Source organism: Albidovulum inexpectatum (assembly GCF_002927635.1).
Lineage (GTDB): Bacteria > Pseudomonadota > Alphaproteobacteria > Rhodobacterales > Rhodobacteraceae > Albidovulum > Albidovulum inexpectatum.
In genome coordinates, this window is the sequence record NZ_PRDS01000007.1 from 1 (window position 1) to 56,720 (window position 56,720).

Below are 56,720 nucleotides of genomic sequence, written 5' to 3' on the forward strand. Positions count from 1 at the left end.
CAAGCCCAGAAGCTCCTTGCGGCCCCATTCATCCGCGCCGATCAGCACCAGAACGCATTGCTTTTCCTCATCCATCCGCGGCTGGAAATAGACGCCATCGGCCCAGACATAGACGAAGCGGCGGGCCGAAAGATCGCGCCGTTGCCAGCGTTCGCAATCCTCCCACCATTCGGCCTTCAGCCGCGCGATCGTGCTTGCCGAAAGGCCCGCAGCGTTCGGCCCCAAGAGCGCGGCAAGCGCCTCTTGAAAGTCGCCGGTCGAAATGCCCTTGAGGTAAAGCCAGGGCAGCAGCTCCTCGACCGACTTCGCTTTGCGCATGTAAGGCGGCAGGATCGACGAGGTGAAACGGATCTTCTCGCCGTGCGTCCCCCGGTCGCGCAGCCGCGGCACCTTCACCGCCACCGGGCCGATCCCGGTCATGACCGCGCGCTCGGGCAGATGGCCGTGCCGCACCAGACGCGCCTGGCCCTCGTCGGTCCGCTCTGTGGCATGGGCGGCGAGCAGCGCGGCCAATTCCGCCTCAACCGCCTGCTCGATCAGCCGGCGCGCCCCGGCGCGCAGCACGTCGGTCAGTGGATCGGCGGAAAATCCCGATGGCAAGCGCAACTCGGCGATGGTAGTCTCACTCATGTGGCATATCCCTTTCTCTTCGGAGAATTGACGGCGTTTCGACACCGCCATGATATGCCGCCCCTCAGGGGCCATCACCAACTTTCAGCTATATCTCGGCTAAGCACCGTTGCACCCCGTTGCAATTCTCACGGTGCACCCGGGTGCAACGCGGCCCGTTGCAACTTGTTGCAACTTGGGCGCCGACTCGCTTGAACCGGTCGGGCGATTGCGCGACAAGACAACAAAACAAGACATTTTGAGGGGGGCACGGATGCCGACACTCGACTGGATCGGCAAGCAGGCGGTTGTCAATCATCACCGGGAAGTTCCCTATCGGCTGATCCACTGCGACAAGGAACTGTCGGCGGGTGATGCTGAGGCCGGCAACCTTCTGGTGCAGGGCGACAACCTGCAGGCGCTGCGGGCGCTGCTGCCCTACTATGCCGGGAAGGTGAAGTGCATCTACATCGACCCGCCCTACAACACCGGCAACGAGGGCTGGGTCTACAACGACAACGTCAACAGCCCCGAGATTCGCAAGTGGCTGGGCGAGGTCGTGGGGAAGGAGGCCGAGGACCTGTCGCGCCACGACAAGTGGCTGTGCATGATGTATCCGCGCCTGCGGCTGTTGAGGGAGTTCCTGCGGGAAGATGGAGTGATTTTCGTCAGTATTGACGATGACGAAAACCATCGCCTGAGAATGATCCTGGACGAGATATTTGGCGTCAGAAATTTTGTGGCGACCTTCGCTTGGCAAAAGAAACAGTCTCCGCAAAACGATGCGATTAGCGTGTCGGACATGCACGACTACGTTGTCTGTTACGCCAAAAAGGCTGCACTCTCACGAGAGGACACCTCTGGCTTTAGAGCCAATCGACTACAGCGCACGGATGTGCAGGACGGCAGGTTTAAGAACCCAGATGATGATCCGCGCGGCCCGTGGTTCTCGGCGGACTATACATGCGCAAAGTCGGCTGACGAACGGCCGAACCTTTACTACTCCATCATTAACCCGAACACGGGAGAGGAGATTTGGCCAAGTAGGACGCGTGTGTGGGGATACTCTAAGGATGAGCACGAAAGGCATTGTCGCGAGAACCTGATCTATTGGGGAGCTGACGGAAAGGGCAGGCCACGATTGAAGAAATTCCTCAAGAACGGGATGAACGGTGTGGTTCCCTCGACTTGGCTTACAAGAGAAGAGTGCGGCGACAATCAAGAGGCACGTCGGGAAATTCGAGCCATTCTTTCAGGAACGGGCACGGACTTTGAAACCCCAAAGCCTACACGTCTTATTCTGCGCATCTTGGAAATTGCCACAGGACCCAACGACCTCATCCTCGACTCCTTCGCCGGTTCCGGCACTACCGGCCATGCGGTGCTCGACCTGAACAAGCAGGACGGCGGCCACCGCCGCTTCATCCTGGTCGAGATGGAGGGAAACGTCGCGAAGGACGTGACTGCCGAACGCCTGCGCCGGGTCATCGAGGGCTACAACAAGGGCGGCGATCCGGAAAAGCCGGTCGAGGGGCTGGGCGGCGGCTTTCGCTTCTGCCGCCTCGGCACGCCGCTCTTCGACGAATTCGGCGACATCGCCGGTGAAGTCACCTTCCCCGACCTGGCCGCGCATATCTTCTTTTCCGAAACCGGCGTCCCGATCCCCGAGCGGGCCACGGGGCCGCTTCTGGGCACGCATCAGGGCAAGGCCGTCTACCTTCTGTTCGACCCGGCCAGCGCCCAGGCCCCGCGCGCAGCGGCCGGCAATGTGCTGACCCCCGACAAGCTGGCCGAGCTGCCCGATCCGCCCGAGGGCTTCGAGGGCGTGCGGGTGGTCTATGCCGAGGGCTGCACCGTCTCGCCCGAGCGGTTGAAGGCGGCTGGTGTCGTCTTTCGTCAGATCCCCTATCAGGTCGAAGGGGCCGCGTGACATGGCCGGAACCACCTTCGAGCTTCGCCACTACCAGAAAGAGGCGCTGAGGGCGCTTCGCAGCTATCTGGGCAAGGTGCCCCTCATGGGTGCCAAGACGGCCTTCTACGACGTCACCAGCGCCCCCTATCGCCCCGCGCCCTTCGTGAATGAGGAGACGCCTTACGTCTGCCTGCGCATCCCCACGGGCGGGGGCAAGACGGTGGTGGCCGCCCATGCGGTGGGCATCACCGCGCGGGAATATCTGCAGGTCGACAACCCGATGGTACTGTGGCTGGTGCCCTCGACCGCCATTCTCGACCAGACGCTGGCCGCGCTCAGGAACGAGGATCACCCCTATCGCGCGGCGCTGGCGGCGGATTTCGGGCGCAACGTCTCGGTCCTGTCGCTGGCCGAGGCGCTGTCGCTCTCGCGCCCTGATGCCGAGGGCGGCGCCTGCATCATCGTGGCGACCTTGCAGGCGTTCCGGGTGGACAACACCGATGGGCGCAAGGTCTATCAGGATGCCGGCGCGCTGATGGACCATTTCAGCGGGTTGAAGCCCGAGCAGCTTGCCCGACTGGAGAAGGTGGAGGGCAGCGAACGGCCCGTGGCCTCGCTGTGCAACGTGCTGCGGCTACACCGGCCGATGGTCATCGTGGACGAGGCGCATAACGCCCGCACGCCGCTGTCTTTCGAGACACTGCGGCGCTTCGACCCCTCGATGATCCTGGAGCTGACGGCCACGCCGGCGCTGGAGGCCAATGGCGAGCAGCATCCCTCGAACGTGCTGTTCCACGTCTCGGCGGCCGAGCTGAAGGCCGAGGAGATGATCAAGCTGCCGATCCGGCTTCAGACCGACCGCGATTGGCGCATCACCATCGGTCAGGCGCTGGATTGCCAGGTGAAGCTGGAAGAGGCCGCGCAGGCCGAACAGGCGGAGACCGGCGAATACATCCGGCCCATCGTGCTGTTTCAGGCGCAGTCGAAGTCGAAGACCGACCCAGACAGGCTGACACCCGACAAGGTGGTGCAGTTCCTGACCGACGACAAGCGGATCGACCGCTCCCAGATTGCCATCCACGGGGCCGGAAAGGCGGAGCTCGACGACATCGAGGACATCTCCGCGCCCGACTGCCCGATCCGCTATGTCGTGACCGTTCAGAAGCTGCGTGAGGGCTGGGACTGCCCGTTTGCCTATATCCTGTGCTCCGTGGCCGAGTTGAGCTCTCCCACGGCCGTAGAACAGCTCCTGGGCCGCGTTCTGCGGATGCCCAGGGCACGGCGCAAGACCCGCGACGTTCTGAACCGGGCCTATGCCTTTGTGGCGTCGTCAGACTTCCAAGCCGTGGCCGAGCGGCTGAAGGATGGATTGGTTGAAGGCGCCGGCTTCGACCGTCTGGAAGCGGCCGAGCTAGTGAAGTCAAACACCGGGTTCGAGTTCGACGACGAGCGCGCCGACTACGTTCATCGGGCCGACCCGCTGCCGGATTCTCCGCAAGCCAAGGTCGAAGACGTGAAGGCGGCCATCGAGAAGCTACCTGCCAGCCTGCGCACCCGCGTAACTTTTGATCCGGCAACCCGCGAGCTGGCGGTGACGCGGCCCTTGTCGCGGGATGACCGCAATCTGATGCAATTGGCCTTTGCCCCGGTGGCTGGTGCGGCCACGGTCATCGACCGGTTGTTCATCAAGTCGAACCGCATTCAGGCCAGCGAACTGCCGCCCGGTGAGAAGCCGCCCTTCCTCGTGCCGCGTCTCGGTGTGCGCCGGCAGGGTGAGTTGGAGCTGTTCACCTCTGACCATTTCCTGGACACGCCTTGGAATCTTGCCGAGTGCGACCCGGTGCATTTCGCCGAAACTTTTGTCATTCGCGAGGACAGCAAGGCCGGCGAAATCGACGTCAGCGACCGGGGCCGGATGAAGATCAAGTTCGTCGGCCAGATACACGACCAACTAGCCCTGGCGATCCACGAGCCTGCCTGGACACTTCCACGCCTGGTGAACTGGATCGACCGGGGCATCCCGCACCTCGACGTGACCAAGCCCGCAGCGCGCCTTTTCATCCAGAAGGCGCTTGAGGCGCTCATGGCCAAGCGCGGCTACACGCTCGACCAGCTTGCCCGCTACAAGTACGAGCTGCGCCGCGCGTTGGCGGAGGAAATCTCGCGGCTGCGGGGCGAGCGGGAGAAAAGCCAGTATGCGGCCCTGTTTGCCTCGGATGCCTCGGCATTCGAGACAAGCGCCGAACTCGCCTTGTTGTTTGACGAACAGACCTATGCTTACAACCAGCCGTATCGTGGCGCGCGAAAGTTCAACAAGCACTACTTCCCGATCATCGGAGACCTGAAGCCAGACGGCGAAGAGTTCCACTGTGCGGTCTATCTCGATGAGCATCCGAACGTGCGGTATTGGGTGCGCAACGTCGACCGCAAGCCCAACGCATTCTGGCTGCAACTGCCAAGCGGCCGCTTCTATCCGGACTTCGTGGCGATGCTGGATGACGGGCGTATTCTTGTCGTCGAATACAAGGGCGGGCATCTGGCTGCTGACGCTGAGGAGAAGCGCAAGATTGGTGAGCTGTGGGCAGAAGCGAGCGGCGGCGAGTGCCTGTTCGTGATGCCGGTGGATGGGGATTTTTCGTCCATTGACCGGACCATCAGTTCTACGAATCCTTGATGCCCACAGGATGATTTCGATGGAAAACTTAACCTAGGCGATGAGAGTACCTTCTACCCAGCCCAGACCATAGTGCACGGAAGATCGAACGTGATTATCAGCCGAGTTGTTGAACTGAAACGAGCCGGGGTGTGGAAAGACTTTTCTTCCTCCGCCGACCTTCTGCTAGCGCCGCGTACATTAATTTACGGCTTCAATGGATCGGGTAAAACCACCCTGTCTCGGGTGTTTTCTTCGATTGAGCGAGAAAGCTTGGAAGAGCGACTGCCAAGCGAAACGACCTTCAAAATTGAGTTATCAGACGGATCGACAATCACGCACGACCCTATCTCCAACCCATTTGGGCGTAACCTGCTGGTGTTCAATACCGACTTTGTGTCCCGAAACTTCAAGTGGGATGCCGGCAGCACAAAAGCAATTGCGTATCTGAGCGAAAAGAAGATCGATGCCCGAAGGGAGTTCGATGAGGTTGCCGAGAAGCTTGAACATGCAAAACAAAAAGCCAAGACCAAAAAGGACGAGAAGGAAAAAGCCGATAAGGCCTTGAAGGACTTCAAGACACGAGTGGCTCGCAATATCCGAGAAGTTGCTTCATCGAGCACCTACACGCAGTCCTATGACGCCCGGAAAATCGAAGGTCACTACTCGAAAGCATCCTTCGGCAAGGAGAATATCCTGTCCGAAGAAGACCTCAAGAAATACCAAGTAGTGCTTGCTCAGCGGGAACCCCTTCCAACGCTTTCATTTTCCCCAAGCCTTCCTACCGGTCTGATTGACTGGTTCAAGGATGGTCTAGCCCTGCTAACGCAGAGCGTTTCTGGCATCGCTTTGAAAGAGTTCGAAGCCCACACGGATGCTCTTCGCTGGGTCGAGGAAGGGCTCCACTTTCACGACGAACACAGTGTGTCGGACTGCTTGCTTTGTGGAAACCCGTTTTCTGAAGAACGTCGAGCACAGCTTCGAGACTTGTTCGACAAGTCGTGGACCGAGGCGCTTCGCGCCTTGGAAGACGCGGTGAAGCATGGACAGGAACACCAACAAGCTCTCAGGGAACTCTACCGAACTATCCCCAAAGAAGCCGAGGTCACCGCCGATGAGCGGAAGGCTTTCAGCCAGAACCGAGCGCTCTTCGAAACCGCTATCAAGCAGCTCGGTGTGTGTGTCGGGGAGCTTCTCAAAGGCCTCGAGGTGCGAGCAGCAAACCCTATCAAAGAAATCGTGGTTACCGGAGAATTGGCCGATTTCGACCTTGAAGAGTGGCTCGCAGAATATGGGACCATAGAGGCCGCCCTCAATGCCACCGTGAAGAAACACAACGATGCCTCCACGAATTTTGCCGCGATGCAGAAGGAAGCCTTCGAGAAAATAGAAGCGCACGTTTTGGCAACCAACCAGAGTGATTGGAACCATCTTCAGAAGGATGTGCAAGAAGCTGAAGCGGCGCTCGAAGTTGCGCGAGATGACGAGAAAAACCTTTCCGACCGTCAGCTTCAGCTCCGCAACGAGTTACAAGACCACGGTGTCGGCGCGGACAAAATGAACGAGCTCATTTGGGCCTACCTGGGGCACAAAGAACTCCGCCTTGTTGCCAATGACGCCGGAGGCTACAGAATCCTTCGCCCGAGCGGGAAACCTGCAACGGAACTTAGTGAGGGAGAGCGGACTGCGGTCTCCTTCTGCTATTTCTTGACGCAACTGGAAGCCGAGGGTCGCAAGCTTAATGACCTTGTATTGGTCATCGATGATCCGATTTCGAGCCTCGATACTGCCGCTCGAACCCATGCATATAGCCTGATGACCCGCATGACCAAGAAGTGCGCGCAGGTGATCGTTCTGACGCACAACACGAGCTTCATGAACATGGTGAAGCGCGAGTTTCAAAACCTTCAGAAGCGGAATCCCGAGAACAAGGTGACCGCGCTCTTGTCGCTCGATTGTCGGAACTCTGGAAATGGGGAGGAGCGAGTGACCTCGTTGATTCCCATGCACAAGCTCCTGGAGAAATATGATAGCGAGTATCATTACCTTTTCAGTTTGGTTATGGATGCTGCCGAAAAACAGTCGACGGACTATCTGTTCTTGCTTCCGAATGCGACCCGAAAGCTCCTAGAGAGGCTCTGTCAGAGGAACGGGGCTTGCCGCGGAGGCGGGCGCCGCGTAGCGTCCGGCGATGGCCAAGCGATCCCCGTTCAAGTACTTCAAGACCAGCCCCGAGATCATCCGCTTGGCGGTGATGCTGTACGTTCGCTTCCCGCTTTCGCTGCGCAACGTCGAGGACCTGCTTCATGAGCGGGGCGTCGATGTCAGCCATGAGACGATCCGGTTCTGGTGGCACAGGTTCGGGCCACTGTTCGCGGCAGAGATCCGCAAGCGCCGGATCGAGGGAATGCGATCAAGCCGCTGGCGCTGGCACCTCGACGAGATGTTCGTGAGGATCAATGGTGAACGCCATTACCTTTGGCGCGCGATCGATCACGAGGGCGAGGTGCTGGAAAGCTTCGTCACGAAGACCCGCGACCGGAAGGCCGCGTTGAAACTTCTCAAGAAAGCAATGCGCAGGCATGGCCGCCCGGAAGTGATCGTGACCGACAGATTGCGGTCCTACGGAGCGGCCCTGAAGGAAATCGGCGCTAGCCAGCGCCAGGAAACCGGTCGGTGGCTCAACAACCGCGCCGAGAATTCGCATTTACCGTTCCGACGACGAGAGCGGGCGATGTCGCGCTTCCGGCGGATGCGAAGTCTTCAGAAATTCGCCGCTGTCCACGCCTCCGTCTCAAACCACTTCAACCACGATCGCAGCCTTTCCAGCAGACCTCACTTCAAGGCCAACCGAGCCGCCGCTCTCGCAGAGTGGCGCGGTCTTTGTGCTGAATGAGGGGGCAGCCCGCCTGGCCTCGGAGAGACTGGTTCGAATTCGTCTGACACCTCCGTCGGACGCGGTACGGTCTGAATGGGCCGCAGGCCAGCGACGCGATTGGATGGCCCCAGTAAGGGTATGATCAGCAATCGCGTGAGCCGGCGCTGGCGTCCGTCCTGCCTGCGGCAGCAAGGGTATCGGCCCGCCGGTTGTCCGCTGCCGGCAGGGCTCAGCCGCGCGCCCGGGTCTCGTCCATGTCTGGGGCAAGCCCCATCGCGTCCCTGCTCCAACACAGCAAGGCGTCCAGCTTCGGCTCCAGCTCTAGTGCCATGCCATCGACGAATTCGTGAAACGCCTCGGCATTCAGCCGGTTCAGCCCGACAAGGACGGGAATTTCCCGTGCCAGGGCTTCCGCGATCAGGGGACGGAATCCGCGCCCTTCGGCTTCGTGCCGTCCGAACTTGTTGACGATCAGCAGATCGGCGCCGGCTTCCATCTGCGCGGCAACATGACCCACGGCCTCTTCAAGAGCCTCGGGATTCAGACGGCAGCCGCGCGCGCCGGCGCCAAGCGACTGCGAGATACGGATGACCGGCCCATCCGGAAGAACCCGGACATCCATGTCGCAAAGGCCCTGGTTTGCGCATTCGGTGTTGGTCTGGACCACGCCCGCAAGACGCGCGCCGCGGCCGATCAGGGTCCTGGCCAGGCGTTCCAGCAACAGATCGGTGTCGCCACGGCCTGGCGCCATCGTGAAGGCGATGCGCATCATGTTCTTCTCCGCATTCCGGATCGCTTCGGGGCGCTGGCGTCGTGCCCCCGGCTGCCCTCAAGGCGATCATGTCAAACCCGGCGCCGTCCGGCAAGCCGCGGGCGGTGGCAATCCGATCGACACGGCCCGGGCCCGGGACGCCACGAAGGGACTATACCGGTGCCTCGGCCAGGAAATGGCCCGGACCGATCGAGCAATCGAGATTGCGCAGACGCCCGTCCCTCAGGCCATAGATCAGCCCATGGACGCGGACATCCACGCCGCGGCCCCAGGCGCGCTGCATGATTGGCGTTTCGGCGACACGCCGCACGCCTTCGATCACGTTCAGCTCGGCAAGTCGATCGCGGCGAGCCTCGATGTCCTGACACTGGGCCAGGTCCACGGCATAGGCGCGCGCCAGCCGACGGATCGGTTCCAGCCAGTGATCGGCCAAACCGTGGGGCATGTCCTCGGTCGCGGCCCGAACCCCGCCGCAGCCATAATGACCGCAGACGATGATTTCGCGCACCCCAAGCGTTTCGACGGCGAATTCCAGCGCCGAGAGCATGTTCATGTCGGCCGAGTGGATCACATTGGCCACGTTGCGGTGGACAAAGACCTCGCCCGGTTCCAGGCCCGCGACGACATTGGCGGGCACGCGGCTGTCCGAGCACCCGATCCAGAAGAATTCCGGCGCCTGAAGGGCCGCAAGGCGGGGGAAATAGGCCGGATCCTCGGCGCTGCGTCGCTCGGCCCAGTGGCGGTTGCGGTCAAGCAGGGTTTTCAGCATCGGTCAGCTCCGTGGCGATGTCCGCCCCCCGGATGTCTGCCTGGACGACAAGCCTGCCGATGAACTGACGCGCGGCCCGTGTCCATGCGGCCTTTTCCATGGCGTCGCGAATACGGGGACGGACGGCCTGAAACGGCAGGACGGCGCCTTCGGCGATCGCATCCATCCGGACGACATGCCAGCCATGACGGGTCTGGCGCGGCTCACGGGTGATTTCGCCGGGCCGCAGCGCACGAAGGATGGACTCGAATTCGGGAACCGTGTCTCCGGGCCGTATCTGGCCCAGCGAGCCGCCAGACGACCGGGATGGGCAATCGGAATGTCGTGCCGCGACGCGCGCGAAGGAGCCGGGATCGGCCAGCACGGCCGCGCACAATTCCACGGCGCGTGCATGGGCCGCCTGGCTGGCTTTGGCATCGCGCGGATCGCAGGCGATCAGGATGTGCGAAACCTCCCACAGCGGTGGCGACCGGAAGCGCGAAGGGTCGCGCGCCCATTCGGCACGGACCTCGTCGTCGCTAGGCGGTTGCATCGAAATTTCCTTGTCGAGGAGGCCCCGGATCAGGGCCTCCTCCTCGGTTTCGAAGCGGCCGGGTGCGATCTCGGCCGGGTCCGCGCTCAGGCCCTGCCGGCGGGCTTCCTGCAAAAGCAACGCGCGGATCGCCAGCGCATTTGCCGCCTTGCGCCATGCCATGCCCGGCTTGCCGCGCGGGGCGGGGTGGTTCTGGGCCTCGGCGGCAATCCGGGCATGGGGAATGCGATGGCCGTTGACTATCACATCGGGGAACAGGGCTTTTGTCATGGCTTACTCCGCAGCCTTGGGTGCCGGGGCCGCAACGGGTCCGCGTACCGACCGGCCCGCGACCTTCGGGCGCTCGGGCAGGGGGGTGGTCCTGCGCGAACGGACGATCTGATAGCCCGAGCGCAGGAAGAACCGCACCGGCGCGGCGAGGCCCGACAGGATGTGCACCAGCCGCGTGAAGGGGAAGACCAGGAAGATCGTCAGGCCCAGGAACAGATGCAGCTTGAACACCAGCGCCGCATCCTCGATGTAGCTGGCCGCATTCGGGTCGAAGGTCCAGATGCCCTGCGCCCAGGCCATGAAGCGGACCATTTCCTCGCCGTCCAGATGCTGCAGCGAAATGAAGATCGTCCCGATGCCCAGAACCAGCTGCGCCATCAGCATCCACATGATCGCCATGTCCCAGAAACTGGAGGTCGCGCGGATGCGCGGGTCGATCATGCGCCGGTGCAGAAGGATCGCTCCGCCGACAAGGGCCATGATCCCGGCCACGCCGCCGGCGACGACGGCCAGGATCTGCTTTGCGCCATGGCTGATGCCAAGTGCGTCGAAGACCCAGATCGGGGTCAGCAATCCGACGAGGTGCCCGAAGAAGATGACCAGGACGCCCACGTGGAACAGGATCGATCCGACGATCAGCTGTCGTCGGCGCAACAGCTGGCTGGACGAACTCTTCCAGGTGAAAGGATCGCGGTCATAGCGTGCGATGGATCCCACGATCATCACGGTCAGCGCGATATAGGGATATATGCCAAAGAGAATCTCATGCATTGGTCTGACCTTTCGTCATTCTGCGGCATGCGGCGCGGGTGGGTCCATCCGGGCCAGCAGGTCGCGCGAGATGGGGCAACCGGCGTTGGGATCGGGGCCGAAATGCACTTCGGCCTCTTCCCAGACCGCGTCCAGCGCCTCGAGATCGTCTGGATCGGTTTCAGGCTCTGCCAGAAGCTCGGCGACGGCGCCGGCATCGGGCTTGACGCTGGCGAGCTGGATCAGGGCGACGAAAACCGCGGCATAGGGGCTTTCGCGCCGCTCGAGCCGTTCGGCCAGCGCCTGCAGGATATGCGCGGCATCCGCCAGGATATCGCGCGCGGTCCGGGGCGGCTGGGTTGCAAGGAATTCCAGCAGCACGGGCAGGTGATCGGGCAATTCGGTCGTGACCGGCTCGAACCCGCCGGCGCGATAGGTTTCCAGCAGGTCCACCATCGCGCCGCCCCGGTCACGGCTTTCGCCGTGGACGTGCTCGAACAGGTCGAGCGACAGCGATCGCGACCTGTCGAACAGGGCCACGTACTGCTCCTGCAGGTCGTAGATGTCGCCCGAGGTCAGCTGTTCGACGAGGGGGCGCAGGGCGCGACGTTGCGCACCCGTCAGCCGCGTCTCGGAGGCCAGAAGCCCGCCGATCTGCGGCATTGCCTGCTGAAGTTCGGTCGTCGGATACCCAAGAAGCAGCGAGATGGCCTTGAGTGTCCGGTCCTGGATGCGCGGTGTCATCGTCCTGCCTCCTGTGGCATTTTCAGCGGTCGTTTCGCGCCGCCGAACAGCGAGGCCTTCGAGATGCCCGTCGAGCAGCCATTGCTGTCGGTGAAGCCGCAGCCGCCCCGCAGGTCATAGGCATCCTCGACCTGTTCGCGGTGCGTCGTCGGGATCACGAAGCGGTCTTCGTAATCGGCCAGCGCCATGATCCTGTACATGTCCTCGATCACGCGCCCCGACAGGCCGACGCGTGCGGCAAGGCCTTCGTCGCGCACCCCATCGATGGTGAGCCCGCGCATGTAGGCGCGCATGGCCAGCATCCGTTCCAGCGCGCTGACGATCGGGGCTTCGTCGCCCGCGGTCAGCATGTTCGCCAGGTACCGCACCGGGATGCGCAGCGAGCGCACGTCCGGCATGGCGCCATCGCTGCCGATCGCGCCGGCCTCGGCGGCATTCTGGATCGGCGACAGGGGCGGGACGTACCAGACCATCGGCAGCGTCCGGTATTCGGGGTGCAGCGGAAAGGCGACCTTCCATTCCATCGCCATCTTCCAGATCGGGCTTTGCTGTGCGGCCTTGATCCAGTCTTCGGGGATGCCGTCGGCGCGCGCAGCTTCGATCACGCCCGGATCGTTCGGGTCCAGGAACACGTCCAGCTGGGCGTCGTACAGCTGCTGCTCGCTTTCGACGCTTGCGGCCTGTTCGATCCGGTCGGCGTCATACAGCATCACGCCCAGATAGCGGATGCGCCCGACGCAGGTTTCCGAACACACGGTGGGATTGCCTGACTCGATGCGCGGATAGCACAGGGTGCATTTCTCGGACTTGCCGGTGGACCAGTTGTAATAGACCTTCTTGTAGGGGCAGCCCGAGACGCACATCCGCCAGCCGCGGCATTTCTCCTGGTCGATCAGGACGATGCCGTCCTCTTCGCGCTTGTAGATCGCGCCCGACGGGCAGGAGGCTGCGCAGACCGGGTTCAGGCAGTGCTCGCACAGCCGCGGCAGATACATCATGAAGGTATTTTCGTATTCGCCGTAGATCTGCTTCTGGATGCCCTCGAAGTTGTAGTCCTGGCTGCGCTTTTCGAATTCGCCACCCAGGATCTCTTCCCAGTTCGGGCCCTTCTCGATCTTTTCCATCCGCTCGCCGGTGATCTTTGACCGTGGGCGCGCGGTGGGGAAGGCCTGCATCTCGGGGGCCGATTTCAGGTGGTCGTAGTCGAAATCGAACGGCTCGTAATAGTCGTCGATCTCGGGCAGATCGGGATTGGCGAAGATGTTCGCCAGGATCCGCCACTTGGCGCCCTGCCGCGGCTGCAGCTTGCCCGATCGGGTCCGAACCCAGCCGCCGTTCCAGCGCTTCTGGTTTTCCCAGTCGGTCGGATAGCCCAGCCCGGGCTTGGTCTCGACATTGTTGAACCACGCGTATTCGACGCCGTCGCGGCTGGTCCAGACGTTCTTGCAGGTGACCGAGCAGGTGTGACACCCGATGCACTTGTCGAGGTTCAGCACCATGCCGATTTGTGCGCGCACTCTCATTGAGCTGCCTCCTTGGTGGTGGCGGGCTGGTCGAGCCAGTCGACCTTCCGCATCTTGCGCACGATCACGAACTCGTCGCGGTTCGCGCCAACCGTGCCGTAATAGTTGAAGCCCCAGGATTGCTGGGCGTAACCGCCGATCATGTGCGTGGGTTTCAGCACCGCGCGGGTCACCGAGTTGTGGATGCCGCCACGCTTTCCGGTGATCTCGGATCCCGGCGTGTTCACGATCTTTTCCTGGGCGTGATACATGAAGGTCGTGCCGTCCTTGATCCGCTGGCTGACGACCGCGCGCGCGGTCAATGCACCGTTGACGTTGAACAGCTCGACCCAGTCGTTGTCCTGGATTCCGGCCCTCCTTGCGTCATTCTCGGAGATCCAGATGACCGGCCCGCCGCGGTTCAGCGTCAGCATCAGGAGGTTGTCGGTATAGGTCGAATGGATGCCCCATTTCTGGTGCGGCGTGATGAAGTTCAGCACCAGCCCGTCGCCCTGTTCCTTCAGCTTTTCGGTGACGGTCTTCAGGTCCACCGGCGGGCGCCAGGTGACGAAGCCCTCGCCGAAGGCGCGCATCCACAGATGATCCTGATAGGTCTGCTGGCGCCCCGTCAGCGTGCGCCAGGGGATCAGCTCGTGCACGTTGGTCCAGCCGGCGTTATAGCAGACCTTCTCGCTCTCGATCCCCGACCAGGTGGGCGAGGTGATGATCTTGCGCGGCTGGGCGGCGATGTCGGCAAAGCGGATCTTCTCGTCCTCCTTGGGCCGCGCCAGATGGGTGTGGTCGCGCCCCGTCACCTGTGACAGCGCGGCCCAGGCCTTGACCGCGACCTCTCCGTTGGTCTCGGGAGCCAGCATCAGGATTGCCTCGGCCGCGTCGATGTCGGTGACGATCTTCGCCGCGCCCCTGGCCGCGCCGTCCTCATGCGTGCCGTTCAGCGCGCGCAGCGCCTCGACCTCGTGCTCGGTTTTCCAGGCGATGCCCTTGCCGCCGTTGCCGACCTTTTCCATCAGCGGGCCAAGCGCCATGAAGCGATCGGCGATGGCGGTATAGTCCCGCTCGACGGCAACGAAGTTCGGCGCGGTCTTGCCGGGGATCAGGTCGCATTCGCCGCGCTTCCAGTCCCGCACGTCGGTCTGCGCGATCTCGCCGGGCGTGTCGTGCAGGATCGGCACGGCCACGACGTCGGTCTCGCGGCCCAGGATCGCCGGGGCGATCTCCTGGAACTTCACCGCGATCGACTTGAAGATCTCCCAGTCCGAACGGCTTTCATAGGCCGGGTCCACGGCCGCCTGCAGCGGGTGGATGAAGGGGTGCATGTCCGAGGTGTTGAGATCGTTCTTCTCGTACCACGAGGCCGTGGGCAGGACGACATCGGCATAGACCGCCGTGGTGGACATGCGGAAGTCGATGCAGATCAGCAGGTCGAGCTTGCCCTGCGGCGCCTCCTCGTGCCAGCGCGCTTCCTTCGGCCGGCGCGTGGTCTCCTCGCCCAGAACGCCGTTGTCGGTGCCCAGCAGGTGGCGCAGGAAATATTCGTGCCCCTTGCCGCTGGAGCCCAAGAGGTTCGACCGCCAGACGAACAGGTTGCGCGGCCAGTTCTCGGGCGCGTCGGGGTCCTCGCAGGACATTTCCAGCTCGCCCGATTTCAGCTTTTCGGCGACGTATTCCGCCACCGGTTTGCCGGCCTCCTTGGCTGCGCGGGCGACCTCCAGCGGGTTGGTGCGCAGCTGCGGCGCCGAGGGCAGCCAACCCATCCGCTCGGCGCGGATGTTGTAGTCGATCAGGCTCAGCTCCTCCCAGTCGCCTTCGGGCGCGGTGGGCGAGAGGATCTCGCCTGCCGTCACCGTCTCATAGCGCCACTGGTCGGTGTGGGCATACCACGCGCTGGTCGAGTTCATCTGCCGCGGCGGCCGGCCCCAGTCCAGCGCGAAGGCAATGGGCGCCCAGCCGGTCTGGGGGCGCAGCTTCTCCTGGCCCACGTAATGCGCCCAGCCGCCGCCCGACTGGCCGATGCAGCCGCACATGATCAGCATGTTGATCACGCCGCGATAGTTCATGTCCATGTGGAACCAGTGGTTCATCGCCGCGCCGATGATGATCATCGACTTGCCCTGGGTCTTCTCGGCGTTCTGCGCGAATTCGCGCGCCACATGGATGATCTTGTCGGCCGGCACCCCGGTGATCTTCTCGGCCCATTTCGGGGTGCCGGGGATGTCCTCGGCGTAGTCCTTTGCCACCCAGTCGCCGCCAAGGCCCCGGTCCAGCCCGTAATTGGCGCACAAAAGGTCAAAGACGGTGGCCACCGCGACCTCGCCCTCTGTCGTCTTCAGTCGCTTGACCGGCACGTTGCGGGTCAGCACGTTCGGCCGCCGGTCGCCGGTGTCGAAAGCCTCCGACGCATCGGCGCCGAAATAGGGGAAGTCGACACCGGCGATGTCGTCATGATCCTCGTCCAGGATCAGCGTCATCTTCAGCCGCACATCGCGGCCGCCGGCCTTTTCCTCGAGGTTCCATTTGCCCTTTTCGCCCCAGCGGTGACCGATCGTGCCATTGGGTGCGACCAGTTCGCCGGACCGTTCGTCGATCGCGACCGTCTTCCATTCGGGGTTGTTGGTCTCGCCCAGGGCGCCTTCGATCTCGGCGGCGCGCAGGAAGCGGCCCGGCACCAGCCGGCCGTTGCGTTCTTCCAGCTTCACCAGCATCGGAAAGTCGGAATAGCGCCGGCAGTAATCCTCGAAATAGTCGACCTGCCGGTCGAGGTGGAATTCGCGCAGGATCACATGGCCAAAGGCAATGGCCAGCGCGGCATCCGTGCCCTGCTTGACGTTCAGCCAGACATCGCCGAACTTGGCGGCTTCGGAATAGTCGGGGCAGATCACCGCCGACTTCGCCCCGCGATAGCGCGCCTCGGTGTAGAAATGCGCATCCGGCGTGCGGGTCTGCGGCACGTTCGAGCCCCACAGGATCAGGTAGCCCGCATTGTACCAGTCGGCGCTTTCGGGCACGTCGGTCTGTTCGCCCCAGGTCATCGGGGATGCGGGCGGCAGGTCGCAATACCAGTCATAGAACGACATGCACACGCCGCCCAGCAGCGACAGATAGCGCGAACCGGCCGCATAGGAGACCATCGACATCGCCGGGATCGGCGAGAATCCGAAGATGCGGTCCGGGCCATAGGTGCGGATGGTCCAGGCATTGGCCGCGGCGATCATCTCGGTCGCCTCGTCCCAGCTTGCGCGCACGAAGCCGCCCTTGCCGCGGGCCTTCACGTATTCGGCGCGCAGGATCGGATCGGACTGGATCGCGGCCCAGGCTTCGACGGGCTGCTTGGTTTCCCGCATGCGGCGCCACAGCCGCATCAGCCGGCCGCGCACCAGCGGGGTCTTCACCCGGTTGGCGCTGTAGAGATACCAGCTGTAGCTGGCCCCGCGCGCACAGCCGCGCGGTTCATGGTTCGGCAGGCCCGGGCGCGTGCGCGGATAGTCCGTCTGCTGCGTTTCCCAGGTCACGATGCCGGACTTCACGTAGATCTTCCAGCTGCATGACCCGGTGCAGTTCACGCCGTGGGTCGAGCGCACGATCTTGTCGTGACGCCAGCGGTTTCTGTAGGTGTCCTCCCAGTCGCGGGGTTCGCGGGTAACCTGTCCGTGACCATCCGAGAATGTCTCGAGCGTCTTGGGCTGAAGGAAGTTCAGTCGGTCGAGCAACTGGCTCATCTTGGTATCCTTTCGGGTTGGGCCCGGGCGGACGCGCCGCCCGGGGCTCGACACATCACTCTGCGGGTTGCGGGGCAGGGGCCGGACCGGCGCGCTCGACGTCATGCAGCAGACCGCCGCGGCGCGTGTAATAGGCCCAGGTCAGCACAAGGCAGAGCACGTAGAAGGCAAGGAATGCCCACAGCGCGCCCACGGGCGACCCGGTCAGCGCGATCGAGGTGCCATAGGCCTTGGGGATGAAGAAGGCGCCATAGGCCGCGATCGCGCTGGTGAAGGCGATGATCGCCGCGCTTTCGCGTTCGGCCTGCCGGCGCCGGGCCTCGGCATCCAGCTCGGGCATCAGCCGCGGGATCTCGCGCGCCATGATCGCGGGGATCATCTGGAAGGTCGAGGCATTGCCGACCCCGGTCAGGAAGAACAGCGCCATGAAGCAGGCGAAGAAGCCCGCGAAGCTGCCCGCCCCAAGCGAGGCAATGACGCCGAAGACCGCCACGATCATGCCAAGGAACGTCCAGAAGGTGACGCGCCCACCGCCCCAGCGGTCCGAGACCCAGCCGGTGCCGGCGCGCGACAGCGCCCCGACCAGCGGCCCCAGGAAGACATAGTTCAGGGCGTTCACTTCCGGGAAGGCGATCCGCGTCAGAAGCGGGAAGCCCGCCGAATAGCCGATGAAGCTGCCGAAGGTCCCGGTGTAGAGGATGCACATGATCCAGTTGTGGAAGCGCGAGAAGATGATCGCCTGTTCGCGGAAGCTGGCCTTGGCATCGGCGATGTCGTTCATCCCCACCCAGGCCGCGATGGTCGAGGCGATGATGAACGGCACCCAGATGAAGCCCGCATTCTGCAGCCACAGTTTCGTGCCATCCGACAGGACCTGCGGTTCGCCCGCCATCGCTCCGAAGACGCTGGTGGTGATGACAAGCGGCACGACGAACTGGGCGACGGACACCCCCAGATTGCCCAGCCCCGCGTTCAGCGCCAGCGCGTTGCCCTTTTCCGCCCGGGGGAAGAAATAGGCGATATTGGCCATCGACGAGGCGAAGTTGCCGCCCCCCAGGCCGCTGAGCAGCGCCAGCGTCAGGAAGATCAGATAGGGCGTTTCGGGATTCTGCACCGCATAGCCGATCCCCATGGCCGGCAAGAGCAGCGAAGCGGTCGAGATCGTGGTCCACAGCCGGCCGCCGAAGATCGGGACCATGAAGCTGTAGAAGATCCGCAGCGTCGCGCCCGACAGGCCGGGAAGGGCCGCCAGCCAGAACAGCTGGCCCGTGGTGAAGTCGAACCCGATTGCCGGAAGCTTGGTCACGACCATCGACCAGACCAGCCAGACCGCGAATGCCAGCAGCAAAGCGGGGATCGAGATCCACAGGTTGCGCCGTGCGATGCGCCGGCCCTTCGACTGCCAGAACTGCGGGTCCTCGGGACGCCAGTCTTCGAGCACGCGCGCCATGCGCGTGGTCTGCGGGTCGTGGATCGGCTGCATTTCGGGCAGTTCGGGCAGCTGGTCCAGCGCCTCGCCATGCGCGCGCCGTTCCATCGCGCGGATCGACATGTGCATCCATGCCAGCGACACGGCGACGATGGCGAACAGGATCCAGAAGCAGGACGTGTAGATGCCCGTCAGGTCCAGCGCCGCGCCGAACGTGATCGGCAGGATAAAGCCGCCAAGACCGCCGATCATGCCCACCAGGCCGCCGACGGCGCCGACATGGTTCGGGTAATAGACCGGAATGTGCTTGTAGACGGCCGCCTTACCAAGGCTCATGAAGAAGCCCAGCGAAAACAGCGTGATGACGAAAGGCCAGAAGCCCATGCGGGTCGTGAATTCGATCGGGCCGTTCTTGCCTTCGATCACGTAATGCGTGGGCGGGTAGGACAGCATGAACAGGAAGACCAGGCTGAAGCCGAAGGTCCAGTACATCACCGTCCGGGCGCCGAAGCGGTCCGAAAGATAGCCGCCATAGGCGCGGAACAGGCTGGCCGACAGGCTGAAGGACGCCGCCGCCATACCGGCATAGCGCACGTCAATGCCATAGACGTCGATGATGTAGTGCGGCATCCACAGCGCCAGCGCGACGAAGCCGCCGAAGACGAAGAAGTAATACAGCGAGAAGCGCCAGACCTGCAGGTTCTTCAGCGGCGCGAACTGTTCACGCAGGGTGGGCGCGCGCAGCCCCTTCTGTCGCCGTTCGACCAGTTGCGGGTCATCCTTTGCGAACAGGAAGAACACCACACCCATGATCGCAAGACCCGCGGCCCATACATGGGCCACGCCCTGCCAGCCATAGGCGACCATCACGAACGGGGCCAGGAACTTGGTGACCGCGGCCCCGACATTGCCCGCGCCGAATATGCCCAGGGCCGTGCCCTGATGCCCGGCGTCGTACCAGCGGCTGACATAGGCCACGCCGATGATGAAGGAACCGCCGGCAAGGCCGATCCCAAGCGCCGCGACCAGGTACATGATATAGCTGTCCGCGAAGGTCAGCGCCCAGGTGGCCAGCGCGGTCAGGATCATCTGGGCCGAAAAGACCAGCCGACCGCCGTATTTCTCGGTCCACACGCCAAGGAACAGGCGCGTGACCGAACCGGTCAGGATGGGCGTGGCCACCAGCAGGCCGAACTGGGATTCGTTCAGGCCCAGCTCCTGCTTTATCGCGACGCCGATGATGGAAAAGATCGTCCAGACCGCAAAACATGCGGTGAAGGCGATCGTGCTCAGCGCAAGCGCGCGGCGTTGATCCGCGGGCGAGGCTGTCACTGTGCTTTGCATGGCACCGACTCCTGATTGCCGATTTCGGGTCCCCAGAGATCTGGGTCGGACCCGTGATCGACCGCGGTCGGGTGCGGAAACTTGATCTGAATCAAGAAACTGGCCCCAGGCAGGCAAAACAAGCCGCAACGGGGCAGAGGTCATGCGCCCCCCTTTTCCACGTCAAGGCAATGGCGGCGCATGCGCAAACGACATGCCCATGATTGCATTGCGCCCGTTTGACATTTATCAAGCGAATCTGCGCTGCAAGGATGATCCAATGCCCGATTCGCACTTCGAAGAGGTCCGTTCGCTGCATCTGTTTGCCGGGATGTCGGACGACAGTTACGCGCGCCTGATGCGTGCGGCCTATGTTCAGAGCTTTCCGCCCGAAGTCGAATTGATCGCCGAAGGCGAGTCGGCCGACTTTCTGCATATCCTGGTGTCCGGCGCGGTGGATCTGTACGCGGAATGGAACGGGCGCCGGACCTCTATGGCGACGGTCCGGCCGGTTTCGACCTTCATCCTGGCGGCGACGATCAGGGATGCGCCCTATCTGATGTCGGCGGTCACGATGGAAAAAAGCCGCATCGTCATGATCCCCAGCCAGGATGTGCGGCAAGTCTTCGATGAGGATGGCGACTTTGCGCGCGCTGTCGTGGTCGAGCTTGCCACCTGCTATCGTTCGGTCGTCAAGGCGCAGAAGAACCTGAAGCTGCGCACCGCGCAAGAACGACTGGCGAATTTCCTGCTGCGTCAGCAGCAGCGCGCGGGCGGCGCGGCGGAATTCGACCTGCCGTTCGAAAAGCGCCGCCTGGCCTCGCTGTTGGGCATGACGCCCGAAAATCTGTCACGCACCCTGCGGGCGCTGCAGGCCTATGGCGTCCTGGTCGATGGCGCGCGGGTGCGCATCGGCGATCAGCAGGACCTGGAACGCTTTGCCCGGCCCAGCCCGCTGATCGACGATCCGGCCAGCTGAGGTCACGCCGGATCGACGGGGCAGGGGGGCAGCGCGATATCCGCCAGCGTCGCGCGGTCCAGTTCATCCAGAAAGGCGCGCTGGGCAGCTTTCAGCCGGGTCTTCAGGCGGCAGCTTCCGTCGATGGTGCATGTCCCGGATGGACCCAGACATTCGACAAGGGCCGAACCTTCCTCGAGTATCCTGACCACGTGACCCAGCCGGATCTGTTCCGGCGGCAATGCAAGGCAGGCACCGCCCTTGCCGCCGCGCCGGGTTTCGATGATCCCGGCCTGCGCCAGGCGTTGGGCGATCTTGGCCAGATGATTGCGGGACAGGGCAAATTCCGTCGCCAGTTCCGCGGTCGTGAAGGCGTGGCAGGGCGCGCTTGCCAGTCGCATCAGCATCCGCAGGCCATAATCGGTGAACGAGGTCAGCCGCATCGTTGCACGAGCCTTTCCTTAATTGGTATTTACAATACCTATTAACGCGGCTAGCGTCCCAAGCATAGCCTTGAAGCGGTGATCGACCATGCAACCCCTTCCGCGAATTCTGTCTTCGCGCCCCCAGGCCACGGCGCGACTGATGGCCGAAACCGGGCTGAGCGACGAAATGCTGCGCCGTCTTGTTCACGCATTCTACGACAAGGTACGCCGCGATGACGTTCTGGGCCCAATCTTCGAGGCGCGCATCAGCGACTGGGGCCCGCATCTGGACCGGATGGTCGATTTCTGGTCCTCGGTTGCCCTGATGACCGGACGCTATCACGGCGCGCCGGTGCCGGCGCATGCGGGATTGCCGGTCGAATGGCGCCATTTCGAGCGCTGGCTCGGCCTGTTTCGCGAAACGGCGCAGCAGATCTGCCCGCCCAAGGGCGCGGGGCACCTGATCGAGCGTGCCGAACGCATCGCGCGGTCGCTGCATATCGCGGTCAGAAACGCCCAGACCGAAAAGGGCGCCGTCCCACTGTTGCGGTGAATGGGCCGATGCGGTCAGTTCCGCGACGATTCATGGAGAACCGCAATGGCCGATGAAGATCGCCGTGGTTTTGCCTCGCCGCCCTGCATGGCGTCGGACGTCGCGCCGGATTATTTCGATCCGCTTGCCGTCGACGCCCAGCAGGCGCGCGATGTCGCCCGCTGGCGCAGGGCACAGCGGACGCGGCTTCTGCAAGACCGCGCGGCCCTGCCGGTTGCCCTGCGCAAGGAGATATCCGCCCGGCTGGAAGGGCATCTGGAGCGCGTGCTGGACTCATGCGGCGGTCCCTCCGGGCGGGTGATCTCGGCCTTCTGGCCGATCAAGAGCGAACCCGATCTGCGCGCCCTGATGGCGCGGTGGCACGCACAGGGGGCCATCGTCGCACTGCCGGTCGTCGTGCGCCCGCAGGCCGCGCTTGAGTTCCGGCGCTGGACGCCCGGCATGGGCCTGGTCCGCGGGCACTGGAACATCCCCGTTCCGCCCGATGATGCGCCGGTGGTGACGCCAGACATCTGTATCGCGCCCCTGGTCGGCTGGGCCCTAGAGGAAGATGGCACATGCTGGCGGCTGGGATTCGGAGGCGGCTATTTCGACCGCACTCTGGGCGCCTTGCTGCCACGGCCGAAGGCCATCGGGGTGGGGCTGGACGCCGCGCGCGTACCGACGATCTTTCCGCAGCCGCATGACATTCCCATGGACCAGATCGTCACCGAATCCGGACCAGTGAAGGACATCGCACCATGACAAGCTCGGCCGAACGGATGCGCGCCTGGGCCGTGCCCGCGCTGCTCAGCTACGGATTTCGCCCGTTCTTTCTGGGGGCCGGGCTGTGGGCCACGCTTTCCATGGTCATCTGGATCACCATGCTGGGCGGGCTCGATCCCTTGCCCATCGCCATGGCGCCGGTTGAATGGCACGCGCACGCGTTTCTGTTCGGGTTCCTTGGGGCCGTGATGGCGGGCTTCATGCTGACCGCGGTTCCGAACTGGACAGGACGGCTGCCGATTACCGGGTGGCCCCTGGCGGGGCTTGTCGCGCTGTGGGGCCTGGGGCGCGTGGCCATGGCCGTGTCCGGTCATCTGCCGATGGGCATGGTGGCCGTGGCCGAACTTTCCATGCCTGCGGTTCTTGCCCTTGTCATCGCGCGCGAGATCGTGGCCGGCCGTAACTGGCGCAATCTGGTGATTCTGGTCCTTCTGGCCGTCTTTGCGCTTGGCGACGGCCTGTTCCTGTGGGAGGCCGCGCAACACGGTTATGCTCAGGGTGGGGTCGGCTTGCGGTTGGGGCTGGCCGCCGCGGTGATGATGATCGGTATCATCGGCGGACGCATCGTGCCATCGTTTACCCGAAACTGGCTGGCCGCGCAGGGCGCTGCGGCCATGCCGGCGGCGCCGATGCAGGTATTCGACCGGATCGCGCTTGCGGGTCTCTTGCTTGCCTTGGCCGCATGGACGGCCGCGCCCGAACATGTGCTGACCGGCATGCTGCTGCTGGTCGCCGGGGCGCTGCACCTGATCCGACTGGCCCGGTGGAGAGGTCACGCAACGCTGGCCGAGCCGTTGGTGACGGTCCTGCATGTCGGCTATTGCTTCGTGCCGCTTGGCGCGCTGGGCATGGGGGCCGAAATCCTCTTGCCCGGCACCCTTGGCATGGCGGCCGCCCAGCATCTGTGGATGGCGGGTGCGGTGGGGCTGATGTCCATGGCGGTCATGACGCGCGCCGCATTAGGGCATACCGGGCGGGCATTGCACGCAAGTGGTGGAATTGCGACGCTTTACGGCGCGTTGATCCTTTCGGTCGCCGCGCGAGTTCTTGCCGGGGCCTGGCCCGGCGAAGTCTGGCTTCTGCATCTTTCGGCGGCGGGCTGGATCGGCGCCTGGGGCGGCTTCGTGGCGATCTATTGGCCGATCCTGACCCGGCCTCGGCTTGCACGAAAAGCCCCGTCCGGCGCGCGGCCCGCCGCGTGACCGGCCCCTTGCCCGAGTGATCGGGCGCGTTCGGAACGTAGCGCCGACGACGTGCGATTCAGGCATCCACCGGATCGAACCGGGTCATGTCCGCAAAGACACAAAGACGGCCGGGAAGGAAATCCGGTGGGGGCAGGGGGGACGCAAGTTCCCGGGCAGCAGCCCGATCGAACGCCTCGGCGGCGGCCTGATCGGGCCAGGCGATCATGTAGCCAAGCGTCAGGTGAAAGACATAGGTCCGATGCCCAGGCCGGTGTGACAGACCGGCCGCCGCGGCGATCGCGTCGCGCCATGCGCGCAGGCGACGGCGTTCGGCGGTGTCGGCCTCCTCGAAACGGATGCCGAAGCCGCCGGTTTCGAAGCCGCCAAGACAGGTGGTTCGCATCCGGTAGGGCGGCTTGGGAATGGGGTGCTGCCGTATCGCCGCGCGCATGTGGTTCAGGGTGACCTCGGCCCTGTCCGGCCCTCGGGGCAGGCCCCCGGGCCAGTATTCGGCACGCTCTTCGTTCAACAGGACGCCGTCGAACAGCGTCATGTGCCAGGACGATTCCGGCAGCCAGGCGATCGCGGTCCGGCCGGCCTCGGTCGCCCCGAGACTCGCGCGAATGGCGCAAAGCCGCTCCCGGAACGGGCCGTCGGCCAGCATGGCCACGAGCGTGTTGCCGGGTTCGGACAGCGCGCGCCCCGCGGCGTCGAAACGCCGGTTCAGAAAGCGTGGGGGGCATTCGCGCCAGCGACTGCGTCGGCAAGGCTCACAGAGCCTTGCCCGTTTCCGCGTCGAACAGGTGCACGTCGCGCGGGTCGATCAGCAGCGTCGTCGCCTGGGACGGCGGCGGCGCGCTGGCGTCCTGCTGCAGCGTGAACTCGGCGCCACCGATGCGCCCGTGCAGAAGGCGCGAGGCGCCCAGTTCCTCGACCACGTCGATTGTGAAGGGGATGCCATTGCCGTCATCGCCCACGCGCGCGCGTTCGGGGCGCAGCCCCCAGATCGCCTTGGCGGGCAAGGCGCCATCATGCGAAGGCGGCAGCGGAAGGGCGACGCCGTCGCGCATGGCGCGGCCAGCTTCGATGCCGACTTCGATCAGGTTCATGGGCGGCGCGCCGATGAAGCTGGCCACGAAGGTCGATGCCGGGTCGCCGTAGACCTCGGCCGGCGAGCCGATCTGTTCGACCCGGCCGCCATTCAGAACGACGATCCGATCGGCCAGGGTCATGGCCTCGACCTGGTCGTGGGTGACATAGATCATCGCCGTGTTCAGCCTGCGCTGCAGCTTGCGGATCTCGACCCGCATGCGGTTGCGCAGCCGTGCATCCAGGTTCGACAGCGGTTCGTCGAACAGGAAGATCGCGGGGTGACGCACGATCGCCCGACCCATCGCCACGCGCTGGCGCTGGCCGCCCGACAATTGCGATGGCTTTCGGTCCAGGAATGCGCCGATCTCCAGGATCTCGGCGGCCTCCTCGACGCGACGATTGATCTCGTCCGCGGGCAGGCCGCGGTTCTTCAGGCCATAAGACAGGTTCTTGCGCACCGACATGTGCGGGTAAAGGGCATAGTTCTGGAACACCATGGCGATGTCGCGCTCGGCGGGCTCCAGATCGTTCACCACCCGACCGGCCAGCTCGATCGAGCCGTCGGTGACCGTCTCCAGCCCCGCCACCATGCGCAGCAGCGTGGACTTGCCGCAACCCGAGGGGCCGACGAAGACCACAAGCTCGCCCGCATTCACATCCACGTTCACCCGGTCCACGGCAAGCGCGCCGTTCGGATAGCGTTTGACCACATCGGTCAGGACAAGCGTCTTTTCTGTCATTTTTCGGATTCCACCAGCCCCTTGATGAACATGCGCTGGAACACGATGACCACCAGGCCAGGTGGCAGCATCGCCAGGATCGCCATGGCCAGCGCCTCGTTGTAGTCGGGGATATTCGCCCCGATATAGGTTTGCAGCACCTGCTTGATGCCGCGAACCAGCGTGAAGTAGTGCTCGTCGGTCGTGATCAGGATCGGCCACAGATACTGGTTCCAGCCGACGACGAACATGATGATGAAGATCGCCGCGATCATCGTGCGCGACAGCGGCACGAGAAAGTCGATGAAGAAGCGCAAGGGACCGGCGCCATCGATGCGCGCGGCCTCCAGCAGCTCGTCCGGGACGGACCGGAAGAACTGGCGAAAGTAGAACGTCCCCGTGGCCGAGGCGATCAGCGGCAGGATCAGACCCGTATAGGTGTTCAGAAGCCCCAGCTGCTGGACGACCTCATAGGAGGGCAGGATGCGCACCTCGAGCGGCAGAAGCAGGGTCGAGAAGATGACCCAGAAGAAGAAGCTTCCAAGCGGAAAGCGGAAATAGACGATCGCATAGGCCGCCAGCATCGAAACCACGATCTTGCCCACGGCAAAGCCGATGCCGAGGATCAGCGAATTCATCGTCATCAAGGCGCCCGTGACCTCGCCGGAAAAGCCGCCCTTCTGGAACAGCACTTCCTTGTAGGTTTCCAGGAAATTGCCGCCCCAGCCCAGTTTCATCCCTTCGCGGTGGATTTCCACCGGATCGAAGGTCGAGGTGGTGAAGGCGACGATGATCGGCCCCATCATGAGGATCGCGCCAAGGATCAGGACGATATGGTCGCGCAGTCGATCGCGTTTCATGGTCGGACCTCAGCTGTAATGGATGCGCCGTTCGATCAGGCGGAACTGGACGATGGTCAGCGCCAGCACCAGGATCATCAGGATGACCGACTGCGCCGACGAGCCGCCCAGATCGTTGCCCCGGAAGCCGTCAAGATAGACCTTGTAGACCAGCGTCTTGGGGTTGTTGCCGGGCTCGCCCTTCACCATCAGGTCGATGATGCCGAAGGTTTCGAACAGGGCATAGGTGATGTTGACGATCATCAGGAAAAAGGTGGTGGGCGCCAGAAGCGGGAAGATCACCGTCCAGAAGCGCCGGATCGAGGAGCGGCAGTCGATGGCCGCGGCCTCGCGCACGGAATTCGGAATGGATTGCAGACCCGACAGGACAAAGATGAAGGTGTAGGGGATCTGCTTCCACGAGGCGACGATCATCATCGCGATTGCCGTGTCCCACCAGCTGACGCCGACCTGCATCTCGTGCCCGAACAGGGCCACGAAATCGACCAGCGGGCCGATATGCTGGTCAAACAGCATCACGCCGATCAGGCCCGCGACGGGTGGGGCGATCGCATAGACCCACATCAGAAGCGTCTTGTAGGTGTTGTTGCCGCGCAGAACATTGTCGGCGGCCACGGCCAGCCACATGCCTATGCCCAGCGTGGCCAGGGTCACGACCGCCGTGAAGATCACGGTGAACCAGGCCGCGCGCGCGTAGTCGTCGGATGTCAGCGCGGTGACATAGTTTTCCAGCCCCACGAAGACCCGCGTGCCAAAGAACGGATCTTCCAGAAAGAACGACGCCCATACCGCCTCGGCGGCGGGCCACAGGAAGAAGATCGATATCACCGCCATCTGCGGCAGCAGCAGAAGATACGGGCCGAACCTCGAATCGAATTGCGCGCTCTTCATGTCGGGGTCTTTCCTGGGTGATGAAAGCCGGCGCTCTGGGCGCCGGCTTTCGCATTGTTACGAAACGGTGGTCAGCCCGTCGTGCGGGCAAAGCGATCCAGCAGCGCGTTTGCTTCGCTTTCGATGGTCGCGAAGGCCGTATCGACGTCGGTCTCGCCCGAGAAGATGCGACCATATTCGCGGTTCATCACGTCGCGGATCTGGACATAGTAGCCAAGGCGATAGCCGCGCGTCCATTCGCCCGCGCGCTCGTTGAGCTGCAGGATGCCGATCTCGGCCGCGGGGAAGCGCTCGTAATGGCCGTCCATTTTGGCCATCTCGTATGCGGCCTTGGTGATCGGGACATAGCCCGTCTCCTTGTGCCAGTAGTACTGGATTTCCGGCGACGAGAGATACTTGAAGAACTCGGCCGTGGCGCGGTTTTCCTCGGCGGGCTTGCCCGACAGGGCAAACAGCGCGGCGCCGCCGATGAAGGTGCTGTAGGGCTGTTCGGTGATCTCCTTCCAGTAGGGCAGGAAGGTGGCCGAGAACGGGAAGTTCGTCGATTTCAGCAGGCCGCCGAACGACCCCGACGAACCCAGCCACATCGCCGCCTTGCCGGTTTCGAAGGCCGCCTGGTTGTCGTTCCAGCCCGTGCCGTAGAAGCCGAACAGGCCGGCATCCAGCCATTCCTTGACGCGGGCAAAGTGCATCTTGATCTCGGGCGTGTTGATCAGCAGCTTCGTTCCCTCGGCGCCATCGAAGCCGTTGTTGTTCGTCGCGAACTGCAGGTTGTGCCGCGAGAAGAAGTTTTCGGTGAAGATCCAGGGCAGGTGCGACTGGGCCAGCGGAACATAGCCCGCCTCCTTCAGCTTCGGCGCGATTTCCTGGAATTCCTCCCAGGTCTTTGGCGGGGTGACGCCTGCCTTCTTCAGCGCGTCTTCGTTGTAGTACAGGATGGGCGTCGAGCTGTTGAACGGCATGCCGATCATCTTGCCCGCCGAATCGGCATAGAAGTAGCGCACGCCGTCGATATAGTCGTTGGGATCGAAGGCGACGCCGGTTTCGGCAAGCAGGTCTTCGGCCGCCGCCACGGCGCCCGGCGCGCCGATGATGGTCGCCGCGCCCGCATCAAAGACCTGCGCGATGTTCGGATGTTCGCCCGCACGGAAGGCAGCGATGACCGAGGTCAGCGTGTCTTCGTAGCCTCCCTTGTAAGCGGGTTCGAGCATGGCCGCGCTCTGGTCGGCGTTGAACCGCGTCGCGATTTCGTTGACGACCTCGCCCAGACGGCCGCCCATCGCGTGCCACAGCGTGATCTTCGTGGCATCGGCCGCATGTGCCATGCGCGGCAGGGTGGTGCTAAGCGCCGTGGCGCCCGTGAGTGCGATAAAGCTTCTGCGATCCATGGATTTTCTCCCTGAGAAGGTTGCTACGCTGCGGTGGCGTAGCTCTTGTTTGTGACAGACAGATGAACGCTGTTTCATGAAAAAGTAAAGATCGAAGATTCCCGATGAGAAAAGGAACAAACCCGATCATATGCGAAAGCGCACCGAACCCCATCGGGACATGACCGGCGATTGGGCAATCATTCATGGCAAGGCTTGATCCGCCACGACGACCCGCGCGGAACATGGCCGGCCTGCGGCAAGGAATTCAGGGGGCCGGTCAGCGCCGTCAAAAGCAATGGGACGAGAAGATGCGACATGCCGATACCGCGCGAAAACGGCTGCGCATGGTGCGCCTTGACGGCGGTCGCGGCGTGGATCGGTCCTAGGCCCGGGTTCCACTGCGCGCGGCGCGGGGCGGGGGCACTTCGCGTGCCGAGCCGTCGGGCAGGATCTCTGCGGCCCAGGCGCGGGTCTGGCTGCGGACGACGACACGCCGCTTGCCCGCATCCTTGCCTTCGCCGATTTCCGTCACTCCGACGACTTCTCCGTTCTTCATGGCGGCGCGCATCGCATCGGGCGTCAGCCCAAGACGGGGGGCCAGATAGTCGGGATCGACGGCGATCCGCCCGTCCTCTAGCGTGACGGTGCCGGGCGGCAGGGGGCGGTTCAGAACGGGGGGCTCGCCGGGCGTTCTGCTGTAATAGGGGTTGGCGCCCAGTTCGTGCTCGGTCACATCCACGATCTCGCGGATATCGGGGCGGGCCGCGCGCAGCATGCGCTCGACGCCTTCGCGCAGGGTGGCGGCCGAGGCCGCGCAGCCCTGGCAGCCGCCCGACATGCGCAGGAAGACGCGGCCCTGTTCGACGCGCACCACGTCGATCTGCCCGCCATGCGCGGCGATCGCGGGATTGACCTGCCGGTGCAGGATCTCCTCGACAGCGCGCAGCAGGGCCGCATCGTCATTGCGTGCCTGCGCCGTGCCCAGCGGGCTTGCGGTTTCGGCCATGACCTTGCGGATGGTCGCCGCGACCTGGTGCTTCAGGCTGGCCCAGTCGGCCGTGGGGGCCTTGCGCAGCCAGATCGTTGCCCCGTCGATGGCGATGCGCTCAATGCCTTCCACGCCAAACAGCGCGCGCGCAAGCGGCGCCATTGCCGCCTCTTCGGGCGAATTGAAGCGGTTGGCCACGCCCGCCGGCAGCGGCTGGTCCAGCATGAAACCCATCGCGTGCGGATCCGTCATCGAACTGCGCGCGCGGATGCGCATTTGTCCGGGCGCGTCAGACATCCTCGACCTCGGGCTCGCTCATTTCGCGCAGGCTGGCGAAAGTGTGGATGCCGGTGTCGTGTCCATCGCTGAAGGCAAGCCCCAGCGCATAGTTTCCGACACTGTGCACACGGGTCAGGTGGACATCCAGCGGCACGGTCTCGGGCAACAGCAGCCTTGCGCCGGTCATCTCGTCCTTGCAGCGCGCGCATCCGCAGGCAAGGCGCAGGTCGCGCGCGGGGATCGTCTGGCGCCGGCCGTCCCCCCAGGTCAGCGTCAGTGCCTCGGGGCGGATCTCGATGCCGCAAAGCGCGCCGGGGGGCGTATCCGGGCCGGGCGCAACCGGGGCAGCGGGCGATTCCGCCTGCCCGGGCGTCCAGGAAAACGGTGTGGCGATTCCACCCGATGACACGGACTCGGCCGCGATTTTCGTGGCGATGTCGCGACACGCCGTCGCGGCGGGAGAATCGGGCGCGGTCAGAACGACCGGCCTGCCGGCATCGCCGCAATCGACGACCGACGGGTCCAGCGGAATCCGCCCCAGGAAGGGGACACCGAGTTCGGCCGCGACGCGTTCGCCACCGCCCTGATGGAAGATATGGGTCACCGTTCCGCAGCTGGGGCAGGTGAAGCCGGACATGTTTTCGACCACCCCCAGGATCGGGACATTGACCTGTTCCATCATGCGCAGACCGCGCCGGGCAATCTTCAGGCTGACATCCTGCGGCGTGCTGACCACGACCGCGCCCGACAGCGGAAATGCCTGCGCCAGCGTCAGCTGGATGTCGCCCGTGCCGGGGGGCAGGTCCAGCAGCAGGACGTCCAGCGGCCCCCAATCGACCTGACGCACGAACATCTGCAGGTATTTTGACACCATCGGTCCGCGCAGGATCGCCGGGCGATCATCGTCGGTCAGCATGCCCATCGAGATGACGCGCACGCCATGCGCCCGGGCGGGGATGACCCGGCCCTCGGGCGTCATGGCCGGGGGGGCCGAGGCAATCCCGAGCATCCCCGGGATCGATGGGCCATAGATGTCGGCATCCACCACGCCCACGCGCAGCCCCGCCTGCGCCATGGCGACGGCGATATTCGCCGTGACGGTCGATTTGCCGACCCCGCCCTTGCCGCTGGAAATCGCGATCAGTCGCGGTGTTGTCTCAGTCGTTGTCATTCCTGTCGTGTCCTGTCTTCGCAATTGTCCGGCCGGGGGTCAGTTCGCTTGCGGCATGGTTTGCGCATAGGCTGGCGCGATCGGTGATCTCGATATCCCGGCCCATGCAGGCGCAATGCGCGCCGGATGTGCGTTCTTCCAGATGCTTGCAATCGTCGCAGGTCCCGAAGGCGGGAAGGCCCCGGCGCGCGGCCAGCTGGGCGGCCAGTCGCATCAGCGTTGCGTGGAAGGCGCGCCGCTCGGTTTCGTCAAGGTCGGCAATCGCGGCCACCAGATCCTGAAAGGGATCGTCGGCGAGCACCTTCCTGCCTTGTTCGGTCAGGTCAAAGCGCACGCTGCGCCCGTCCTCCTCGGATCGGCGCCGCGCGATCAGTCCGCGGCATTCCAGCGACTTTGTGATCTGAGAAGCCGTCCCCCGCGTAGTCGCATGGAAAGAAGCGAAACCGGACGGCGTTCTTGTCCGGGCATTGGCCCGCGCCAGGAACCGCAGGCAGGTCCACTGGGCCGCGGTCAGGCCCGACGCCCCATCCTCGCACCGGGCGGCGCGTCCAAGATGGATCAGGATCTGCGCAAGGCAATCCGCTTCGGGCAGTTCGTTCGGTCGCGTCATTGTGAATTGATAGCGATACGAAATCATTTTGACAAGCCGGGTCGAAAGGAAATAGTTTCGAACCGAAACCAACAGGAGGCCGCGCATGAATACTCCCTATCCCAACTGGGGCCGCAGACGCTCGGCGGATCGCTCTCGCGCCCTGTCGGCCGAAGACGAAGCCAACCTGATCCGTGCGTGGCAGGAGCGTGGGGATGAACGCGCGCGCGAGCGCCTTCTGAATGCCTTTGCGCCGATGGCGGTCGCAATGGCGCGGCGCTTTTCGGGCGGGCGCGGTGTGGCGGATCCCGACCTTGTCCAGCAGGCCAATATCGGTCTGATGAAGGCGCTTGACCGGTTCGACCTGAGCCGGGGCCGCCGCTTTTCGACCTATGCCGTCTGGTGGGTGCGTGCCGAAGTCCAGGAATATCGTCGCACCATGGGGTCGATCGTTCGTCGCCCGAATTCGGGCGATTCGGGAATGAGATCGGCCCTGAGCCGTCTCGACGGCATCCATGTCGGCGACGATGCGCGGATCGCGCAGGAACTGGGCATCGAACAGGACGCGCTGGAGGCGATGCGCGCCCGTGCCGTGCGGGCCGACGCGTCGTTGAACGTTTCGTCGCTGGACGACAAGGCCGAAGACCGGCTGGCCAACCTGGTCGATCCCGACAGCATCGATCCGGGCGACCGCGTCGACTGGCTGGATCAGCAGACGCTTCGCGACGCGCTGGTGCGCGCCCTGTCGGACCTGCCCGATCGCGAGCGCGACATCATTCTGGCGACCCAGGTCCGGGAGCCTGCCGCGACGCTCGAGGAATTGGGCCAGCGCCATCGGATATCGAAGGAGCGTGTGCGCCAGCTGCGCGAACGTGCGCTTGAACGCATGCGCGAGGCGCTGAGCCGGTCGGGCGCGCGGATCGAAGCCTTCATCTGACGGGCCGGGCCTGCCGCATGGACAATTCCGGCCCGTGATGGCATCAGCCCCGGCGTATCAACGGCGTGGGGCAGTGCAGATGAGCATTTTCGAAAGGTACCTTTCGCTTTGGGTCGCCCTTGCGATGATCGCGGGCATCGTGCTGGGCCTTGTCGCGCCGGGCCTGGTCGAGGCCATCGCCGCGGCCGAGATCGCCCGGGTCAATCTGGTTGTCGGCGTGCTGATCTGGGCGATGGTCTATCCGATGATGATCGGCGTCGATCTGGGGGCGCTGGGGCAGGCCGTGCGTCAGCCGAAAGGGCTGACCATCACGCTGATCGTCAACTGGCTGATCAAGCCCTTCACCATGGCCGCGCTTGGCGTGTTGTTCTTCGAACATGTCTTTGCCGACCTGATCGCGCCGGAAGACGCACAGCAATATATCGCCGGCCTGATCCTGCTGGGTGCCGCGCCATGCACCGCGATGGTGTTCGTGTGGTCGCAACTGACCCGCGGCGACGAGAACTATACCCTGCTGCAGGTTTCGGTGAACGATGTCGTGATGGTCTTTGCCTTTGCGCCGATCGTGGCCTTCCTCCTGGGTGTGACCGAGATCGAGGTGCCCTGGCAGACGCTGGTCCTGTCGGTCGTGCTGTTCGTGGCGCTTCCCCTGGTCGCCGGGGCGCTGACGCGGCGCGCGCTGGGCAGCGAGGAAAGGATCGAGGCTTTTCGCGAGCGGCTGAAGCCGTGGTCGGTCATCGGGCTGATCGCGACGGTGATGATCCTGTTCGGCCTGCAGGGCAAGGTGATCGTCGAACGCCCCGAGGTCATCCTGCTGATCGCGATTCCGATCCTGATCCAGTCCTACGGCATCTTCGCGCTGGGCTATGGCGCAGCCTATGCCCTGCATGTTCCGCACCGCATCGCCGCGCCCTGCGCGCTGATCGGCACGTCGAACTTCTTCGAACTGGCGGTTGCGGTTGCAATCAGCCTGTTCGGTCTGAATTCGGGCGCGGCGCTGGCCACCGTGGTGGGCGTGCTGGTCGAGGTGCCGGTGATGCTGTCGCTGGTGGCTTTTGCAAACCGCACGCGCGGGCGGTTCGAGGACCGGGCCAAGGCCGCCGGGCAGACCGGCTGAGCATCAGCCCAGCCGGGCTTGCAGGCGGGAATCCAGCGTGTCGGTGTCGGGGACGGCCTCGATGAAATCGCGCAGCGAGGCTTCCGCGAAACCTTCAGCGATCACGTGATCGATGAGCCCGATCAGGGGTTGCCAGAATCCTTGCGTGTCCAGCAGGAAGATGGGCTTGTCATGCAGGCCAAGCTGGCGCCATGTCAGGACCTCGAAGAATTCGTCCAGCGATCCCGCGCCGCCCGGCATGACGACCACGGCATCGGCGTTCATGAACATCACCTTCTTCCGTTCATGCATGGTTTCGGTGATGACGAAGGTGGTCAGGTCGCGCTTGCCGACCTCGCGCGCCAGCAGATGGGTGGGGATCACGCCCAGGGTCTGGCCGCCCTCGGCCTGCGCGGTGCGGGCGACTTCTCCCATCAGGCCGACATCGCCCGCGCCATAGACAAGCCGCCAGCCGTTTCGCGCCAGCATTGCGCCGACGGCGCGGGCATCGCGGGCATAGGAGGGGTGCCGCCCGGCGCGCGAACCGCAGTAGACGCAGACGGATTTCGGGAAATTGCTCATTGACCGGCCCTGAAATGATTGCTTTTTCCCGTGATAGCGGCCTTTCTTGGCCAATCGCAAGCGGATCGCATCGCCGCCGAAGGACCGGGGCGATCGTCGAAGGGCGGAGGGGAGATGGACGAACAGCCGAAAAGCCAGATCGCAAGGGCCGCGCGCCGCGACCCCATTCTTTGGGGCATGGCTGTGCTTGCCTTGATCCTTGCGGTGGCCGGGATCCGGTGGTTCGACCCGCTGGGCAATCGCGAACAGGCCGATGAGCCAACCGTGGCCCTGGTGCCCCAAGGCGCCCCATCGGCAGCGCCGGATCCGATTTCCCCAGACGTTTCGGAATCGACCGCGCGACAGGTCGATTCCGGGGTGACGGCCCGGGAAACTGCCACCGACCCGGCGCAAGCCGACGCTGCCCAGGCTGGTGATGATCCGACCGCCTCGGCCGCGCCAGAGATTCCGGCCGAACCGCAAGTCGCCGCGCCCAGTTTCGACACCGTCAGGGTCGACCCCGACGGCACGGTCCTGATCGCGGGACGTGCGGGGCAGGGCGGCCCTGTCTCGGTCCTCGTCGATGGCGCCGAGATCGCCCGCGTGCAGCCGGATGGACGCGGCGCCTTCGCCGCGATGGTCGAGCTTGCGCCGTCCGAGACACCGCGCGTGATGACCCTGCGCAGACAGGATGAAGACGGACATGTTGTGGATTCGGATGCCAGCGTCGTCATCGGCCCGATCCAGCGCCCGGTCGCCGAGAGTCCCGGGGTGGATGTCGCCGTGGCGCCCGAGACCACGTCCGATGCCGCGGCCAGGGTCGAAGCGCAGGAGTCCGCGACCGCGGATGAATCGCAGCAGGCCGCCGCGCCCGAGCCGGAAGTTCTGATCGTCGATCGCACCGGCGTGCGCCGCCAGAGCCAGGCCAATGCGGGCGGCACGATCGTGCTGGACACGATCGGCTACGGCCCCAAGGGTGAAGTCCTGATCGGCGGCCGTGGCGGCGCGGGCCAATATGCGCGGCTTTACCTTGACAACGCGCCGGTCGGGATCGTCTCGATCGGTCAGGACGGGCAATGGACGATCTCGCTGCCCGGGATCGCGCCGGGGGTCTACACCCTGCGCATCGACCAAGTGGACGCGTCCGGCCGCGTGACCTCGCGTGTCGAGACGCCTTTCCAGAGGGAAGCGCCCGAGGCCGTCGCCGCCGCGCTGGCCGGTGCGGCAATTGCGGGGGGTGAAGCCGGTCCCGACGCGCCCGAAATGCCTGCCACGCCGGAAGGGCCCCAGTCGCCGGAGGCAATCGCACGATCCGAGCCGGTCGGCCAGCCGGCCCAGACGCCCGCGCCGCAGGCGGATGCGACGCCTGCCTCGGTCCCGCGCGCGGCGATCGTGACGGTGCAGCCGGGCTTTACCCTGTGGCAGATTGCACGGGAAAATTATGGCCAGGGAACGCTTTACGTCAAAGTCTTCGAAGCCAATCGCGACCAGATCCGGGACCCGGACCTGATCTATCCCGGGCAGGTCTTCACCGTGCCCGAACCCACGCGCTGAGGCACGGGCAGTCCATGTCGGCGCGCAGCCCCTGTGCGCGCCGCCTGCCTGCCGGCCCTTGCGTCCGCCCCGCGCGGATGCGATCAGGGGCATCCGCAACTCGCTCAGCAGTAAAAAGGGACAAGGCAGATGTCCGCGCCAGCGCAACAGACGATCGCCGGGGATCAGGCTCAGCACGCGGATGGCTGGGCAAGCAGCCTGCGCACCCTGCGCCGGGTCGCGCCCTATCTGTGGCCCCGGGGCGAAAGCTGGGCGAAGCGGCGCGTCGTCCTGTCGCTGATCGCGCTGGCCATGGCCAAGGTCGTGGCGGTCATGACGCCCTTCTTCTACAAGGCGGCGGTCGACGCGATGTCGGGCGAGCCGCGCGATGACGGCTTCCTGCTGGCCGCGGGCGCGGTGGGGCTTACGGTCGCCTATGGCGTCGCGCGTGTCGCCTCGGTCGGGTTCAACGAGCTGCGCGACGTGTTGTTCGTCCGGGTCGGACAGCGCGCGCTGCGCAGGCTGGCGCTCGAGACCTTCACGCATATCCATCGCCTGTCGCTGCGCTATCACATCACGCGCAAGACGGGCGGGCTGTCGCGGATCATCGAACGGGGGGTGAAGGGGGTCGAGTTTCTCCTGCGCTTCATGCTGCTGTCGGTCGGGCCGCTGATCCTGGAATTGTCCATGGTGACGGTGGTCTTCGCGCTTCTGTTCGATTGGCGCTATGCGCTGGTCGTGCTGGTGACCATCGCCATCTACGTCACCTGGACGTTCAAGGTCACCGAATGGCGGGTGAAGATCCGCCGCCAGATGAACGCCCAGGACACCGAGGCCAACCAGAAGGCCGTGGACAGCCTGCTGAACTACGAAACCGTCAAGTATTTCGGTGCCGAGCGGCGCGAGGCCGAACGCTATGACGCCGCGATGGCCGGATATGAACAGGCCGCCGTGCGCACCGGGCAATCGCTTTCGCTGCTCAACTTCGGTCAGGCGCTGATCATCACGACGGGGCTTGTGATCGTGATGGTCATGGCGGCGATCGGGGTCCGCAGCGGCGCCCTGACGGTCGGCGATTTCGTGATGGTCAATGCCTACATGATCCAGATCACGATGCCGCTGAACTTCCTTGGGACCGTCTATCGCGAGATCCGGCAGGCCCTGGTGGACATGGGCGAGATGTTTGCGCTGCTCGATCAGCCGGCCGAGATCACCGACAAGCCCGGCGCCCAGCCGCTGAAGGTGACCGAAGGGCGGGTGGAACTGGACCATGTCAGCTTTCACTACGACCCGGCCCGGCCCATCCTGCGGGATGTCAGCCTGACGGTCCCGGGCGGCAGGACCGTGGCGATCGTCGGGCCGTCGGGTTCGGGCAAGTCCACGATCGGGCGGCTTCTGTTCCGGTTCTACGATGTGACGGGGGGCGCGATCCGCATCGACGGTCAGGACCTGCGCGACGTGACGCAGGATTCGATCCGGGCCGCGATCGGCGTCGTTCCGCAGGACACGGTCCTGTTCAACGACACGATCTATTACAACATTGCCTATGGCCGTCCGGACGCCACGCGGGAAGAGGTGATCGAGGCCGCCCGCGCCGCGCGGATCCACGATTTCGTGGTCTCGCTGCCCGAAGGCTATGACACCCGGGTGGGCGAGCGTGGCCTGAAGCTTTCGGGCGGCGAGAAGCAGCGTGTCGGCATCGCGCGCACCATCCTAAAGAATCCGCCGATCCTGCTTCTGGACGAGGCGACCTCGGCGCTGGACACGCAGACCGAGCGCGACATCCAGGTCTCGCTGCGGGCCATGGGAAAGGGCCGCACGGTCATCACCATCGCCCACCGGCTGTCCACCATTGCCGATGCGGACATGATCGTGGTGCTGGAAAAGGGCCGTATCGTCGAACAGGGGCGGCACGAAGACCTGCTTGCGCGCGGCGGACGCTATGCCGCGATGTGGGCGCGCCAGTCCGCCGAGGGCGAGTCCGGGGAAGAGGGCGAAGAGCCCGCGGGGCCCCGTCTGCGTCTGGCCGATCAGGAAGAGGCTTCTGGCTGAGGCGCGGGCTTGGCAAGTTCGCGCGCTTGCGTGTAAGACACTGCGGAACCCATCAGGCGGAGAACGGGCGTGAGCGATACCGACAGTTTCATCGAGGAAGTCACCGAAGAGGTGCGCCGCGATCGGCTTTTTGCCTTCCTGCGCAAATACGGATGGATCGGAATCACGCTGGTCGTGCTGGTGGTCGGCGGCGCTGCCGTCAATGAGTGGCAAAAGGCGCGGGCGCGTGCCGCGGCCCAGGCCTTTGGCGACGCGATCATCGATGCCCTGTCGGCCGAGGACCCGGCGGCAAGGGCCGAAGCGCTGGAGCAGATCCCGGCAGATGGGCCGGGCGCCCGGGCGGTCGTCGAACTGCTGGCCGCCGATGCCCTGCTGCAGGCCGAACGGCGCGACGAAGCGCTGGCCCGGCTGAACGCCCTTGCCGCAGACCAGGAACTGCCCGACCTCTATCGGCAGCTGGCCGAGCTGAAGGCCGTGATCCTTGCCGATGCGCAGATGGATCCGGCTGAACGCAAAGCGGTGCTTGATCGTCTTGCCCAGCCCGGCGCGCCCTATCGTGCGCTTGCCATGGAACAACAGGCGCTGCTTCTGGTCGAACAGGGCGATACCGCGGCGGCCATCGAACAATTCCGGCTGGTCGCGCAAGAGCCCGGCGCATCCGCCGACTTGCGCCGCCGGGCGAACCAGATGATCCTTGTGTTGGGTGGCGCGCCGGGGGCTGCGTGATCCGGACAATGGCGTGACCATAACGATCGGGAAGGGGCGGCAGGTGAAGATTTCCACAGCTATCGGAATGGTCGCGGCTCTGGTCTTGCTTGCGGCTTGTGGCGAGCAGGAAGTGATCCTTCAGGGTGAACGGATCGACCCCCGCGTCCAGGCGATGGGAGAGCCGTTGCAGGTGACCGCCGCCCGTCCGGCCCCGATCCGGCTGCCGGCTGCGCGCGCCAATGCCGAATGGGATCACCGCGCGGGGAACCCCGCCCATGCGCCTGGCCATGTCGCGCTGTCCCCCGCGCCGGTCCAGGTGTGGGAGGTGTCGATCGGCGCGGGCAACGACCGCAAGCATCGCATCAACGCCCAGCCGATCGTGGCGGGCAACCGGGTCTTCACGCTGGATTCGCAGGCCCGGGTCACCGCGACCGACCTTTCGGGTCGCGTCCTGTGGCAGGCGGATCTGACCCCGCCCTCGGACCGTCCGGGTGAGGCGACGGGCGGCGGGCTGGCCTATGATTCCGGCCGTGTCTTTGCGACCACGGGCTATGGCGAGCTGATCGCCCTTGATCCCGCGAATGGCGGCATTCTCTGGCGCCAGCGGCTTCTGGCCGGCGTGGGCGGTGCGCCCACGGCCGTGGACGGGCTGGTTTATGTCGTGGCCGACGATGCCTCGGCCTGGGCGGTGCGGGCGGCGGATGGCAAGGTCGAATGGACGCTTCCGGGAACGCCATCGCCTTCGGGCGTGGCAGGTGCGGCCGCACCGGCGGTCGATACGCGGCAGGTCGTGTTGCCCTTCGATTCCGGCCAGATGATTTCGGTCGATCGCAAGAACGGAACCGGGCTGTGGCAGGCTTTCGTGGCAGGCCAGCGGCGCGGCCGGGCCTATGCCTCGGTCAGCGACCTGACGGGCGATCCGGTCATCGCGAACGGCACCGTCTATGCGGGCACGCATGCCGGCCGGTTGATCGCGGTCGATGCCGATACGGGCGCGCGGCTCTGGACGGCTGCGGATGGGGCGCTGAGCCCGGTGGCCGTCGCGGGCGGCTCGGTCTTCCTGGTCAATGACGAAGATCAGCTGCTGCGCCTTGATGCGGCCTCGGGGGCCGAGATCTGGCGCATCGATCTGCCCTATTTCACCAAGGACAAGGACAAGCGCCGCAAGGCCGTGGTCGCGCATTACGGTCCGGTCCTGGCCGGGGGGCGGCTGGTCGTCGTCTCTTCGGACGGGCTGTTGCGGAGTTTCGACCCGCAGTCGGGTGCGCTGGTCTACAGCACGTCGCTGCCGGGCGGTGCCGCGGCCGCGCCGGCCGTTGCGGGCGGTGTCCTGTACGTCGTCACGCGCGACGGGCGGCTTCGGGCTTTCCGTTGACGGCAAAGCCGTGTAAGCGGGCGGCTTGGTCACAGGAACGGATACATGAGCTTTACTCTCGCCATCGTCGGACGGCCCAATGTGGGCAAGTCCACGCTGTTCAATCGCCTGGTCGGCAAGAAGCTGGCGCTGGTCGATGACCAGCCCGGGGTCACGCGCGATCTGCGCGAAGGGGACGCCCGGCTGGGCGATCTGCGCTTCACGGTCATCGACTCGGCCGGGCTGGAGGATGTGACCGACGACAGTCTGCAGGGCCGGATGCGCCGCCTGACCGAGCGCGCGATCGACATGGCCGATGTCTGCCTGTTCGTGATCGACGCGCGCACGGGTGTCACCCCCACTGACGAGGTCTTTGCCGAGATCCTGCGCCGCCGTGGCGTCAGGGTTATCCTTGCTGCCAACAAGGCCGAAGGCAAGGCTGGCGAGGCCGGGGCGCTGGAAGCCTATGCGCTGGGTCTGGGCGAGCCTCTGCGTCTTTCGGCCGAACATGGCGAGGGCTTTGACGACCTGTATCGCCGGCTGCAGCCCATCGCCGATGAACTGGCCGAGCGCGCCGCGGCCGACGCCCCCGAAACCGATGTCGAACTGGACGAGGACGCCGACGAAAACGACGAAAAGGCCTGGCGCCCGACCGCCGAGCGGCCGCTGCAGATCGCCGTCATCGGGCGCCCGAATGCGGGAAAGTCCACCCTGATCAACCGCATCCTTGGGGAAGAGCGCCTGTTGACCGGCCCCGAGGCGGGGATCACGCGCGATGCGATCTCGGTTCGGACCGAATTCATGGGCACGCCCATGCGCATCTTCGACACGGCAGGGATGCGCAAGCGCGCCCGCGTGACCGAGAAGCTGGAAAAGCTGTCGGTCGCCGACGGCCTGCGCGCGGTCCGCTTCGCCGAGGTCGTCGTGGTGCTGCTGGACGCCGCCATTCCGTTCGAGACACAGGATCTGCGCATCGCCGATTTCGCCGAATCCGAGGGCCGCGCCGTGGTCATCGCGGTCAACAAATGGGACGTGGAGGAGAACAAGTCCGAGAAGCTGAAGCAGATGCGCGAGGCGCTGGACCGGCTGTTGCCGCAGTTGAAGGGCGCCCCGCTGGTGACCGTCTCTGCCAAGACGGGCAAGGGGCTGGATCGTCTGCATCAGGCGATCCTGCGCGCGCATGAGGTCTGGAACCGCCGGATCGCGACCTCCCGCCTGAACCAGTGGCTGTCGGCAATGACCGTGGCCCATCCGCCTCCGGCCCCCGGGGGGCGCCGGATCAAGCTGCGCTACATCACCCAGGTCAAGACACGCCCGCCTGCCTTCGTGGTCAAGTGCAACCAGGCCGAACATCTGCCCGAAAGCTATGCGCGCTATCTGATCAACGGCCTGCGCGAGGATTTCGACATGCCCGGCACGCCCATCCGGCTGTATTTCCGCGACCAGGGTGATCAGAACCCGTTCAAGGACCGCAAGTTCCACACGCCTTCACGGCTGCGCAAGCATACGAAGAAGGGGCCAGGAAAATCCTGACCCCCTGATTTCACGGCGCCCGTGACCGATTCAGACCAGCTCGCCTTCGGGCGTCAGGCGGGTCTTGCCGCCAAGCCACGGATGCAGGGCTTCGGGCAGGACGACGGACCCATCCGCCTGCTGGCCGTTTTCCAGCACGGCGATCAGCGTGCGTCCCACGGCAAGGCCCGACCCGTTCAGCGTGTGCACGAATTCGGGCTTGCCGCCCCCGGCGGGGCGATAGCGGGCATTCATCCGCCGGGCCTGGAAATCGCCGCAGACCGAAACCGATGAAATCTCGCGATAGCGGTTCTGTCCGGGCAGCCAGACCTCGATGTCATGGGTCTTTTGCGCGCCAAAGCCCATGTCGCCAGTGCACAGAACCACCGTGCGATAGGGCAGCCCGAGGCGTTCCAGCACGGTTTCGGCGCAGCGCGTCATGCGTTCGTGTTCTGCCAGCGAGGTCTCGGGCGTGGTGATGGACACCATCTCGACCTTCTCGAACTGGTGCTGGCGCAACATGCCGGCCGTATCCTTGCCCGCGCTGCCGGCCTCGGAACGGAAGCACAGCGTATGAGCCGTCATGCGGATCGGCAGCGCGGCCTCATCGACGATGTCGCCCGCGACCGTGTTGGTCAGCGTGACTTCCGATGTCGGGATCAGCCACCAGCCATTCGTCGTGCGATAGCTGTCCTCGGCGAATTTCGGAAGCTGCCCCGTGCCCAGCATCGCCTCGTCGCGCACAAGGACAGGCGTCATCATCTCGGTCAGGCCGTGTTCGGTGGTGTGCAGGTCCAGCATGAACTGCGCCAGCGCACGATGGATGCGCGCGACCGCGCCCTTCAGCACCACGAACCGGCTGCCCGACAGTTTGGCCGCCGTTTCGAAATCCATTCCCGGACGGACGCCCGGAATGTCGAAATGCTCGCGCGGGGCGAAATCGAAGTCGCGCGGCGTTCCCCAGCGGCGCAATTCGACATTGTCGTTTTCGTCCTTGCCGTCCGGCACGTCGTCAAGCGGAAGGTTGGGGATTTCCATCAACAGGTCGCGCAGGCGGGCATCCTCGGCCGCGGCCTGTCCTTCCAGACGCGCGACCTCGGCCTTCTTTTCGGCCACAAGGGCGCGCAGGCGCTCGAACTCGGCCTCGTCACCGCAGGCCTTGGCGGCGCCTACCTCTTTCGAGGCGCGATTCTGTTCGGCCTTGGCGCTTTCGGCGGCCTGGATCGCGGCGCGCCGGGATTCATCGATGGCAAGGATCTGCGCGGCCATGGGCGGCAGGCCCCGGCGCGCAAGTGCCGCGTCGAAATGGTCGGGATTTTCGCGAATGGCGCGGATATCGTGCATGTCTGTCGCTGCCTCGTTGTTGCAGGCCCCGGGATTGCGGTCAGATATGCCCGATCCGCCTGCCAAGGGAAACCGTGAATCGATCGCGGGGATGGGACGAAGCGACGCTGCGCTGCGCCTTGCAAAGCCCGCAAGCCGCCTATAGGTTCCCCGCGACATGACGGAGCGGCCAACCCGCCCGACACAGACAATGATGGGGAAAACCTGATGCTGATTACGCCTGCCTATGCCCAGGCCGCCGGTGGCGGTGGAGCCGCCGCCTTCGGGCAATTCATTCCGCTGATCCTGATCTTCGCGATCATGTATTTCCTGCTGATCCGCCCCCAGCAGAAGCGGATGAAAGAGCACAAGGCGATGATCGAAGCGCTGCGTCGTGGCGACCAGGTCGTCACGCAGGGCGGCATCATCGGCAAGATCAGCCGCGTCAAGGATGGTGAAAACGAAGTCGAGGTCGAAATCGCCGATGGCGTGCGCGTGCGCGTCGTGCGCTCGACCATTGCGTCGGTCCTGTCCAAGACGGAACCCGCATCCTCGAAATAGAAGCGGCCAAGAGCAGGCGAAACCATGCTGCAGATCCCCCTATGGAAACGGGTCATCATCTGGGGGCTCTGTGCCCTTGGGGTGCTGACTGCGCTGCCCAATCTCTTCTATGATCGGGTCGAGCGTCATAACGACGCCGTCGCAACGATCGAACGGACGGGTGTCGAGACGCCGGAACTTGCGGCCGAACGCGCGCTGTGGCCGGACTGGCTGCCCTCGAATCTTGTCAATCTGGGGCTGGATCTGCGCGGCGGCGCGCATCTGCTGGCCGAGGTTCATCTGGAAGATGTCTACAAGGCGCGAATGGACGCGCTGTGGCCCGAGATGCGCCGCGCGCTGGCCGAGGCGCGCGCCGAGATTGGCGGCATCCGGCGGCTGCCATCGGACCCGTCCGAGCTGCGCATCCGTATCGAGAGGCCCGAAGCCATGGCCCGGGCCGTCGAGATCGCCAACAGTCTGAGCTCGAACGTGGTCAGCCTTTCCGGCATAGGCCAGCGGGATCTGGACATCACCGCCGAAGGCGACACGCTGGTCATTCGCCTGTCCGAAGCCGAACGCGCCGCGACCGACGATCGCACCATGGCCCAGGCGCTGGAGATCATCCGCCGGCGGGTGGACGAGGTCGGCACGCGCGAGCCGACGATCATGCGCCAGGGCACGAACCGCATCCTGATTCAGGTGCCGGGCATCGGATCGGCCGCCGAGCTGAAGGAGCTGATCGGCACGACGGCGCGTCTGACCTTCCACCCGGTGATCGGCCGCACGACCGAGCCCGATCCCACGCCGCGACCGGGCACGATCGTCCTGCCTTCGGTGGATGAGCCGGGGGTCCATTACATCCTGGACGAGGTTCCCGTCGTGACGGGCGAGGATCTGGTCGATGCGCGCCCCGATTTCGACCAGAACGGCCGGCCCGCGGTCTCGTTCCGATTCAATCCGTCGGGGGCGCGGCGGTTTGGCGATTACACGGCGGCAAATGTCGGCCAGCTTTTCGCGATCGTGCTGGACAACGAAGTCATCTCGGCGCCGCGGATCAACCAGCATATTCCTGGCGGCTCGGGGATCATCACCGGCAATTTCACCGTCGAAAGCGCGACCAATCTTGCGGTGCTGTTGCGCGCCGGCGCGTTGCCCGCGGGGATGACCTTCCTTGAAGAACGCACGATCGGTCCGGAACTGGGACAGGATTCGATCGAGGCCGGGCGGATCGCCGCGATCATCGGCACGGTCGGTGTCGTGGTCTTCGTCATCCTCAGCTATGGCCTGTTCGGGGTCTTCACCTCGATCGCGCTGGGGCTGAACATCGCGATGCTGTTCGGCATCCTGTCCACGATCGGCGCGACGCTGACCTTGCCGGGCATTGCGGGCATCGTCCTGACCGTCGGCATGGCGGTGGATGCGAACGTTCTGATCTTCGAGCGCATTCGCGAAGAGTTGCGCACCGCGCGTGGTCCCGCCCGCGCGATCGAATTGGGCTATGAACGGGCGATGTCGGCCATCGTGGACGCCAACATCACCACTTTCATCACCGCGCTGATCCTGTTCTTCCTGGGGTCGGGTCCGGTCAAGGGCTTTGCGGTGACGCTGGTGGTCGGTCTGGTCACGTCGGTCTTTACCGCGATCTGGGTGACGCGGGTCATGGTGGTAACGTGGTTCGAACGCCGCCGCCCAAGGCAAATCACGGTCTGAAGGGGATAGAACAATGGCATTCCGTCTCAAACTCGTCCCTGACCAGACGAATATCGACTTCTTTCGCTGGGCGGGCCTGACGTTCTGGGGGTCGATCGCGCTGGTCGTCCTGTCGATCCTGTACACCGCTGTTGCGGGTCTGAATTTCGGCATCGACTTCCGGGGCGGCACAACGATCCGGACCGAGGCCGCGAATCCGGTGGATGTGGCCGAATACCGCCAGGCGCTTGCCCCCCTGAATCTGGGCGATGTCTCGATCAGCGAGGTCTTCGATCCGACCTTTGGCGAAAACAAGCATGTCGCGATGCTGCGCATCCAGGCGCAGGAAGGCGACGAGGCGATCACGCCCGAGATCATCCAGGCGGTCGAGCAGGCGCTGAAACAGGTCGATCCGACGATCCGCTTCACGGCGGTGGAATCGGTTGGCCCGAAAGTGTCGGGCGAGCTGATCCGCACCGCGATCTGGTCGGTTCTGGCCGGCGTCGCGGCGATCTGTGTCTATATCTGGCTACGCTTCGAATGGCAGTTCTCGGTCGGGGCGCTGGTGGCCTTGATCCATGACGTGGCGCTGACGGTTGGGATCTTCTCGCTGTTCCAGATCAAGTTCGACCTGTCCATCATCGCGGCGCTTCTGACGATCCTGGGCTATTCGATCAACGACACGGTCGTTGTCTTCGACCGGCTGCGGGAGAACCTGATCAAGTACAAGACGCGCCCGTTGCGCGATCTGTGCAACCTGTCGGCCAATGAAACCCTGTCGCGCACGATCATGACCTCGGGCACCACGTTGCTGGCGCTGATTGCGTTGCTGGTCTTTGGCGGCGACGTGATCCGCGGCTTTGTCTTCGCGATGACATGGGGCGTGATCGTCGGGACCTATTCCTCGCTGTACGTGGCCAAGAACATCGTCCTGATGCTGGGCGTGAAGCGCGACTGGGGCGTCAAGAAGGATGACGGCCCGGCGGGCACCCAATTCGCGGAAGGCAAATGATCCATCTGACCGAGGTCACATTCGACGACGCGACGCCCATCGACAGCTATGGGCCGGGCTTTTTCCGCATCGGCGGGCAGGTCATGTTCGGCGCGGTGATCGTCACCTCTGACGCGGCGCGCAGCTGGGGCGGGATGGAGGATCTGGACGCGGTTCGCGACCTGATCGGTGCCGTCGATTTCGTCCTGCTTGGCACCGGACGCCGGATGGTTCAGCCACCTGCCGCGTTGCGCGCGCTGCTGGAGGATGCCGGGATCGGCATCGAACTGATGTCAAGCGACTCTGCCGCGCGAACCTACAACGTCCTGCTGGCCGAGGGGCGGCGCATGGCGGCGCTGCTGCTGCCGGTGGACGGAGGGCCGGGCGGTGACGGCTGAGCCGCTTCTTTCCGTGGCCGGAGTGACGGTCGGCCGCGGCGGAATTGCGTTTCTGGGCCAAGTCTCGTTCGATCTGCGCCCCGGCGAGGCCCTGGTCCTGCGCGGCCCGAACGGTGTGGGAAAGACGACATTGCTGCGCACCATCGCAGGTTTGCAGCCCCCGATGGCGGGACGGATCGTCATGGCCGAGGACGGAGCCGCCTATGCGGGCCATGCTGACGGGATCAAGGCAACCCTGACAGTGCGGGAGAACCTGCTTTTCTGGGCGCGTATCCACGGGCGCAGCGACGTCGCGCCCGCACTGGCGGCGATGGACCTCGAAGCGCTGGCCGATCGCCCCGCTCAGAATCTTTCGGCAGGACAAAAGCGCCGGCTGGGCCTTGCGCGGCTTTTGGTCACTGGACGTCGCCTGTGGCTGCTGGATGAGCCGACCGTTTCGCTGGATACCCGCTCTGTGGGGTTGTTCGCCCAGCTTGCGCGCGCGCATCTGCGTTCGGGCGGCGCGGCGGTCATGGCGACGCATATCGATCTGGGGCTGGACGAGGCGCGCATCCTTGACGTTTCGCAGTATCGGGCATCGGCCATGGCGATGCCTGCGACGGATGGTTTCGACGAGGCGTTCGCATGACCCGGCCGATCGCGGATAGCCGCCTGACAGGAAGTGGAGCGGTCGCATGTGGGCGCTTCTGATCCGGGACTTGCGGCTTGCCACGCGGGCAGGGGGCGGTTTCGGCCTGTCGCTGGCCTTCTTTCTGATCGTCGCGGTTCTGGTGCCGTTCGGCGTGGGCCCCAAAGCCGCCACGCTGGCCCTGATTGCCCCGGGCATCCTGTGGGTTGGTGCGCTTCTGTCCTGCCTGCTTTCGCTGGACCGGATCTTTGCCCTGGATCGCGAGGACGGATCGCTGGACCTGCTTGCGACATCGCCCATACCTCTGGAGGGCGTGGTGGGGATCAAGGCGCTGGCGCACTGGTTGACGACCGGCCTGCCGCTTGCGGCCTTTACGCCCGTCCTTGGCGTGCTTCTGAACCTGCCGGCGGCGGGGTTCGGGCCGCTTGTCCTGTCCTTGCTGATCGGGACGCCCGCGCTGTCGATGATCGGGGCTTTCGGGGCGGCCCTGACCGTGGGGTTGAAACGCGGCGGCCTGCTCTTGTCGCTTCTGGTCCTGCCGCTTTACGTGCCCAGCCTGATCTTTGGCGCCGAGGCCGCCCGCCGCGGGGCCGAGGGGCAGGAGATCCTGACACCTCTTCTGATGCAGGCGGGGATCAGCCTTGGGACGATCGCCCTGCTGCCCTTTGCCGCGGCTGCGGCAATCCGCGTCAATCTGCGCTGATCCCACCCGTGCTAAGACGGTTGAGCGTGAAGTATCGAAAGGCTAGTGATCTGCCCATGTCGCTTTGGGAATATGCCAATCCGAAGAAGTTCATGGCGCTTTCGGCGCGCGTCCTGCCATGGGTCACGGGGCTGGCCGCGACGACGTTGCTTGTGGGTCTGGTCTGGGGGTTCTTTTTCACGCCGGACGATTTCCGCCAGGGTTCCACGGTCAAGATCATCTATGTCCATGTGCCTTCGGCCATGATGGCGATCAATGTCTGGGTGATGATGCTGGTGGCCTCGCTGATCTGGCTGGTGCGGCGGCATCATGTCTCGGCGCTGGCGGCGAAGGCGGCCGCGCCGATCGGGATGGTCATGACCCTGATCGCGCTGATCACCGGGGCGGTCTGGGGACAGCCGATGTGGGGCACATGGTGGGCGTGGGATCCGCGGCTGACCTCGTTCCTGATCCTGTTTCTGTTCTATCTGGGCTATATCGCGCTGTGGCAGGCGATCGAGGACCCGGACACCGCGGCCGACCTGACTTCGGTGCTGTGCCTTGTGGGGTCGGTCTTTGCGCTGCTGTCGCGCTATGCCGTGCTGTTCTGGAACCAGGGGCTGCATCAGGGCGCGTCGCTGTCCCTGGACCGCGAGGAACATGTCGCCGATGTCTTTGCCTGGCCACTTTGGGTGTCGATGGCGGGGTTCGGTCTGCTGTTCCTGGCGCTTGTGCTGCTGCGCACGCGGACCGAGATTCGTGCCCGACGGCTACGAGCGCTCGAGGCGCGCGAGAGGATGCAGTGACCATGCCGGATCTTGGGAAATATGCCTTCGAGGTGCTGAGCGCCTATGCCGTTTCGCTGCTGCTGCTTGGCGGGCTGATCTGGATCAGCCTGCGGCAATCGGCCCGGATGCGCCGGCGTCTTGAGGAGCAGGAGAGAAGGATGAACCGCAATGGCTAGGCTGTCGCCCATGGTCCTTGTGCCCCCCGTGCTGTTCGCGGGGCTTGCGGCACTCTTTTTCGTGGGGATGCAGCGTGAGGACCCCGACGCGCTTCCCTCTGCCCTGCAGGGGCGCGAGGCCCCGGCGGTGGCCGGAACGCCGCTGGGCGATCTGCCACGTTTCGAGGATGCCGATCTGCGCGATGGACAGGTCAAGCTTGTGAACTTCTGGGCCAGCTGGTGTGCCCCGTGTCGGGCCGAGCACCCGGTTCTGGAAAAGATGACCGGGGATGGCGTGACAATCCTTGGCGTCAATTACAAGGACAAACCGGATGCGGCCCTGGGCTTTCTGACCGAGCTTGGGAATCCCTATGCCGCCGTGATTGCCGACGACAAGGGCCGCATGGGCATCGATTGGGGCATCTACGGCGTGCCCGAAACCTTCGTGATCGACGGGCAGGGGCGTATCGTCCTGCGCTTTGCCGGGCCGATCACGCAGCGCAGCCTGGAATCCGATATCCTGCCGGCCATTGCGCAGGCGCGGGGCGAGGCGACGCAATAGGATTGCCCGGACCCGTCATTTCGAACGCCTGGACAGGCGGCGCGCAACCGGGCGGGCCGCCTTTTCTGTCGGATCGAGCCGCACCGATGACACGGACGCAACAGGCCGCGCGGTTTCCCGCGCGGCCTTTTCATGGACTGAAACTGGCCTTTACGACCGGGCCAGATTGCGCAGCACGTAGTGCAGCACACCGCCGTTCTGGACGTATTCGATCTCGACCTCGGTATCGATCCGGCACTTGATCTGGATCGTCTTCTCGGTGCCATCGGCATAGCGGATGGTGCAGGGCACCAGGCTCAGCGGCTTCAGATCGCCTTCCAGCCCGTGGATCGAGATGACCTCGTCGCCCTTCAGGCCCAGCGTCTTGCGGTTGTCGCCGCCCGTGAATTCGAACGGGATGACACCCATGCCGACCAGGTTCGAACGGTGAATGCGTTCGAAGCTTTCGGCGATGACCGCCTTGACGCCCAGAAGGGCCGTGCCCTTGGCCGCCCAGTCGCGCGAGGAGCCCGCGCCGTATTGTTCGCCGGCGAAGACGACCAGCGAAACACCGCGTTCCTGCCAGGCCATGGCCGCATCGAAAATCGAGGTCTGCTGCCCGTCGGGGCCGACGGTATAGCCGCCCTCGACACCGTCCAGCATCTCGTTGCGGATCCGGATATTGGCGAAGGTGCCGCGCATCATCACTTCGTGGTTGCCCCGGCGCGAGCCATAGGAGTTGAAGTCGCGCGGCTGGATGCCGCGTTCCATCAGGTAGCGGCCGGCGGGCGAGTCGGGCTTGATCGAGCCGGCCGGGCTGATGTGGTCGGTCGTGATCATGTCGCCCAGGATCGCCAGGATGCGCGCATCGCGAATGTCGCGGATGCTGCCCTTTTCCAGCGTCATGCCGCGGAAATAGGGCGGGTTCTGGATGTAGGTCGAGCTGGGCGGCCAGTCATAGGTCTCGGACTCGGTGACGGGGATTGCCTGCCAGCGTTCGTCGCCCTTGAAGACATCCGCGTATTTCTTCTGGAACGCCTCGCGCGTGACGGTCTTTTCGACCAGTTCGGCGATTTCCTCGTTGGTCGGCCAGATGTCCTTCAGATAGACCGGCTTGCCGTCCTTCGAGGTGCCGATCGGCTCGCGCATGATGTCGATATTCATGTCGCCGGCAATGGCATAGGCCACGACCAGCGGGGGGCTGGCCAGATAGTTGGCGCGCACATCGGGGCTGATCCGGCCCTCGAAGTTGCGGTTGCCCGACAGCACGGCGGTCGCGACCAGGTCGCCATCGGCGATGGCCTTCGAGATCGCCGGATCCAGCGGGCCGGAATTGCCGATGCAGGTGGTGCAGCCATAGCCCACAAGGTTGAAGCCGATCGCGTCCAGGTCCTCTTGCAGGCCAGCGGCCTCGAGATATTCCGACACGACCTGGCTGCCCGGGGCCAGCGACGTCTTGACCCAGGGCTTGCGGGTCAGCCCCAGCTCGCGCGCCTTGCGTGCGACGAGGCCCGCGCCGATCATCACGTAGGGGTTCGATGTGTTGGTGCACGAGGTGATCGAGGCAATCACGACCTTGCCCGAGGACATGGTGAAATCCTTGCCCTCGACCGGCACTTCCTTGTCCAGCGGACGCTTGAAGGTTTCGGCCATCTCGCGGGCGAAACGTTCCTTGGCCTCGGTCAGCGGCAGATAGTCCTGCGGGCGCTTCGGACCCGAGATCGCCGGAACGACGGTGGACATGTCCAGCTCGAGCGTCGAGGAATAGACCGGTTCGTAATCCGGGCCACGCCACATGCCGTTTTCCTTGGCATAGGCCTCGACCAGCGCGATACGGGCTTCGTCGCGGCCGGTCTGGCGCAGATAGCGCAGCGTTTCCTGGTCGACGGGGAAGAAGCCGCAGGTCGCGCCGTATTCGGGCGCCATGTTGGCGATCGTCGCGCGGTCGGCCAGGGGCAGCTTGTCCAGGCCCGGACCGTAGAACTCGACGAACTTGCCCACGACACCGTGTTCGCGCAGCATCGCGACGACCCGCAGAACGAGGTCGGTGGCGGTGGTGCCTTCGACCATCTCGCCGGTCAGCTTGAAGCCCACGACTTCGGGGATCAGCATCGAGATCGGCTGACCCAGCATCGCGGCCTCGGCCTCGATGCCGCCGACGCCCCAGCCCAGGACGGCCAGGCCGTTGACCATGGTCGTGTGGCTGTCGGTGCCCACCAGCGTGTCGGGATAGGCGACCTGCTGGCCCGACTGGTCGGCATCGGTCCAGACGGTCTGGGCCAGGTATTCCAGGTTCACCTGGTGGCAGATGCCGGTTCCCGGCGGCACGACGCGGAAGTTCTGGAACGCCTTCTGACCCCACTTGAGGAAGGTATAGCGTTCGATGTTGCGTTCGTATTCACGTTCGACATTCACCTGGAAGGCGCGCGGATTGCCGAATTCGTCGATCATCACGCTGTGGTCGATGACCAGATCGACCGGGTTCAGCGGGTTGATCTTCTGCGCGTCGCCACCCAGCGCCTTGATGCCGTCGCGCATCGCGGCCAGGTCCACCACCGCCGGCACGCCGGTGAAGTCCTGCATCAGGACGCGGGCAGGGCGATAGGCGATCTCGCGCGGGTTCTTGCCGCCATTGTCGGCCCACTCGGAAAAGGCCTTGATATCGTCCACCGAAACCGTGCGGCCGCCATCCTCGAAGCGCAGCAGGTTCTCCAGCACCACCTTCAGCGAGGCGGGCAGGCGCGAGAAGTTCCCAAGCCCGGCCTCTTCGGCAGCGGGGATCGAGTAATAGGCATAGGTCTGGCCACCCGCGGACAATGTCCGGCGGGTCTTGGCGGTGTCCTGTCCGGTGACGATGGGCATTGGCGTCTCCCTTTGGGGTTTGTCCGGTAATGGTCCGAAGTCGGATCTCGAACTCGGCTGCCTTGTGCCGCATCGGGGGCAGCCGATCAAGAGAATGCGTTGAAAGCATGCGCGGTATACCATTGTGCACAATGCTGCGCAAGGGGCGCGCCGGGGCCTGTCTCGCAATTCCTTGATTGGATCGCAGGACGGGCATGGTCTAAGCAAGGGATGACAGGGCACAAGGACAATCTGATGAACCGAATGATGGCGGCTGTTTTCGGCCTGTTTCTGGCACTTGGCGGGCAGGCCGCGGCGCAGGATCCGGGCGCCCCGGTCGTGATTGAACTGTACACGTCGCAAGGCTGTTCGTCCTGCCCGCCGGCCGACCGGCTGCTGGAGCGCCTGTCCACGCGCCCGGGCGTCATCGCGCTAAGTCTGCATGTGGATTATTGGGACTATCTGGGCTGGAAGGATAGCCTTGCGCAGCCCAAGTTCTCGGAGCGACAGCGGTCCTATGCGCGCGTTGCGGGTGCAAGATCCGTCTATACGCCCCAGATGATCGTGGCCGGTGTGGATCATCTGGTCGGCGCGCGACCGGCGCGGCTGGAAGAGCTGATCCGCAAGCATGCGGCAAGGGCGGCACAGGCCCGCGTGCAGCTTGCCCGCAAGGGCGATCGGGTGGCCGTGTCGGCCGAGGCCTCGCGTGTCTTCAATCCGCCCGCGATCGTGCAGCTTGTCCGTTATCTTCCCCATGCCCGGGTCGAGATCGGGCGCGGCGAGAATGCCGGGCGGGTGATCGATTACGTCAACGTGGTGACCGACTGGGCACAGGTGGCCGAATGGGACGGTCGCGCGCCGATCACGCTGGACCTGCCTGCGCCGGGCGACCAGCCGGTTGTCGTGATCGTGCAGGAGCAGGGTCCGGGCCGCATCCTGGGCGCGGCGGCGATACGGTAAGCCGCAAGATTCATTTCCAGCGGCGATGGATCCAGAACCACTGATCCATGTGCTGGCGGACGATGTCCTCCAGGCTGTCATTGATCGCCTGGGTCATCGTTTCGGGGTCGCTGTGGGGAATGGGCGCGTGCGTCACGATGCGAAAGTTCAGTCCGTCGGGCTGTCTTACGCCGTAGATGGGCACCAGATCCGCGCCGTATTTCAATGCCAGGTCCGCCGCCGAGGTCGCCGTGCGCGCGGGATGGCCCATGAAGCGCAGCGGCACGCCGTGGCCCATGTGCTGGTCCATCAGAAGCCCCAGCATGCCGCCTTCGCGCAGGAAGCGAACCATTTCCCCCATCCCCTTGCGCCCGCGGGGAAAAAGCGGCGTGCCGATCTGCGAGATCGTCCGCACGTAATGATCGTTGAACAGCGTGTTCTTCATGGGGCGATAAAGCGCGCCGACCCGATAGCCACGCGCGATCAGCGCCGCGCGGGCGACGTCGTAATTGCCGAAATGTCCCGTGGCCAGAATGACCGGCCGGCCGGCGCGATGCGCGGCGTCAATCGTTTCTGCGCCCGGGCCTTCGATGGGCAGGTCGCGGACGCGGGAAATGAAGTCCTCGCCGGAATAGAGCTCGATCATCGTTCGCCCGACATTGTCGGGAACCGCGCGCACGAGGCGCCGGATTTCATCATCGGGCAGGTCGGGGCAGACGAGGCGGAGATTCTCGCGAACCCGGCGGTTCCAGCCGACCAGAGGCGCCACCATGTGCGACATGATCCAGCCGACAGCGGGGATTCTTCTTTCGTAGGGAAGCGAATTGGCCACGGCCAACAGGCCCCGGAACGTGGCATTCGCGGCGCGGTCGCGCAGGGTCGGTGGTCGTGACTTGGCCTTCATCGTCCTGATCTGTTCGGCGGATACCCGAACCGGTCAGCAGATCCGGTCGGGCGGGGTCGCCAACAGATAGGCCGTCATCGGGCCATGCACAAGGACCGCAAGCAGGGGGTGCTCCGCTCAGCTGCCCACGGTCACACAGCGCTGGCTTTCGGCATCCCAGGACTGGCCTTCGCCGCAGGTGATCTGGGCCTGCCGGTCATGGCCGGAGCAGGCAGACCAAGCAAGGCCCGGTGCGAATGCCGCCGCCAGGGCAAGTGCCAGTGTGAAATGTCTAATCTTCATGATGTCCTCCCAGACAGGACCCTTCCCGGAGACATCATGCCATGAAAAAGCCCGCGGGCCAAAAGGCCGCCGCGGGCCGGGGCAGGGTTTCACGCAAATGTGTTACGCCGCGTCATTCGCCAAAGACGCGGGCAAAGATCGTGTCCACGTGCTTGGTGTGATAGCCAAGGTCGAACTTCTCGTTGATTTCCTCTTCCGAGAGCACCGCGCGGACATCGGGGTCGGACAGCAGCTCGGTGCGGAAATCCTTGCCTTCTTCCCAGACCTTCATCGCGTTGCGCTGCACCAGGGCATAGGCGTCCTCGCGGCTGACGCCCTTCTGTGTCAGGGCCAGCAGGACGCGCTGGCTCATCACCAAACCGCCAAGCCGGTTGAGGTTTCGTTCCATGTTCTCGGGATAGACGACAAGCCTTTCGATCACGCCCGCCAGCCGGTTCAGCGCAAAGTCCAGGTGAACGGTCGCGTCGGGCGCGATGCCGCGTTCGACGCTGGAATGGCTGATGTCGCGTTCGTGCCATAGCGCCACGTTCTCCATCGCCGGGATGACGGCGGAACGGATCAGGCGGGCAAGGCCCGTCAGGTTCTCGGTCAGGACCGGATTGCGCTTGTGCGGCATCGCCGAGGAGCCCTTCTGGCCCTTCGAGAAATATTCCTCGGCCTCCAGCACCTCGGTGCGCTGCATGTGGCGGATCTCGACGGCGATGTTCTCGATGCTGGAAGCGATCACGCCAAGCGTGGCAAAGAACATGGCGTGGCGGTCGCGCGGGATCACCTGGGTGCTGATCGGCTCGGGGCGCAGGCCCATCTTTGCGCAGACATGTTCCTCGACGCGCGGGTCGATATTGGCAAAGGTGCCGACCGCGCCCGAAATCGCGCCGGTCGCGATTTCCTCGCGCGCGCGCTGCAGGCGTTCGCGGCCGCGCGCCATTTCGGCGTAGAAGCGGGCAAAGGTCAGGCCCATCGTCACGGGTTCGGCGTGAATGCCGTGGCTGCGGCCGATGCGGACGGTGTATTTGTGTTCGAAGGCGCGTTTCTTCAGCGCCGCCAGAACGCGATCCATGTCGGCCAGCAGGATGTCGGTCGCGCGCACCAGCTGGATGTTCAGCGTCGTGTCCAGCACGTCCGAGCTGGTCATCCCCTGATGCACGAAGCGCGCCTGTTCGGCGCCGACGATTTCCGACAGGTGGGTCAGGAAGGCGATGACGTCGTGCTTGGTGACGGCCTCGATCTCGTCGATGCGGGCAACGTCGAATTCGACGTCCTTGGCTTTCCAGACAGCCTCGGCATTCTCGCGCGGGATGATGCCAAGATCGGCCATGGCGTCGCAGGCATGGGCCTCGATCTCGAACCAGATGCGGAACTTCGTCTCGGGGCTCCAGATGGCAACCATCTCGGGGCGGGAATAACGCGGGATCATCTTGGCAGGCCTTTCGGTTTTGGGAACGCGCGGCGGTTTCCTAGACCGGCGCGCCGCGTCAGGCAAGCGCGGGGGGATTGTGCAGCCCCGTCGGGCAATGGCACAAAAGGCGCGGCCGGCCTGCGCGAGGTGTAAGGATGGATCTTCAACTGTCTGATCTTGAAGGAATTTGGCTGATCCAGCGCAAGATCGACGATCGCCGCGCCGGCCATGTCCTGCATTTCGCGGGCCAGGCGCAGTTTCGGCCCGATGGTATCGGGCTGCATTATTTCGAGACCGGACAGCTGCATTTGCCCGATGGCACGAAGCTGCGGGCCGAGCGCAGCTATCTGTGGCGCCGGCAGGCAGGGCGCATCGTCGTGCTGTTCCCTGACGGCCGCAGCTTTCACGACTTCACGCCCGACCGGGCCGAGGCGTGCCATCTTTGCGCCGCGGATGAATATCGCGTCCGCTATGACTTTTCAGGCTGGCCGGAATGGCGGGCCGAATGGGCGGTGCGCGGCCCGGCAAAGGACTATGCGATGGTCAGCCATTACCGCAGACCAGGTGACGCCTGACAGGAAAGATCAATTATGACAGAAGGTTGTGGCGGTATGTTGACGGATCAGGCGTCCAGATCGATCCAGACCGGGACATGGTCGGACGGTTTCTCGCGCCCGCGGATTTCCTTGTCGATGCCGGCATCGCGCAGCAGGTCCGCAGCCTGCGGGCTCAACAACATGTGGTCGATGCGGATGCCGTTATTGCGCGCCCAGGCGCCGGCCTGGTAGTCCCAGAAGCTGTAGTGGCCGGGCTCGGGGTGACGCAACCGAAAGGCGTCATACAGCCCCAGATGCAGAAGACGCCGGAAGGCCGCGCGCGATTCGGGCAGGAACAGCGCATCCTTTTCCCATGCCTCGGGACGGGACGCGTCCTGACGTTCGGGAATCACGTTGTAGTCGCCTCCAAAGACGATCGGCATTTCATCGGCCAGCATCTGGCGCGCACGGGCTTTCATCCGCTCCATCCATGACAGCTTGTAATCATATTTGGGCCCAGGCGCAGGATTGCCGTTCGGAAGGTAGAGACCGACCACGCGCACCGCGCGTTCGCCGACGACCGTTGCCTCGATCCAGCGGGCGTGAT

51 protein-coding genes (1 of these 51 running past the window's edge) are annotated in these 56,720 nt (G+C 64.6%); 26 read left to right on the top strand and 25 right to left on the bottom strand.

All coding sequences use genetic code 11. The annotated features are described in order from the left end of the window. Positions 1–630, bottom strand: a 630-nt coding sequence (locus LV82_RS11090) for a transposase (RefSeq protein WP_211289206.1), incomplete at its 3' end; no start/stop codon positions are given. A 253-nt stretch (positions 631–883) separates the two neighbouring features. On the opposite strand from LV82_RS11090, the gene LV82_RS11095 reads away from it, so the two are divergent. The 4 genes from LV82_RS11095 (at position 884) to LV82_RS11110 (ending at position 8,070) form a co-directional block, all read left to right on the top strand. Continuing rightward, positions 884–2,539: a site-specific DNA-methyltransferase gene (locus LV82_RS11095; protein WP_104071705.1), complete on the top strand. Its 1,656-nt coding sequence runs from the start codon at positions 884–886 to the stop codon at positions 2,537–2,539. A 1-nt stretch (position 2,540) separates the two neighbouring features. Further along, complete coding sequence (locus LV82_RS11100; protein WP_104071707.1) at positions 2,541–5,195, top strand: DEAD/DEAH box helicase; 2,655 nt, start codon at positions 2,541–2,543, stop codon at positions 5,193–5,195. A 90-nt stretch (positions 5,196–5,285) separates the two neighbouring features. Further along, the gene (locus LV82_RS11105; protein WP_211289207.1) at positions 5,286–7,484 is read left to right on the top strand and encodes an AAA family ATPase; all 2,199 of its coding nucleotides are present in this window, start codon (positions 5,286–5,288) and stop codon (positions 7,482–7,484) included. Further along, positions 7,366–8,070 (top strand): IS6 family transposase, encoded by a 705-nt coding sequence (locus LV82_RS11110; RefSeq protein WP_104071945.1) that lies wholly within the window; start codon positions 7,366–7,368, stop codon positions 8,068–8,070. Before LV82_RS11105 ends, LV82_RS11110 begins: the two co-directional genes overlap by 119 nt. A 211-nt stretch (positions 8,071–8,281) precedes the next feature. On the opposite strand, the gene LV82_RS11115 is transcribed toward LV82_RS11110, so the two are convergent. The 8 genes from LV82_RS11115 to LV82_RS11150 all read right to left on the bottom strand — a co-directional run bounded on the left by LV82_RS11115 (position 8,282) and on the right by LV82_RS11150 (position 19,901). After that, the gene (locus LV82_RS11115) at positions 8,282–8,821 is read right to left on the bottom strand and encodes a DUF2478 domain-containing protein (RefSeq protein WP_104071947.1); all 540 of its coding nucleotides are present in this window, start codon (positions 8,819–8,821) and stop codon (positions 8,282–8,284) included. Between the two features lie 154 nt (positions 8,822–8,975). Further along, positions 8,976–9,593, bottom strand: a complete 618-nt coding sequence (locus tag LV82_RS11120; RefSeq protein ID WP_104071709.1) for a carbonic anhydrase — start codon at positions 9,591–9,593, stop codon at positions 8,976–8,978. Continuing rightward, on the bottom strand, positions 9,574–10,395 hold the full coding sequence (locus LV82_RS11125) for a peptidylprolyl isomerase (protein ID WP_104071711.1): 822 nt from the start codon (positions 10,393–10,395) through the stop codon (positions 9,574–9,576). The genes LV82_RS11120 and LV82_RS11125 overlap by 20 nt, the downstream gene beginning before the upstream one ends. Positions 10,396–10,398: 3 nt before the next feature. Beyond that, complete coding sequence (gene narI, locus LV82_RS11130; protein ID WP_104071713.1) at positions 10,399–11,166, bottom strand: respiratory nitrate reductase subunit gamma; 768 nt, start codon at positions 11,164–11,166, stop codon at positions 10,399–10,401. Between the two features lie 15 nt (positions 11,167–11,181). Then, positions 11,182–11,889 carry a nitrate reductase molybdenum cofactor assembly chaperone gene (gene narJ / locus LV82_RS11135; protein ID WP_104071715.1) on the bottom strand — a complete coding sequence of 236 codons (708 nt, stop codon included), beginning with the start codon at positions 11,887–11,889 and terminating at the stop codon, positions 11,182–11,184. Further along, positions 11,886–13,412: a nitrate reductase subunit beta gene (gene narH / locus LV82_RS11140; protein ID WP_104071717.1), complete on the bottom strand. Its 1,527-nt coding sequence runs from the start codon at positions 13,410–13,412 to the stop codon at positions 11,886–11,888. Before narH ends, narJ begins: the two co-directional genes overlap by 4 nt. Then, on the bottom strand, positions 13,409–17,128 hold the full coding sequence (locus LV82_RS11145) for a nitrate reductase subunit alpha (RefSeq protein ID WP_104071949.1): 3,720 nt from the start codon (positions 17,126–17,128) through the stop codon (positions 13,409–13,411). The genes narH and LV82_RS11145 overlap by 4 nt, the downstream gene beginning before the upstream one ends. A gap of 55 nt (positions 17,129–17,183) precedes the next feature. After that, positions 17,184–19,901, bottom strand: coding sequence for a nitrate/nitrite transporter (locus LV82_RS11150; protein ID WP_104071719.1), 2,718 nt, complete (start codon positions 19,899–19,901; stop codon positions 17,184–17,186). A gap of 259 nt (positions 19,902–20,160) precedes the next feature. Here LV82_RS11150 and LV82_RS11155 point away from each other — a divergent pair, with 259 nt between their 5' ends. Next, positions 20,161–20,859: a helix-turn-helix domain-containing protein gene (locus LV82_RS11155; RefSeq protein WP_104071951.1), complete on the top strand. Its 699-nt coding sequence runs from the start codon at positions 20,161–20,163 to the stop codon at positions 20,857–20,859. 2 nt (positions 20,860–20,861) lie between these two features. Here LV82_RS11155 and LV82_RS11160 read toward each other — a convergent pair whose 3' ends face one another. Continuing rightward, positions 20,862–21,281, bottom strand: a complete 420-nt coding sequence (locus tag LV82_RS11160) for an RrF2 family transcriptional regulator (RefSeq protein WP_104071721.1) — start codon at positions 21,279–21,281, stop codon at positions 20,862–20,864. A gap of 88 nt (positions 21,282–21,369) precedes the next feature. Between LV82_RS11160 and LV82_RS11165 the strand changes: the two genes are divergently transcribed. The 3 genes from LV82_RS11165 to LV82_RS11175 are packed head-to-tail and all read left to right on the top strand — an operon-like array spanning position 21,370 to position 23,783. Next, positions 21,370–21,816: a group III truncated hemoglobin gene (locus LV82_RS11165; protein ID WP_104071723.1), complete on the top strand. Its 447-nt coding sequence runs from the start codon at positions 21,370–21,372 to the stop codon at positions 21,814–21,816. A 45-nt stretch (positions 21,817–21,861) separates the two neighbouring features. Next, entirely contained in the window at positions 21,862–22,560 is a 699-nt protein-coding gene (locus LV82_RS11170) for a 5-formyltetrahydrofolate cyclo-ligase (protein WP_104071725.1), read from the top strand. Then, positions 22,557–23,783, top strand: a complete 1,227-nt coding sequence (locus LV82_RS11175) for an NnrS family protein (RefSeq protein ID WP_104071727.1) — start codon at positions 22,557–22,559, stop codon at positions 23,781–23,783. Before LV82_RS11170 ends, LV82_RS11175 begins: the two co-directional genes overlap by 4 nt. 58 nt (positions 23,784–23,841) lie before the next feature. On the opposite strand, the gene LV82_RS11180 is transcribed toward LV82_RS11175, so the two are convergent. The 8 genes from LV82_RS11180 to LV82_RS11215 form a co-directional block, all read right to left on the bottom strand. Next, the gene (locus LV82_RS11180; protein ID WP_104071729.1) at positions 23,842–24,492 is read right to left on the bottom strand and encodes a DUF1868 domain-containing protein; all 651 of its coding nucleotides are present in this window, start codon (positions 24,490–24,492) and stop codon (positions 23,842–23,844) included. A gap of 43 nt (positions 24,493–24,535) precedes the next feature. Next, positions 24,536–25,597 carry a sn-glycerol-3-phosphate ABC transporter ATP-binding protein UgpC gene (gene ugpC, locus LV82_RS11185; protein WP_104071731.1) on the bottom strand — a complete coding sequence of 354 codons (1,062 nt, stop codon included), beginning with the start codon at positions 25,595–25,597 and terminating at the stop codon, positions 24,536–24,538. Continuing rightward, entirely contained in the window at positions 25,594–26,436 is an 843-nt protein-coding gene (gene ugpE, locus LV82_RS11190) for a sn-glycerol-3-phosphate ABC transporter permease UgpE (protein ID WP_104071733.1), read from the bottom strand. The genes ugpC and ugpE overlap by 4 nt, the downstream gene beginning before the upstream one ends. 9 nt (positions 26,437–26,445) lie before the next feature. Next, on the bottom strand, positions 26,446–27,327 hold the full coding sequence (locus LV82_RS11195; protein ID WP_104071735.1) for an ABC transporter permease subunit: 882 nt from the start codon (positions 27,325–27,327) through the stop codon (positions 26,446–26,448). A 71-nt stretch (positions 27,328–27,398) separates the two neighbouring features. Then, positions 27,399–28,652, bottom strand: coding sequence for an extracellular solute-binding protein (locus LV82_RS11200; protein ID WP_104071953.1), 1,254 nt, complete (start codon positions 28,650–28,652; stop codon positions 27,399–27,401). A 427-nt stretch (positions 28,653–29,079) separates the two neighbouring features. Beyond that, entirely contained in the window at positions 29,080–29,982 is a 903-nt protein-coding gene (locus LV82_RS11205; protein ID WP_104071737.1) for a DUF6522 family protein, read from the bottom strand. Continuing rightward, positions 29,975–31,135, bottom strand: coding sequence for a P-loop NTPase (locus LV82_RS15225; protein WP_104071739.1), 1,161 nt, complete (start codon positions 31,133–31,135; stop codon positions 29,975–29,977). The genes LV82_RS11205 and LV82_RS15225 overlap by 8 nt, the downstream gene beginning before the upstream one ends. Continuing rightward, on the bottom strand, positions 31,122–31,745 hold the full coding sequence (locus tag LV82_RS11215) for a MarR family winged helix-turn-helix transcriptional regulator (RefSeq protein ID WP_104071955.1): 624 nt from the start codon (positions 31,743–31,745) through the stop codon (positions 31,122–31,124). Before LV82_RS11215 ends, LV82_RS15225 begins: the two co-directional genes overlap by 14 nt. 85 nt (positions 31,746–31,830) lie before the next feature. Between LV82_RS11215 and LV82_RS11220 the strand changes: the two genes are divergently transcribed. Both LV82_RS11220 and arsB read left to right on the top strand, forming a co-directional pair. Further along, positions 31,831–32,661, top strand: coding sequence for a sigma-70 family RNA polymerase sigma factor (locus LV82_RS11220; protein WP_104071741.1), 831 nt, complete (start codon positions 31,831–31,833; stop codon positions 32,659–32,661). 79 nt (positions 32,662–32,740) lie between these two features. Further along, positions 32,741–33,778 (top strand): ACR3 family arsenite efflux transporter, encoded by a 1,038-nt coding sequence (gene arsB, locus LV82_RS11225; protein ID WP_104071742.1) that lies wholly within the window; start codon positions 32,741–32,743, stop codon positions 33,776–33,778. A gap of 3 nt (positions 33,779–33,781) precedes the next feature. Here arsB and LV82_RS11230 read toward each other — a convergent pair whose 3' ends face one another. Then, positions 33,782–34,339: an LOG family protein gene (locus LV82_RS11230; protein WP_104071744.1), complete on the bottom strand. Its 558-nt coding sequence runs from the start codon at positions 34,337–34,339 to the stop codon at positions 33,782–33,784. 114 nt (positions 34,340–34,453) lie between these two features. Between LV82_RS11230 and LV82_RS15150 the strand changes: the two genes are divergently transcribed. The 5 genes from LV82_RS15150 (at position 34,454) to der (ending at position 41,498) form a co-directional block, all read left to right on the top strand. After that, positions 34,454–35,872 (top strand): LysM peptidoglycan-binding domain-containing protein, encoded by a 1,419-nt coding sequence (locus LV82_RS15150; RefSeq protein ID WP_245873147.1) that lies wholly within the window; start codon positions 34,454–34,456, stop codon positions 35,870–35,872. A gap of 129 nt (positions 35,873–36,001) precedes the next feature. Continuing rightward, positions 36,002–37,903, top strand: a complete 1,902-nt coding sequence (locus LV82_RS11240) for an ABCB family ABC transporter ATP-binding protein/permease (protein WP_104071746.1) — start codon at positions 36,002–36,004, stop codon at positions 37,901–37,903. 69 nt (positions 37,904–37,972) lie between these two features. After that, the gene (locus LV82_RS11245; protein ID WP_104071747.1) at positions 37,973–38,629 is read left to right on the top strand and encodes a tetratricopeptide repeat protein; all 657 of its coding nucleotides are present in this window, start codon (positions 37,973–37,975) and stop codon (positions 38,627–38,629) included. Positions 38,630–38,672: 43 nt separating this feature from the next. Further along, the gene (locus LV82_RS11250; protein WP_245873148.1) at positions 38,673–39,986 is read left to right on the top strand and encodes a PQQ-like beta-propeller repeat protein; all 1,314 of its coding nucleotides are present in this window, start codon (positions 38,673–38,675) and stop codon (positions 39,984–39,986) included. A 45-nt stretch (positions 39,987–40,031) separates the two neighbouring features. Next, a complete protein-coding gene (gene der / locus LV82_RS11255; RefSeq protein WP_104071749.1) occupies positions 40,032–41,498 on the top strand; it encodes a ribosome biogenesis GTPase Der in 1,467 nt (488 codons plus the stop codon). Between the two features lie 30 nt (positions 41,499–41,528). Here der and serS read toward each other — a convergent pair whose 3' ends face one another. Continuing rightward, a complete protein-coding gene (gene serS / locus LV82_RS11260) occupies positions 41,529–42,821 on the bottom strand; it encodes a serine--tRNA ligase (RefSeq protein WP_104071961.1) in 1,293 nt (430 codons plus the stop codon). Between the two features lie 207 nt (positions 42,822–43,028). On the opposite strand from serS, the gene yajC reads away from it, so the two are divergent. Genes yajC through LV82_RS11305 form a run of 9 tightly spaced genes read left to right on the top strand, consistent with a single transcriptional unit; the run spans position 43,029 to position 49,233 of the window. Beyond that, positions 43,029–43,361, top strand: a complete 333-nt coding sequence (gene yajC, locus LV82_RS11265; RefSeq protein ID WP_104071751.1) for a preprotein translocase subunit YajC — start codon at positions 43,029–43,031, stop codon at positions 43,359–43,361. 24 nt (positions 43,362–43,385) lie between these two features. Beyond that, a complete protein-coding gene (gene secD / locus LV82_RS11270) occupies positions 43,386–45,050 on the top strand; it encodes a protein translocase subunit SecD (protein ID WP_104071753.1) in 1,665 nt (554 codons plus the stop codon). 13 nt (positions 45,051–45,063) lie between these two features. After that, positions 45,064–46,041: a protein translocase subunit SecF gene (gene secF / locus LV82_RS11275; protein WP_104071755.1), complete on the top strand. Its 978-nt coding sequence runs from the start codon at positions 45,064–45,066 to the stop codon at positions 46,039–46,041. Further along, on the top strand, positions 46,038–46,418 hold the full coding sequence (locus LV82_RS11280) for an Mth938-like domain-containing protein (RefSeq protein WP_342750186.1): 381 nt from the start codon (positions 46,038–46,040) through the stop codon (positions 46,416–46,418). Before secF ends, LV82_RS11280 begins: the two co-directional genes overlap by 4 nt. Then, positions 46,408–47,046 carry a heme ABC exporter ATP-binding protein CcmA gene (gene ccmA, locus LV82_RS11285; protein WP_104071757.1) on the top strand — a complete coding sequence of 213 codons (639 nt, stop codon included), beginning with the start codon at positions 46,408–46,410 and terminating at the stop codon, positions 47,044–47,046. Before LV82_RS11280 ends, ccmA begins: the two co-directional genes overlap by 11 nt. A 46-nt stretch (positions 47,047–47,092) precedes the next feature. Then, positions 47,093–47,749: a heme exporter protein CcmB gene (gene ccmB / locus LV82_RS11290; RefSeq protein WP_104071759.1), complete on the top strand. Its 657-nt coding sequence runs from the start codon at positions 47,093–47,095 to the stop codon at positions 47,747–47,749. A gap of 56 nt (positions 47,750–47,805) precedes the next feature. Beyond that, on the top strand, positions 47,806–48,534 hold the full coding sequence (locus tag LV82_RS11295) for a heme ABC transporter permease (protein WP_104071760.1): 729 nt from the start codon (positions 47,806–47,808) through the stop codon (positions 48,532–48,534). 2 nt (positions 48,535–48,536) lie between these two features. Beyond that, entirely contained in the window at positions 48,537–48,692 is a 156-nt protein-coding gene (gene ccmD / locus LV82_RS11300; protein WP_104071762.1) for a heme exporter protein CcmD, read from the top strand. Further along, positions 48,685–49,233 (top strand): DsbE family thiol:disulfide interchange protein, encoded by a 549-nt coding sequence (locus LV82_RS11305; RefSeq protein WP_104071764.1) that lies wholly within the window; start codon positions 48,685–48,687, stop codon positions 49,231–49,233. The genes ccmD and LV82_RS11305 overlap by 8 nt, the downstream gene beginning before the upstream one ends. 150 nt (positions 49,234–49,383) lie before the next feature. Here LV82_RS11305 and acnA read toward each other — a convergent pair whose 3' ends face one another. Beyond that, positions 49,384–52,074 (bottom strand): aconitate hydratase AcnA, encoded by a 2,691-nt coding sequence (gene acnA, locus LV82_RS11310; protein ID WP_104071766.1) that lies wholly within the window; start codon positions 52,072–52,074, stop codon positions 49,384–49,386. A 234-nt stretch (positions 52,075–52,308) separates the two neighbouring features. On the opposite strand from acnA, the gene LV82_RS11315 reads away from it, so the two are divergent. Next, positions 52,309–53,013 carry a DUF1223 domain-containing protein gene (locus LV82_RS11315; RefSeq protein WP_104071965.1) on the top strand — a complete coding sequence of 235 codons (705 nt, stop codon included), beginning with the start codon at positions 52,309–52,311 and terminating at the stop codon, positions 53,011–53,013. A gap of 10 nt (positions 53,014–53,023) precedes the next feature. Here the strand turns inward: LV82_RS11315 and LV82_RS11320 are convergent, their stop codons facing one another. The 3 genes from LV82_RS11320 to purB form a co-directional block, all read right to left on the bottom strand. Continuing rightward, positions 53,024–53,896: a lysophospholipid acyltransferase family protein gene (locus tag LV82_RS11320; protein WP_104071768.1), complete on the bottom strand. Its 873-nt coding sequence runs from the start codon at positions 53,894–53,896 to the stop codon at positions 53,024–53,026. A 117-nt stretch (positions 53,897–54,013) separates the two neighbouring features. Next, positions 54,014–54,178 (bottom strand): hypothetical protein, encoded by a 165-nt coding sequence (locus tag LV82_RS14935; protein WP_170063405.1) that lies wholly within the window; start codon positions 54,176–54,178, stop codon positions 54,014–54,016. A 112-nt stretch (positions 54,179–54,290) separates the two neighbouring features. Then, positions 54,291–55,595, bottom strand: a complete 1,305-nt coding sequence (gene purB, locus LV82_RS11325; RefSeq protein WP_104071770.1) for an adenylosuccinate lyase — start codon at positions 55,593–55,595, stop codon at positions 54,291–54,293. 137 nt (positions 55,596–55,732) lie between these two features. Between purB and LV82_RS11330 the strand changes: the two genes are divergently transcribed. Continuing rightward, a complete protein-coding gene (locus LV82_RS11330) occupies positions 55,733–56,152 on the top strand; it encodes a DUF6314 family protein (protein ID WP_104071772.1) in 420 nt (139 codons plus the stop codon). Positions 56,153–56,199: 47 nt separating this feature from the next. Here the strand turns inward: LV82_RS11330 and xth are convergent, their stop codons facing one another. After that, a protein-coding gene (xth, locus tag LV82_RS11335) for an exodeoxyribonuclease III (protein ID WP_104071773.1) crosses the window boundary here: on the bottom strand, positions 56,200–56,720 show its 3' portion. Its footprint extends 259 nt past the window's final position; 521 of the gene's 780 nt are visible here — the last part of the coding sequence; its start codon lies beyond the right edge, outside the window — the gene reads right to left on this strand; the stop codon is at positions 56,200–56,202.

What these genes read in the sequence shown, in the direction of transcription:
- narJ (WP_104071715.1), bottom strand. Translation starts at nt 11,889, where the DNA reads ATGACACCGCGCATCCAGGACCGGACACTCAAGGCCATCTCGCTGCTT.
- LV82_RS11205 (WP_104071737.1), bottom strand. Translation starts at nt 29,982, where the DNA reads ATGTCTGACGCGCCCGGACAAATGCGCATCCGCGCGCGCAGTTCGATG.
- LV82_RS15150 (WP_245873147.1), top strand. Translation starts at nt 34,454, where the DNA reads ATGGACGAACAGCCGAAAAGCCAGATCGCAAGGGCCGCGCGCCGCGAC.
- LV82_RS11305 (WP_104071764.1), top strand. Translation starts at nt 48,685, where the DNA reads ATGGCTAGGCTGTCGCCCATGGTCCTTGTGCCCCCCGTGCTGTTCGCG.
- LV82_RS11095 (WP_104071705.1), top strand. Translation starts at nt 884, where the DNA reads ATGCCGACACTCGACTGGATCGGCAAGCAGGCGGTTGTCAATCATCAC.
- yajC (WP_104071751.1), top strand. Translation starts at nt 43,029, where the DNA reads ATGCTGATTACGCCTGCCTATGCCCAGGCCGCCGGTGGCGGTGGAGCC.
- narI (WP_104071713.1), bottom strand. Translation starts at nt 11,166, where the DNA reads ATGCATGAGATTCTCTTTGGCATATATCCCTATATCGCGCTGACCGTG.
- purB (WP_104071770.1), bottom strand. Translation starts at nt 55,595, where the DNA reads ATGATCCCGCGTTATTCCCGCCCCGAGATGGTTGCCATCTGGAGCCCC.
- LV82_RS11165 (WP_104071723.1), top strand. Translation starts at nt 21,370, where the DNA reads ATGCAACCCCTTCCGCGAATTCTGTCTTCGCGCCCCCAGGCCACGGCG.
- der (WP_104071749.1), top strand. Translation starts at nt 40,032, where the DNA reads ATGAGCTTTACTCTCGCCATCGTCGGACGGCCCAATGTGGGCAAGTCC.
- LV82_RS11195 (WP_104071735.1), bottom strand. Translation starts at nt 27,327, where the DNA reads ATGAAGAGCGCGCAATTCGATTCGAGGTTCGGCCCGTATCTTCTGCTG.
- LV82_RS14935 (WP_170063405.1), bottom strand. Translation starts at nt 54,178, where the DNA reads ATGAAGATTAGACATTTCACACTGGCACTTGCCCTGGCGGCGGCATTC.
- ugpE (WP_104071733.1), bottom strand. Translation starts at nt 26,436, where the DNA reads ATGAAACGCGATCGACTGCGCGACCATATCGTCCTGATCCTTGGCGCG.
- LV82_RS11160 (WP_104071721.1), bottom strand. Translation starts at nt 21,281, where the DNA reads ATGCGGCTGACCTCGTTCACCGATTATGGCCTGCGGATGCTGATGCGA.
- LV82_RS11155 (WP_104071951.1), top strand. Translation starts at nt 20,161, where the DNA reads ATGCCCGATTCGCACTTCGAAGAGGTCCGTTCGCTGCATCTGTTTGCC.
- ccmB (WP_104071759.1), top strand. Translation starts at nt 47,093, where the DNA reads ATGTGGGCGCTTCTGATCCGGGACTTGCGGCTTGCCACGCGGGCAGGG.
- LV82_RS11215 (WP_104071955.1), bottom strand. Translation starts at nt 31,745, where the DNA reads ATGACGCGACCGAACGAACTGCCCGAAGCGGATTGCCTTGCGCAGATC.
- acnA (WP_104071766.1), bottom strand. Translation starts at nt 52,074, where the DNA reads ATGCCCATCGTCACCGGACAGGACACCGCCAAGACCCGCCGGACATTG.
- LV82_RS11240 (WP_104071746.1), top strand. Translation starts at nt 36,002, where the DNA reads ATGTCCGCGCCAGCGCAACAGACGATCGCCGGGGATCAGGCTCAGCAC.
- secD (WP_104071753.1), top strand. Translation starts at nt 43,386, where the DNA reads ATGCTGCAGATCCCCCTATGGAAACGGGTCATCATCTGGGGGCTCTGT.
- LV82_RS11110 (WP_104071945.1), top strand. Translation starts at nt 7,366, where the DNA reads ATGGCCAAGCGATCCCCGTTCAAGTACTTCAAGACCAGCCCCGAGATC.
- narH (WP_104071717.1), bottom strand. Translation starts at nt 13,412, where the DNA reads ATGAGAGTGCGCGCACAAATCGGCATGGTGCTGAACCTCGACAAGTGC.
- LV82_RS11295 (WP_104071760.1), top strand. Translation starts at nt 47,806, where the DNA reads ATGTCGCTTTGGGAATATGCCAATCCGAAGAAGTTCATGGCGCTTTCG.
- LV82_RS11320 (WP_104071768.1), bottom strand. Translation starts at nt 53,896, where the DNA reads ATGAAGGCCAAGTCACGACCACCGACCCTGCGCGACCGCGCCGCGAAT.
- LV82_RS11230 (WP_104071744.1), bottom strand. Translation starts at nt 34,339, where the DNA reads ATGAGCAATTTCCCGAAATCCGTCTGCGTCTACTGCGGTTCGCGCGCC.
- LV82_RS11200 (WP_104071953.1), bottom strand. Translation starts at nt 28,652, where the DNA reads ATGGCACATGCGGCCGATGCCACGAAGATCACGCTGTGGCACGCGATG.
- LV82_RS11220 (WP_104071741.1), top strand. Translation starts at nt 31,831, where the DNA reads ATGAATACTCCCTATCCCAACTGGGGCCGCAGACGCTCGGCGGATCGC.
- LV82_RS15225 (WP_104071739.1), bottom strand. Translation starts at nt 31,135, where the DNA reads ATGACAACGACTGAGACAACACCGCGACTGATCGCGATTTCCAGCGGC.
- LV82_RS11170 (WP_104071725.1), top strand. Translation starts at nt 21,862, where the DNA reads ATGGCCGATGAAGATCGCCGTGGTTTTGCCTCGCCGCCCTGCATGGCG.
- ugpC (WP_104071731.1), bottom strand. Translation starts at nt 25,597, where the DNA reads ATGACAGAAAAGACGCTTGTCCTGACCGATGTGGTCAAACGCTATCCG.
- arsB (WP_104071742.1), top strand. Translation starts at nt 32,741, where the DNA reads ATGAGCATTTTCGAAAGGTACCTTTCGCTTTGGGTCGCCCTTGCGATG.
- ccmD (WP_104071762.1), top strand. Translation starts at nt 48,537, where the DNA reads ATGCCGGATCTTGGGAAATATGCCTTCGAGGTGCTGAGCGCCTATGCC.
- LV82_RS11115 (WP_104071947.1), bottom strand. Translation starts at nt 8,821, where the DNA reads ATGCGCATCGCCTTCACGATGGCGCCAGGCCGTGGCGACACCGATCTG.
- LV82_RS11145 (WP_104071949.1), bottom strand. Translation starts at nt 17,128, where the DNA reads ATGAGCCAGTTGCTCGACCGACTGAACTTCCTTCAGCCCAAGACGCTC.
- LV82_RS11150 (WP_104071719.1), bottom strand. Translation starts at nt 19,901, where the DNA reads ATGCAAAGCACAGTGACAGCCTCGCCCGCGGATCAACGCCGCGCGCTT.
- LV82_RS11330 (WP_104071772.1), top strand. Translation starts at nt 55,733, where the DNA reads ATGGATCTTCAACTGTCTGATCTTGAAGGAATTTGGCTGATCCAGCGC.
- LV82_RS11280 (WP_342750186.1), top strand. Translation starts at nt 46,038, where the DNA reads ATGATCCATCTGACCGAGGTCACATTCGACGACGCGACGCCCATCGAC.
- LV82_RS11120 (WP_104071709.1), bottom strand. Translation starts at nt 9,593, where the DNA reads ATGCTGAAAACCCTGCTTGACCGCAACCGCCACTGGGCCGAGCGACGC.
- LV82_RS11125 (WP_104071711.1), bottom strand. Translation starts at nt 10,395, where the DNA reads ATGACAAAAGCCCTGTTCCCCGATGTGATAGTCAACGGCCATCGCATT.
- serS (WP_104071961.1), bottom strand. Translation starts at nt 42,821, where the DNA reads ATGCACGATATCCGCGCCATTCGCGAAAATCCCGACCATTTCGACGCG.
- LV82_RS11100 (WP_104071707.1), top strand. Translation starts at nt 2,541, where the DNA reads ATGGCCGGAACCACCTTCGAGCTTCGCCACTACCAGAAAGAGGCGCTG.
- LV82_RS11315 (WP_104071965.1), top strand. Translation starts at nt 52,309, where the DNA reads ATGAACCGAATGATGGCGGCTGTTTTCGGCCTGTTTCTGGCACTTGGC.
- LV82_RS11175 (WP_104071727.1), top strand. Translation starts at nt 22,557, where the DNA reads ATGACAAGCTCGGCCGAACGGATGCGCGCCTGGGCCGTGCCCGCGCTG.
- secF (WP_104071755.1), top strand. Translation starts at nt 45,064, where the DNA reads ATGGCATTCCGTCTCAAACTCGTCCCTGACCAGACGAATATCGACTTC.